Below are 56373 nucleotides of genomic sequence, written 5' to 3'. Positions count from 1 at the left end.
TCGAGACCGCCCTGGCCTTCGTGGTGGCCACCGCGGCCGGGTTGGTCCCGCTCATCAACATCGAGCTGTACCTGCTGGGCGCCGTCGCCCTCGTGGACGACGGCGCCCTGGTGGCGATGGCCCTGGCCGCCGCGCTGGGCCAGACCCTCGGCAAGATCCCGTACTACTACGTGGGCTACGGGACGCTCTCCACGCCGTGGCTCCGGCGCCGCGCCGCCACGCCCGGCCGGTGGACGGCGCGGATGTCCCGCTGGCGGACCAGGGCGGAGGAGCGCCCGGCCTGGGGCGCGGGCCTGCTCGCCCTGAGCTCCTTCGCCAGCGTCCCGCCGTTCATGGTCGTCTCCGTCCTCGCCGGGGTGCTGCGCATGAACCTCGTGCTCTTCTGCGCGGTCACCCTCGTCACCCGCTTCGCGCGCTTCCTGATCCTGGTCCTGGCCCCCGCCTGGGCGCTGTCCTTCCTGCCCTGACGGCCCCGCCGGGAAATCGGCCCCTCCGTCCCGGAACCGGACCGCGTCGGTCGGCGTCTCTTCCTGTGCCTGATCACCGAGCACCAAGGAGGCCGCGATGCGGGCCGGACGTAGTGGGATCGCCGTCGGAACGGCGCTGGGAGCGTTGCTCCTGGCCACCGGATGTTCCTTCGAGTGGAGCATCGGGAACACCGAGCCCGTGGGCGGAGGCGACGCCACGGAGGCCTCCGACGCCGGGTCCGGTGAGGAGACCGCCGGGGGCGACGCCGCCGCCGTGGACGTCGCGGAGGTCGAACGCCAGTCGAGCGAGCGGCTCGCCGAGCAGGTCGGGCAGGCGCCGGACGACTTCACCTGCCCCGGCGACCTCCCCGCCGAGGAGGGCGCGGAGATGCGCTGCGAGCTCACCCACGGGGGGCAGTCGCTCGGCGTGACCCTCACCGTGACCTCGGTCGACGGTGGCGACGTCAACTGGGACGTCCTGGTCGACGAGTAGCTCTGGAAGGCCGGAGGCCGGGCGTACACTCGGGGCACGTTCGGGGTCGGCCTCCGGTTCGGCTCCCAGGTCACGAGGGGGAAGTTCGATGGTGCAGGTCGCGGTCGCCCAGTTCGCGCCGGGTCAGGACAAGGCCGAGAACCAGCGGTCGGTCGCGGAGCTGACCGCCAGGGCCGCCGCCCGGGGCGCGCGGGTGGTCCTGTTCCCCGAGTACACGATGTTCACCGCGCCGCGCACCGACCACCGCTTCGTGGAAGCCGCCGAACCCCTGGACGGGCCGTTCCTGGCCGACGCCGCCGACACCGCCCGCCGGGAGGGCGTGTACTTGGTGCTCGGCGTCAACGAGGCCGGTGGGGAGGGCGCCACCCACTTCACGAACACCCTTGTGGCGCTCTCGCCCGAGGGGAAGCGGGTCGCGCTCTACCGCAAGGTCCATCTCTACGACGCCTTCGGCGCGAGGGAGTCGGACGTGGTCGCCCCCGGGCCGATCGACGATCCGGAGACCTTCACCGTCGACGACGTGGTCTTCGGTCTCCAGACCTGCTACGACCTGCGCTTCCCGGAGGTGACCCGAAGGATCGCCGACGCCGGGGCGCACATGGTGCTGCTGGCCGCGCAGTGGGTTCCGGGACCGCTGAAGGAGGACCACTGGCGCACCCTCGCCCGGGCCCGCGCCATCGAGAACACGGTGTACGTGGCCGCCTCCGGGCAGTCGGCGCCCGGCGGAGCGGGCAACAGCGTGGTGGTCGACCCGATGGGGACCGCGCTGGCGTCCCTGGGGGAGCAGACCTTCGAGGTGACGTCGGCGGAGGTTTCGGCCGCGCGCGTGGAGGCGGTTCGTGTCACGAACCCGGCGCTGTCCCTGCGCCGATTCTCGGTGATTCCGCACGACCGGGACTGAGCCCCAGCCCCGTACGGGGCAGGACATGTCCGGTACTTCCCAGGAAAGACCATCTATGAACTGGGGTCTTCCCAGGGTTCGTCACTTAGGGTTATGATCTCCCTGCACGGAGTGATTTAGATCGGTCCGGACCCTTCCAGGTGCCGAGAGCTTCTGATTCAATTAAGAGCCGGTAACTATCGGCCCGCCAGACTGTCCTAAACCACGGGGGGAGCAAGGACATTGCGCGGAACGAGCATGATGTGCGAACGGGACACGAGGCCTGACACCGCATCCGAGATCCACGTCTACGACCCGAGCTGGCTCAGCGGGGCGCAGTGCATGGGGGATGCCTGCGTCGTCTGCCACGTCAAGTGGCCGCGGCCCCGCCGGGTCCTGGGTGAACTGCCGGACGGCAGCCACGTGTACGGATGCGACGAGTGCGCGGGGATCATCGGTCACCAGCCGGTCTCCGCGGGTGGGTCGCTGATCGCGGCACGCTAGGCGATGGCGGCCGGTGACGACGGTCGCGCTCCGGGTCCAGGGGGAGTCATGAGGACCCGGAGCGCTTCCGTTGACGCACCCGCTTCCATGGGGAGGAGGGGAATTGAGTGCGTCTATCCAGGATGGTCTCTCGTGGCGCGCTCGGCGCGCGGTCGCGCCCGGTGAAGGGCGTCGCTGCACCACGATACTCCGTGTGGCCCGCCCTCGACCGTCAGTGAGAGACATCCGTCCGTTAATTCGACCGGCGCGGAGCTAGCCGTTGGTCGGGAACCCCAGGTCGACGCCGCCCTCGGGGCGCTGTCCCGGGTCGGTCCAGCGGGCCGTGACCGCCTTCGTGCGGGTGTAGAAGTGGACGCCCTCGGTGCCGTGGGCGTGCGAGTCCCCGAACAGCGACTGCTTCCAACCGCCGAAGGAGTAGTACGCCATCGGCACCGGGATGGGCACGTTGATGCCGACCATCCCCACCTCGATCTCGTTCTGGAACCGCCGCGCGGCCCCGCCGTCGTTGGTGAAGATCGCCGTCCCGTTGCCGTACGGGTTGCCGTTGACCAGCCGGACCGCCTCGTCGTAGTCGCGCACGCGGACCACGCTCAGCACCGGGCCGAAGATCTCCTCGCGGTAGCAGGACATCCCGGGGTCGACGTGGTCGAGGACCGAGGGGCCCAGCCAGAAGCCGTCCGCCTTCCCGCCCAGCACCGGGTGGACCCGGCCGTCGATCGCCAGCGTCGCCCCCTCACGGACCCCCGACTCCAGGTAGGAGGCCACCTTGTCCCGGTGCTCCCGGGTGACCAGCGGTCCCATCTCGCTGCGGTCGTCGTCCCCGGGACCGACCCGCAGCCGCGAGACCCGCTCGCGGATCCGTTCCAGCAGGTCGTCGGCGACCGAGTCCACCACCGCCACCGCCGAGATGGCCATGCAGCGCTCGCCCGCCGAACCGAACCCCGCCGAGACCGCCGAGTCCGCCGCCAGGTCGAGGTCGGCGTCGGGCAGCACCACCATGTGGTTCTTGGCGCCGCCCAGTGCCTGGACGCGTTTGCCGTGCTCGGCTGCGTTGCGGTACACGTACCTGGCGATCGGCGTCGAACCCACGAAGCTCACCGCCGCCACGTCGGGGTGCTCCAGGAGCGCGTCCACGGCGACCCTGTCCCCGTGCACCACGTTGAAGACGCCGTCGGGCAGGCCCGCCTCGGCCCACAGCTCGGCCAGGATCAGGGACGCGGACGGGTCCTTCTCGCTGGGCTTGAGCACGAACGTGTTGCCGCAGGCGATCGCCACCGGGAACATCCACATCGGGACCATCGCCGGGAAGTTGAACGGCGTGACACCGCTGACCACGCCCAACGGCTGAAGGATCGAGTAGGCGTCCACCCCGGTGGACACGTTCTCGGAGTACCCGCCCTTGAGCAGGTGGGGGATGCCGCAGGCGAAGTCCACGACCTCCAGGCCACGGGCCACCTCGCCCTGGGCGTCGGAGAACACCTTGCCGTGCTCCGAGCTGACGGCCGCCGCAAGCCGGTCGCTGTTGGCGCGCAGCAGCTCCCGGAACCGGAACAGGACCTGGACCCGCCTGGACAGCGAGGTGTCCCGCCAGCCGGGGAAGGCCGCCTTCGCCGTCGCCACGGCGAGCCCGACCTCCTCGGCCCCGGCGAGGGCCACCGTCCCGGTGACCGTGCCGGACGCCGGATCGTAGATGTCACCGGTCCGTTCGGCGGGCCCCTCGTGGGCACCGCCGCCGATCCAGTGGGTGACGTGCTTGCTCATGCTTCCTCTTCCTGGTGGGGGGCGGGCTCAGGCCTGGTCTGCGACGGCGCGGACGGCGTCCAGCAGGATGTCGCGGCCCTCGGCGGCCTCCTCGGTCGACAGGGTCAGCGGCGGGGCCATGCGCAGCACGTTGCCGTGCACGCCGCCCTTGCCGACCAGCAGCCCGCGCTCACGGGCGGCCTCCAGCACCTGCCCCGCCAGCGGGGAGGACGGCGCTCCCGTGGCGGGGTCGACCATCTCGATCGCGAACATCAGGCCCTTGCCGCGCACGTCCCGCACGCAGGCGAGCTCGCGCAGCGCGCGCAGCCCCTCGACGACGGTGGCTCCCTGACGGAGCGCGTTGCCCTGGAGGTCGTTCTCCAGCACGTGGTCGAGGGTGGCCCCGGCCGCCGCCATGGACACCGGGTTGCCGCCGAAGGTGGCCACGCCGAGCGCGGTCAGGCCGTCCATGAGGTCGCCGCGCGCCACCACGCCGCCCACCGCGAAGCCGTTGCCGAGCCCCTTGGCGAAGGTCATGGCGTCCGGGGTGACCCCGTGGTTGCCGATCCCGAAGAAGCTGGTCCCGGTCCGGCCCCACCCGGTCTGCACCTCGTCGGAGACGAAGAGGATGCCGTGCTCGTCCAGGACCTCCTTGTAGGCGGCGTACAGGCCGTCCGGGGGCATCGCGAAGCCGCCCACGCCCTGGACCGGCTCCGCGATCAGGCAGGCCACGTTGGGCGCCGCGGTGTCCAGGACCTCGCGCAGGTCGGCCACGCAGACGTCGACGTACTCCTGCTCCGTGAGGTTCCGGAACGCGGGGGAGGCGTGGTCGGTGCCGTGCAGGTAGTGCACGTTGAGGGGGGAGAGCGAGGAGTTCTTCCAGGCGCGGTTGCCGGTGACCGCGACGGTGCCGAAGGAGCGCCCGTGGTAGCTGCCGCGCATGGCCAGGACCTCGTCGCTGCCGCGCGCGTGCGTGGCCAGCAGCAGCGCCGTCTCGTTGGCCTCCGTGCCGGAGTTGGTGAAGAAGACCTTGGCGTCGGGGATGCCGGACAGTCCGGCGATCCGCTCCGCCAGCTCCACCTGGGAGCGGATGAGGTAGAGGGTGGAGGTGTGGACGACGCCCTTGGCGAGCTGGCGTTCCACGGCCTCGCGGACCTCCGCGACGTCGTAGCCGAGCATGTTGGTCACGATGCCGGTGAAGAAGTCGAGGTAGGTACGGCCTTCGGCGTCCGTGACACGGGCGCCCTTCCCGCTCACGATCTCCAGCGGGGACTCGTAGTAGAGGGGCAACCAGGAGGGCATGACCGCGCGGTGGCGCGCAAGGAGTTCCGACATGCCCTCAGTCTCCCCAGCGCCGAGGGGCTTATCCAGAATCACCATGTTGACAACATGCTGGGTGGCCTTACAGGTTGTAAAGCACCCGAGGAGGCGTCTCCTCGGAGCTCACGGGAGAGGACGGCTCAGCACGGTGTAAAGCGAAACGCCCTCGAATCTGACAGAGCGTCCTAGACTGTCGCCTGTGCTTCCCACTCTCGCCGAGGTCCTCCAGCTGCCCGCGCTCCAGAAGGCCAGGCCCCGAGTGGTGGCCGGTTCCGAGTACCTGGACGTGGCCGTCCGCTGGGTCCACATCGCCGAGGTCACCGACCTCGCCCACCTGCTGCGCGGCGGTGAGCTGGTGCTCAGCACCGGTATCGCCATGCCCGACGACCCCGACGCCCTGCGCCGCTACATCGAGGACATCGCCGACGCCGGGGTCAGCGGGATCGCCGTCGAGCTCGGCCGCAAGTACCACGCCGAACTCCCCGCGGCCTTCCTCGACGCCGCCCGCGAGGCCCGTGTCCCGGTCATCCTGCTCGACCGCGAGGCCCGCTTCGTCGAGATCACCGAGGCCGTGCACATCCGGGTGGTCAACGAGCAGCTGGAGGAGCTGCGCGAGTCCGAGAAGCTCCACTCGGTCTTCACCCAGCTGTCCGTGGAGGGCGCCGACGTCGCGCAGATCCTGCACGAGGTGGCCCAGCTCTCCGGGTGCCCGGTCGTCCTGGAGAACCTCACCCACCAGGTCCTGGCCTGCGACCTCAACGGCGAGGATCCCGGCACCCTGCTGACCGCGTGGGAGAGCCGTTCGCGCGCGGTCCGCACCGGGACCCGGACGGTGCACGCGCCCGCCTCCGGCTGGCTGGTCACCACGGTCGGTGCCCGGGGCCAGGACTGGGGGAGGCTGATCCTCATCGTCGGGGCCACCCCCACGGCCCGCCAGACCATGCTCATCGAGCGCGCCGCCACCACACTGGCCCTCGGCCGCCTGCTGGAACGCCACCAGGAGAGCCTGGAGCGCCAGACCCACCGCACCATCATCACGGGCATCATCGACCGCGCCTACTCCGATCCGGAGGAGGCGCTGGTCCGGGCGCGCGCCGTGGGGGTTCCCCTGCACAACCGGGAGATGGTCGGCCTGGTCCTGCGCCTGCGGGAGAGCGGGACCGGCCTGGCCGCCCAGGCCCGCCTCTCGGACACCGCCGAGGGCGCCGCCCGCGCCTGCCGCGAACTCCGCCTCCCCGCGCTGGTGGGCTCCCTCGACGACCTGCGCGTGGGGATTCTGCTGGCCCTGCCCGACCGCAGGCGGCTGGACGCCACCCTGCACCTGCTCGCGGACCGGGTCCGGGGCGCGGTGGGGGACGCGGCGGTGCTCGCCGTGGGCTCGACCGCCGACGACGTCCGCGAGGTGCGCCGCTCCTTCCTCGAAGCCCGCCAGGTGGGCGACGTGGCGATCAAGCAGAGCGACCGGCGCCCCTTCTACCGCCTGCCCGACCTCCACCTGCGCGGGCTGCTCCACCTGTTCCGCGACGACGAGCGCCTCCAGACCTACGTGGAGCGCGAGCTCGGCCCGCTCCTGGACCACGACGCCCGGCACGGCGGAGACCTGGCCGACATGCTCCGCCACTACCTGGGCGCGGGGCGCAACAAGGCGCTGGCCGCGAGCCGGGCGCACCTGTCCCGCCCCGCCTTCTACGAGCGGCTGCGCCGGATCGGCAACGTGCTCGACGCCGACCTGGAGTCGGTGGAGACCTGCCTGTCCCTCCACGTGGCCCTGCTGTCCCTGGACTCCCTCCGGGACCAGCACTAGGCGCCCCCAGAGCACGGGAGTGGCCCGTCACGGCCGGTGCAGTACGTTGGATTCCGTCGTGAATCCCGGCGTCGGCAAGGGATTCCTGATTCCGGCGCGTGGAGGCCACAGTGACCGAGCTCCCCGGCCCCGGACCCGCACGGCGGGTCAACGGGGTGGTGTTGGACGAGACGGGAAGGCGCATCATCGAGCTCCTCCAACAGGACGGCCGACTCTCCTACGCCGCCATCGGCAAGACCGTGGGCCTCTCCGAGGCCGCCGCCCGCCAGCGCGTCCAGCGCCTCCTGGAGTCCGGCGCGGTCCGGGTGGTGGGCGTCACCGACCCCGTGGTCCTGGGATACCGACGCCAGGCGATGATCGGCGTCCGCACCGACGGCGACCCCGCCACCGCCGCCGACGCCGTCTCCGCGCTGGACGGGGTCCGGTACGTGGTCGTCACGGCGGGCTCCTTCGACCTCATGGTCGAGGTCGTCGCGGAGGACGACGCCCGCCTGCTGGACGTCGTCGCCGCGATCCGCGCGGTGGAGACCGTGTGGAGCACCGAGACCTTCCTCCACCTCAGGCCCCGCGAACGGGGCCGCGCCCGGGGTGCGCGGTAGCGGACCTCAGGGTGCCCCGGGGACCCCGGAGACCTCCATGCCCAGCAGCTCCGAGGCCAGGGTCTTGCCATGGGCGTCCAGGTACAGGGACGTGGTCACCGTGTCGTCGGAGGCCCGGGCGCACACCAGGACCAGGGCGTACACGTTGTCCATCCGGTGCACGGTGACCGGCCCCCGGAACCGCTCGCCCAGCACGGCGCGCACCCGCTCGGGCGTCAACTCCTCAAGGAGCACCGGATACCAGCGCGGGTCCCGGGCCACGACGGAGATCGTGTTCAGGTTTCCCTTGTCCCCGGCCCTCGCGCTGGCGATCTCGTACAGCGGGACGCTCATCGTCGCTCCTCCCCGAACCAGCTGACCGCCGGTTCCACGGCCTCTCGTGCGATGGTGCTCGACAGGATTCCCACGACCTCCCCGCTCCGGGTCCGCACCCCGCCGCCTCCGGCGGGGCCGCACGTGTAGAGGGCGCCGACCTCCTCCTCCACGGCCTGGGCCCCGGCCCGGTCCGGGCTCAGGGCCGCGACGCGCAGCCGACACTCGAAGGGGTCCCCGCCGTCGGGCCCCGGCCCGGACCCGATCAGGTCGACCCGGCTCCGGACCCGGCCCCCCAGGCGCTCGCGCACCACCTCCCCGGCGAGCCGGGCCCGCGCCACGGCACCCGGCCCCGCGTAGGAGATCTCCCCCTCGCCCCGGTACCCGGCGCGGTAGCCGACGCTGACCTTCAGCGTGTCCGGCCGGGCGAGGCCGCGCGCGCCGTCCACGAGGACGCGGTCCCCGCCCAGCTCCCGCAGGCGCACACCCGTCATGTCCAGGGAGACGTCCGGGGTCAGGTAGGCCCGGGGGTCGGTCACCTCGTAGGTCAGCTGTTCCGTCACGGTCATGCGGTCCACCCTGCCGCCGGTCCCCGGGAGCTTGGTGACCACCGCGCGGCCCTCGTCGTCGACCTCGGCCAGCGGGAACCCCAGGTCGGCCAGGCCGGGCACCTCCTTGCGGCCCGGGTCGGCGAAGTACCCGCCCGTCACCTGGCCCGCGCACTCCAGCAGGTGGCCCACCAGCGTGCCCGCCGCCAACAGCCGGTCGTCCCCCGGGTCCCATCCCAGGTCGTGGAGGAGCGGAGCCAGGAACAGGGAGGGGTCGGCGGCCCGGCCCGCGACGACCACGTCCGCGCCGCCGCGCAGCGCGGGGAGCAGGGCTTCGGCGCCCAGGTAGGCGTTGGCCGAGACGAGCTCCCCATGGGACTCCAGCGGCTCGCCGTCCTCCCAGCACGGCGCGGACGGGTCGACGCGGTCCAGGACGTCGTCTCCGGTCACCGCGGCCACGGTGGTCGGCAGGCCCAGCGAGGCGGCCAGCGCCGCGGCCATCGCCCCGGCCGCCACGGGGTCGGCGGCGCCCGCGTTGGTGACCAGCCGCGTGCCCCGGCGGTGCAGCGGCTCCAGGAGGAGTTCGAGGCGGCGGCGGAGCATCGGGTCGTACCCCGGCCCCGACCCCTCGGAGGCGCGCAGCGAGGCGAGCGAGACCGTCCGCTCTCCCAGGCACTCCAGGACGAGCGTGTCGAGCTCGCCCCGCTCGACCAGGTCCACGGCGGGCTGGAGCCGGTCGGAGGCGAATCCGGCGCCGCAGCCGATCCGGGTGAGGGTCACGTGGTACTCCTTCGGGTTCGTGCGGACCTCGGGTCCGCGACGTGTGCGGCCGGTCGGTCAGGCCGCCCACGGCGTGATGACGCCCATGGCCACGGCCGAGCCGAACACGACCAGGCTGACGAGCCAGGCCCAGGGGAACAGGAACCGGATGTGGGTGCCGATGGGGACCCCGGAGAGGCCGACCAGCAGGTAGAAGGAACCGGTCATCGGGCTGATCGGGAAGCCGACGGTCTCCTGACCGGTGATCGAGGCCTGTGCGACGTCGATCTGCGCGACGCCGAAGCCGTCCCCGACGGCGGCCAGCACGGGCATGACGGCGAAGTAGTAGGCGTCCGGGCCGAAGAGCAGGCTCATGGGGACGGCCAGCACACCGATCAGCAGCGGCAGCCCGGGTCCGAGGAAGTCCGGCATGGCGCCGGTCATCGACACCGCCATCGCCTCGATCATGCCGCTCTCCTCCATGACGCCGAGGAAGGCACCGGCCGCCAGGAGGGTGCTGGCCATGAGGATCGCCCCGCGGGCGTGGTCGTTGATCCGCTCGGTCTGCGCCGACATCCCGGGGTAGTTGAGCGCCAGCGCGAGGACGAGGGCGATCAGGAACACCAGTTCCGGGGGCATCACCCCCGAGACGAGGGCGGCGACCGTGGCGAGGGTGAGCACGGCGTTCACCCAGTACAGGCGCGGCCGCAGGAGCTCCGGACGCTCCGACTCGTACTCCCCGGGCACCGTTCCGCCGCCCGGGGCTCCGTCACCGGCCGCACCGACCCCGGCACCGACCGGACGCCCGACGTTCGTCGAGCGCAGCCGGTTCCGCTCGCGGACACCCAGGTAGTACGCGATGAACAGGCAGGTGACCATGCCGATGAGCTGGGCCGGGATGAGCGGGGCCCACAGGTCGTTGGCCGGGATGCCGGTCGCCGTGGCCGCTCGGGCGGTGGGGCCGCCCCAGGGGACGATGTTCATGATGCCCGCGCCGAGGCCGGTGAGCGCGGCGAGCACCACCCGGCGCATCCCGAGAGCGTCGTAGAGAGGGAGCATCGCCGGGATCGTGATGAGGAACGTGGTCGCGCCCGCGCCGTCGAGGTGGGCCACCATCGCCAGGACCACCGTGGCCACCGCGATGGTCACGGGGTTGTCACCGGCGAACCGCAGGACGCGGCGCACGACGGGGTCGAAGAGCCCGGCGTCGCGCATCACCCCGAAGTACAGGATCGCGAAGACGAACATGGCGGTGGTGGTGGCCACCCCGGTGATGCCCGAGGTCACGAACGCGCCGACCTCACCCGGGCCGAACCCCATCAGGAGGGCGGCGGCGACGGGCACACCCGCCAGGGCCACGACCGCGCCCACGCGGTTGGACAGCAGAAGCACGAGCACGACCGTGATCGTGGCGAATCCCATGACGGTCAACATCAGGAGCGCTCCTCGGAGGGGACGAGAGTGACCTACGGCACTCGCGCTCATGTTTCCCTGAAGATTCCTTGAGTGTCCAGCATGAATAAAGCAAGAAGCTATGCTCTCGAAGCATGGATCTGACGCTGCGGGAGTTGTCCGTCTTCGCGACCGTCGCCCGGCACGGGAGTTTCACCGCCGCCGCCGACACGCTGCACGTCGCACAGTCCTCGCTGAGCCGGACCGTGATGACGATGGAGCGGAACCTCGGCGTCCGCCTGCTCGAACGCACGACGCGGCACGTGCGGTGCACGGCGGAGGGCACCGCACTCCTCGCCGTGGCCGAGCGCCTGATCGCGGCGCACCGCGCGGAGATGAACGGGCTCGAACGCTTCCTGCGGGGGACCCGGGGCACGGTCGTCGTGGCGACCCTGCCCTCACTCGCCGCCGCACTGCTCCCGGCCGTGATCGCTCGGTTTCGGGAGACCGCGCCCGAGATCGACGTCCACGTCCTGGACGGCATGGCGGGCAGCGCGATCGAGCGTCTGCGGGCGGGGGAGTGCGACATGGCGCTGGTGGCGGCCCCGGGACCCCAGGAGGGACTGCGGGCCCGGCCGCTGTTCCGGGACCGGTTCCTCGCGGTGGTGCCGTCCCGGCACCCGCTCGCGCGCAACTCCGAGCTCACCTGGGCCGACCTGGCCACGGAACCGTTCATCGTGACCGGAGGGGACTCCAGCGTCCGCCCCGTCACGGACGCGGCCTTCCGGAGCGCGGGGCTCCGACCGGCGCGCACCATCGAGGCGGGCAACATCTCCACCATCGGAGGCCTGCTCTCCGCGGGCCTCGGGGTCGCGGCGCTCCCCGCGCTGTCCCGGATCCTCATGAGCTTCGCCGACCACGCCTGCCGACCGCTCGGTGGGCCCGCCGTCGAACGGCGGGTCGACGTGATCGTCCACGGGGAGCGGCGCATGGCACCGGCGGCCGAGGCCTTCCTGGCCCTCCTCCTGTCGATGCGCGAGGAGGGCCACCCCCTTCCGGAGGGGGTGGCCTGGGTGCGGGACACCCCCTGACCGCCGGTGCGGCGCGAGCCGCTCCCGTCGACCTCCTACAGCCCGGCCAGGGCCTCCTCCAGGATGTCCAGGCCCTCGCGGAGCAGGTCGTCCCCGATGACCAGCGGCGGCAGCATCCGGATCACGTTGCCGTAGGTGCCCGCGCTGAGCAGGACCAGACCCCGGGAGTGGCAGTGCGCCAGCACCTGGGCCACCGCCTCGGGGGCGGGCTCCTTGCCGTCCTTGACCAGCTCGATGGCGACCATCGCGCCCCGGCCGCGCACGTCCCCCACGACGTCGAAACGGTCCGCGAGGCTGTGCAGGCGGTCCAGCATGAGCGCGCCGACCTCGCGGGCGCGGCCGGTGAGGTCCTCCGTCTCGATGACCTCCAGCGAGGCCAGGGCGGCGGCACACGCCGCCGGGTTGCCGCCGTAGGTGCCGCCCAGACCGCCGCCGTGCACGGCGTCCATGAGCTCGGCGCGGCCGGTCACCGCCGCCAGCGGCAGACCGCCCGCGATGCCCTTGGCCGTGGCGATCAGGTCCGGGACGATCCCCTCGTGGTCACAGGCGAACATGTCGCCGGTGCGCGCGAAGCCGGTCTGCACCTCGTCGGCGACGAACACGATCCCGTTGGCGCGGCAGAACTCGACCATCGCGGGCAGGAACCCGGGGGCGGGCTCGATGAAGCCCCCCTCGCCCTGGATGGGCTCGATGACCATCGCGGCCACGTTCTCGGCGCCGACCTGCTTGACGATCTGGTCGATCGCGGCGGCCGCCGCCTCGGGGCCGCAGTTCTCCGGACCGGTCGGCCAGCGGTAGGCGTAGGCCATCGGCACGCGGTGGATCTCTCCCGCGAACGGTCCGAAGCCCTGCTTGTACGGCATGTTCTTCGCGGTCAGGCCCATGGTGAGGTTGGTGCGGCCGTGGTAGGCGTGGTCGAACACCACGACGGCCTGCCGTCCGGTAGCGCTGCGGGCGATCTTGACCGCGTTCTCCACGGCCTCCGCGCCCGAGTTCAGCAGGAGGGACCGCTTCTCGTGGTCGCCCGGGGTGACCCGGTTGAGCGCCTCGCAGACCTCCACGTAGGCCTCGTACGGGTTGACCATGAAACAGGTGTGGGTGAAGCGGCCGAGCTGCTCGGCGGCGCGCGCGACCACGCGCGCGTCGGCGTTGCCGACGTTGGTCACCGCGATCCCGGAGCCGAAGTCGATCAGCGCGTTGCCGTCGACGTCCTCGACGATGCCGCCGCCCGCGCGCTCCACGTACACGGGCAGGACGCTGCCCACGCCCTGGGCGACGGCGGCCGAACGGCGCTTCTGGATCTCGCGGGACCGGGGGCCGGGGATCTCGGTGACGATCCTGCGGGACTGGGCGACCTCGGTCGGTTCCATGCGGCTGCCTCCTTGTGCGGTGCGACGGTGCGGACGAGCACGACACTAGATCGCGTCGAACCGGACACCCATGGACACAGTGGATAATCAGGTGAGCGTCCTGTGCCATTGCGTCAGGGACGGGGCCGCCTGGGAGAGAGCTACGGGGGAGACCGGATGCCGCCGACACTGGGGTCGCTGTTGCGCACGCCGAGCCTGCGCCTGCGCCTGCTCACCGGCCAGGACCGCACGCACCGCCAGGTGGAGTGGGTCGCGGTCAGCGAGCTGGCCGACCCCACCCCCTACCTCGCCGGGGGAGAGCTCGTGCTCACCACCGGAGTGCGGTGGGTGGACCGGTTCCCCGACCTGCGCGACTACGTGCGCCGCCTGGCCGAACGCGACATCGCGGGGATCGGGTTCGGCGCCGCCGTCAACTTCGACCACACCCCCGAGGAGCTCGTCGCCGCCGCCGAGGAGTTCGGGGTGGCCCTGCTGGAGGTCCACCGCCTGACCCCGTTCATGGCGGTCGGCAAGGAGGTCTCCCGGCTGCTCGCCCAGGAGGAGTACGAGGGACTCAACCGTGCCTTCGCCGCCCAGCGCGCACTCACCCGGGCCGCGCTGACCGGCGCCCCCGCCGTGGTGGAGCGGCTCGCCCGCGAACTCGGCGGCTGGGTGCTGCTGCTGTCCCCGGACGGAGCGGTCCGGCACGCGGCTCCGGCGTCGGCCGCCGCCCGCGCCCCCGGCCTGGCCGACGAGCTCGCCCGGCTGCGCGGAGCGGGGCCCCGGGCCAGCGTCTCGGTGGCCTCGGAGGGCGACCGCGTCTCCGTGCAGCCCCTGGCCACGAGCGGCCGGGCGCGGGGGTTCCTGGCCGTCGGCGGGGTCCGGGTGTCCGGTTCCGACGACCGCACCCTGGTCAACGCAGCGGTCTCCCTGCTCTCCCTCGAACTCGAACGCCCCACGCCCGGGGCGGGCACCGGGGCGGGCGTGCTCACGGCCCTGCTCGGCGGAGCCCTCGACCCCGCCCACCCGGGCGCCGCCGACCTGCGGTCGGTCCTGCCCGCCGCACCCGTGGTGGTGGCCGTCGGGACGGCCGTACCGGGCGGACCCCGCCCCGAGGGCCTCCTCGTGGCCGAGCACGAGGGCCGCACGGCCGTGCTGGCCGCCGCGGGCACCGAGGCGGCCGTGTTCGGCGAGGTCCTGACCGGGCCGGTCGGGGTGAGCGCCCCGGTCGACTACCCGGACCTGGCCGCCGCCCGCTCCCAGGCCGAGCGGGCACTGACCGCCGCCGAGGAGGAGGGACGCGAGCTCCAGCACTTCGACCAGCTCCCGGGCGGACTGCTCGGTCTGCTGGACACCTCCGCCGGGGCCCGGCTGGCCGACGAGCTGCTCGCCCCGATCGACGAGCAGCGGGCCGCGCCCGAACTCCTCGCCTCGCTGCGCGCCTACCTGGCCGCCTCCGGCCGCTGGGACACCGCCGCCGAACAGCTGGGAGTGCACCGGCACACCCTGCGCTACCGGATGCGGCGCATCCGGGAACTGCTCCCCGGCGACCTGGACGACCCCGACCACCGCACCGAACTGTGGATCGCGCTGCGTGTCCGCGAGGGCCGGACGTCCCGCTGAGCCGTGCCGGAGCGGGGCCCGGGGAAAGCGCCACCGGTTCCGGCGTTCGCCGGGTGGGGGCGCGGAAAATGCACCACAATGGCCACGATAGCTGGGGGTAGTCATCTGATCACGTGTGGTCGGGTGGTCAGGAGGGCGTCGTGAGGTCACTACGGGACGACGAGCAGATCGGCGGTCTCGGGTCCTACCCGACCACGGACGGACGGGTCACGGTCCGCGAGCGGAGGGCCGCGGGATCCGGTGCGGGGTCGGTGCGCTGGAAGGCGCCGGTGGACCGGGGCGGGATCCGCTCCTTCCTGGCCTACCTGCGGGCCTGCCTGCGCCGCGAGTCGGTGCTCACCCACGTGGTGCGCGCCGAGCGTCTGGACACCGACACCTGCGCCTGCCTGCCAGCCGGCCCGGAACTGCTGTTCAGCGGAGCCAGGGACACGTTGCCCGCACACCCCGAGAGCGCCCGGGTGACCCGCCTCGCCGTGCGGCACGGTCAGGCGCTGCGCTACGGCTACCCCCTGGTGATCCTCGGGGAGGGCGCCGACCGTGTGGCCCTGCCCCTGCTCACCGTGGACGTCCGGGCCGTGGACGAACCCCGGGCGGTGGGTCCGACCGGCCTCCCGGGCAACGGCCCGGGTCCGCTGGTGCGTGCCGTGGGCAGGCCCGACGTCAACACCGCCCTCCTCGCCCGGCTCGGCGTCACCGACCCCGAGGACCTCTTCGAGCTGCGCGCCCGTCTCCGTTCCGGGGCCCCCGATCCCGCCCACCGGCCCGCCGCCGTCGCGGACCTCGCCACCAAGGTGCGCACCCTGCTCACCCGGCTGGAGATCGAACGGGTCGACGACATCGCCCCGCTCGGCACCCGGGGCAGGCCCCATCCGCTTGTCTCGGGAGCGCACAACACGGCCGTGCTCTTCCGTGCCGGTCCCTCGGCGACGGGCGACGGAGAGGCGTCCGAAGGGGTCTCCGAGGGGGTGGAGGGGGTCCTCGCGGACCTCGACCCCACCGACCACCACGGACTCGACCCGGGCGCCATCGTCGGCACCGCGCTGGAGTCCCTGCTCGGCAGCGCCGCCCACGCGGCACCCACCGCCCGGGCCACGGACCCCACCGGGGCCCGAGCGGTTCCCGAGACGCTCCACGGCCCCCGCGCCCACCGCCGGGATCCACGGGACCGTGACCACAACCCCCCGCCGGTCCCGGTCTCGGCCACCGACCTCAGCCAGTCCCAGTACGCGGTCCTGAGCGCCGCCATGCGCGAACAGCTCACCGCCGTGGCCGCCCCTCCCGGCAGCGGCGTCCACGACCTGGTCGACGCTCTGGTGCGCACCGCCGTCGCCTGCGGCCAGCGGGTCCTGGTGTGCGGTCGGACCGAGGCCGACCTCGACGCCGTCCTGACCCGCGCCGACACCGCCCCCGCGCATCCGGTGGTCCGCGTCGGCGGCACCGGTGAACGCACCGCAGAACAGCGCCAGCTCACCCGCCTGCTCGCCCGCCACGCACAGCCGGCACCCGCCGCAGGGCCGCAGCCCGCGGGGGAGGAGGGCGCCAGCCACCGGGACGACCTGGTCGCCTCGTGGAACCGCGTCCGCCGGGTCTGGGCGACCATGGACACGCTGGCCGCGGACGGTCACGTCCTGGCCCGCCTGGCCGAGGAGCGCGGTCGCAGCATCGCCCGGGGCTGGGCCCCCGACACCCTCTTCACCCCCCGACACGGCGGCCCCGAGTACTGGCTGCACCGGGCCGAACGCGCGGCCGGTCGCGGTCTGGGCGGCTTCCACCACCGTGCCGCCGTCCGCCGCGAACTCGGTGTGGCCACCGACCCCGAGGGGCTCGACCAGCTCCGCGCCGTGGCCCGGCTGGAGAGCCGGTGGCGCGAGGCCGTGGACCGCCGAACCCGCTGCGCGCCCCTGGACGAACTCAGCGAGGAGCTGGCCGACGCCTGGGCCCGGCACCGCCGGGCCAGCGCCGCCTGTCTGTCCGCCGTCACCGGTTCCCGCCTCCGGCGTGGCCGCACCTCCATCGAGAACCGTGTGGAGGCACTCAACTGGAACCACGACGGGAGCTGGCCCGGCCCGGCCGCCCACCTTCTCGACACCCTGCCCGTGTGGGCCTGCCGCACCGACCAGGCCCGTGCCCTGCCCCCGGAGGCCGGGATGTTCGACCTGGTGGTCGTGGTGGGAGCGGAGCGGACCAGGGTCAGCGAACTCCTGCCGGTGCTCTACCGGGCCGGTCGCGCGGTCGTCGCGGGGGACCCGGCCCACCCGGGCCCGGCCAGCGTGCTGGAGCCGGAGGAGGAGCGGCGGGCCCTGGCGACGGCCGGGCTGGTCGCGGACCAGCTGGACGATCGCGCGCTGCGGCACGGAGCGGGCTCGGCGCTGCGGGCGGTGCGCGCGGCGACTCCGACGACGCTCTGGCTGGACGAACACGACGGCGCCCCCGAGGACCTGGCCGCGTCCGCCTCCCGGCACTGCTACGGCGGGCGGCTCGTGGTGGCGGGGCCGCCCCGGGGCGGGCCGGGCCCCGCCTTCGAGTGGCGCGACGTCGCGGGGGAGTGCGAGGCGGCGCCCGGTTCCTCCTACGTCAACCGGGAGGAGGCCTACCGGGTGGCCGTGGTGGTGGCCGAGCTCGACCGGGAGCTGCCCGAGGCCACGGACCTCGCGGTGGTGGCCCCGCTGCAACCACAGGTGGCACTGCTCCGCAGGCTGCTGCGCCAACGCCACCTGCGCCGCCGGGTCCGGGTGGGCGGGGCCGACCTGCTGGACTCCGACGCCGCCCGCGCCGACGTCACCGTGCTCTCCCCGATGCTCGCCGCGGACGCCCCGGCCATCGCGGAGCGGCGGGTGCGCACGATGACCCACCTGTGGTCGTCGCTGCTCACCCGGACCCGCGAACGCCTCGTGGTGGTGGGCGACCGGGACCACTGGTCCGGCGGGGACGGCCCGCTCGGCGACCTCCTCGGAGGAGGCCCCGGGCCCGCCGCCACCCCGGCCCGCCTCGCCCTGGTCGACGCCCTGCGCACGGCCGGGACCGGCGTGGAGGTGGACCGCCGTGTCGACGGGTGGACAGCCGACCTCGTGGTCGGCTACGGCGCCCGGCGCGTGCTCCTGCTGCTCGACGGAGAGCCCGACGGCCCCGCCCTGCGCCGCCTGCTCGCCCGGGGGAACGCGCTCAACGGGGCCACGGATGACCTCGTGGTGGTGGTGCCCGCCTGGCGCTGCCTGACCGACCCCCGGACGCTGGTGGAGGAGATCCTGTCCGCCTGCTGATGCCGCCGCCCCGGTCGGGGGCGCGGGCCCGCGCCCTATCCTGGAGCGAAGGACACATGCTCACAGAAGGGGACACGGGTGCCTGAGGGTCACACGCTGCACCGGCTGGCCGCACACTTCGAGAAGGCCTTCGGCGGTGGGACGGTGAGGGCCAGCAGCCCCCAGGGGCGCTTCGTCGAGGGCGCGGCGCGGATCGACGGCCGGGTCCTCACCGAGAGCGAGGCGCACGGAAAGCACCTGTTCCTGGGCTTCGACTCCGGAGAGTGGCTCCGTGTCCACCTGGGCCTCTACGGTGCCTGGTCCTTCGGCGACGCCGACGGCGAGCGCCACCTGGGCGCGCCCCGCGCCGAGGGAACCGCCCGCCTCGACCTGCGGCGCGATCCGGACGGCCACGTGGTCCCGCCGGAGCCGGTGGGCGCCGTCCGCGCGCGCCTGGTCAACTCCTCGGGCTGGGCGGACCTGCGCGGCGCCTCGGCGTGTGAGGTCATCACGGTGGAGGAGAAGCACGCCGTCCAGGACCGGCTCGGTCCGGACCCGCTGCGCCCCGACGCCGACCCCGAACGGGCCTGGCGCGTGGTGAGCCGGTCCCGCAGCAGCCTCGCGGTGCTCCTCATGCGCCAGGACGTCATCGCGGGCATCGGCAACATCTACCGGGCCGAGTCCCTCTTCCGCGCGGGGCTCGACCCCCTCACCCCCGGTCGTGAGCTCACCAGGGAGCGGTGGGAGGCCCTGTGGGACGACCTCGCCGCGCTCCTGCGGGACGGCGTCCGGGACGGGTACATCATCACCACGCGGCCGGAGGACCGGCCCGACCCCGAGGCGCTCCCGGTGCCCCGGCCCGACACGCTCTACGTCTGCTACCGGACCGGGGACCCCTGCCGCGTGTGCTCGTCGCCGGTCTCCGCCACCGAGCTGTCCGGGCGCACCCTGTACTGGTGCCCCGGCTGCCAGAGGTAGCCGCGGCCCCGGCCTTCCCGCTCCCGCACGTCCCGCCCCGCGCCCCGCACCCGCGCCGCCGCTCCGAAAACTCCTGGGGTGCCCGGTACCCCGGTGGGTACAATCCCGTGTCGATCGCTTAACCGGTTCAGCGAACCCGGTGCTCGGCACCCCCGGTCCACGACCGGGGTCGGGAGGAGAGAGGACGTGAGGGAGGCACTGTGGGTGCTCTGATGCGGAGACCGACGATCATGGACATCGCCCGCGCGGCGGGGGTGTCCAAGGGGGCGGTCTCGTACGCGCTCAACGGACGCCCCGGAGTCTCGGAGGAGACCCGGAGGCGCATCCTGGACATCGCCCACGACCTGGGGTGGGCGCCCAGCAAGGCGGCCCGGGCACTGGCCCCGGGTGGCCGGGTCGGCGCCGTCGGACTGGTGGTGGACCGGCCCGCCCGCTCGCTCGGCATCGAACCGTTCTTCATGCAACTGGTCTCGGGCGTCGAGACGGAGCTGGCCTCGGCCGGGGTGGACCTCCTGCTCCAGGTCACCGACGACGCCGGGGCGGAACTGGACGTGTACCGGCGCTGGGCCTCGGAGCGCCGGGTGGACGGCGTGGTCATGGTCGACCTGCGCGCGGACGACCCCCGCCCGGAGGCGGTGCGTTCCCTGGGCCTGCCCGCCGTGGTCCTCGGCGGGCCGGACGGCGTGGGCGGGCTGCCCTGCGTGTACAGCGACGACGGCGCCTCGGTCCGCGAGGTGGTCCACTACCTCGCGGCCCTGGGGCACCGGCGCGTCGCCCGGATCGCCGGCCCGGAGGTGTTCTTGCACACCCGGGTGCGCGGCGCGGCCTTCCAGGAGGCCGCGGCCGGGGCCGGGCTGGCCTCGGCGTACTCGGTGAACGCGGACTACACGGGGGAGGCGGGGACCCGGACCACGCGGCGCCTCCTGGCCTCCGCGGACCGGCCCACCGCCCTGGTCTACGACAACGACCTGATGGCGGTGGCCGGGCTCGGGGTGGCCGCCGAGATGGGTGTGGACGTGCCGGGTCAGCTGTCGATCGTGGCGTGGGACGACTCGGCGCTCTGCCGGCTGGTGCGTCCCTCACTGACCGCGATCAGCCGGGACGTGGTGGGTCACGGTCGCCAGGTCGCCGGGATGCTCGGCCGGGTCCTGGACGGCGAGCGGGTGGAGAGCGAGGAGTCCCCGGTGGGGGAGCTGCACCCTCGCGGGAGCACGGGCCCGCTGGTGGGAGAGCCCGAATCCGCTGTTACAAGCGGATAACACCGAAGTGTCGGGGATTGACGGGGTTCGCCGGTCCATGTTGTTGTTAACGTCACTTACCCGGTTCAGCAACGGTCCTTCGCTCCCTCTATTGGGAGCGCTCCCAGCCCTCCGCGACAGGATCGGCTTCCCCCCATACGAAGGGCCGACCGGGTGGAAGGAGGAGTCGAGATGAGATCTCTGAGGCTTCCCGCCGCTCTGGCGGCGCTGGTGCTGGTCGCCAGCGCGTGCTCGGGCGAGGGCGCAGGGGGCGACTCCGGGGGCTACCCCCGGAACGAGACGTTGTACACCGTGGGCACCCTGTGGGGTCCACCGGTCAACTGGAACCCGATCATGCGGGGGTCGTACACCATCGGCACCGTCGGGCTGGCCTACGAGCCGCTCTTCCACTACGACGCGGAGGAGGGCGAGTACGTCCCCTGGCTCGCGGAAAGCGACGAGTGGCCGGACCAGGAGACCCACGTCATCACCCTCCGCGACGGGATGACCTGGTCCGACGGGGAGCCGATCGTCGCCCAGGACGTGGTCACCACCCTGGAGATCGGCCAGATGGACGTCTCCTACAGCCACGTCTGGGACTACGTGGAGAGCGTCGAGGCCACCGGTGAACTGGAGGTCACGGTCAGCTTCTCGGACAGTCGGCCTCAGCAGTGGATGAACTGGGCCTACAGCCACGTCATCGTCCCGGACCACATCTGGGCCGACAAGAGCCAGGAAGAGATCACCGACAACCCCAACAGCGATCCGGTGGGCAGCGGTGCCTACACCTACGAGACGCACGGCGACGACCGGATGGTGTGGAAGCGCAACGACGACTGGTGGGGCACCGAGGTCCTCGGGCTGGAGATGAAGCCGACGTACATCGTCGACATCGTCGTCGAGTCCAACGAGGCGTCGATGAACCTGGTGCGCAGCGGGGACGTCGACATGTCGAACAACTTCCTGCCCGGGATCGACCAGGTCATCGACGGCGAGAACATCACCAGCTACTACGACGGCCCGCCCTACATGCAGTCCGCGAACACGGCGTGGCTGGTGCTCAACCACGAGCACGAGGCGCTGGGCGACGTCGAGTTCCGCAGGGCCCTGGCGCACTCCATCAACATGGACCAGATCATCGAGGGCCCCTACTCCAACCTGGTGGAGGGGGCCAACCCGACCGGCCTGCTGCCGCAGTGGGACGAGTACATCGACCACGACCTGGTGGATGAGAAGGGCTACACCTACAACCCCGACGAGGCGGTGGCCCTCCTCGAAGAAGCCGGATACCTGGACGAGGACGGCGACGGTTTCGTCGAAACCCCCGACGGCGAACCGATCTCCCTCACCCTGGAGGTCCCCTCGGGCTGGACCGACTGGATGGAGTCGGCCAGCGTCATCGCCGCCAACGCCCAGGAGGTGGGCATCAACATCGAAGCCGCGTACCCGGACTTCGACCTGCTCGTCAACAACCGCAACGAAGGCGACTTCGACATGGTGGTCAACAACGAGCGGCAGCTGAGCAACACGCCATGGACCTACTACGACTACCTCTTCCAGCTCCCGCTGCGTGAGCAGCAGACGACCGTCAACTTCGGGCGCTACGAGAACGAGGAGGTCTGGTCCCTGGTCCAGGAGCTCGCCGCTGTTCCCGCCGACGACACCGAAGGCGCCGCCGAGGTCTCCTCGCGGATCCAGGAGATCCAGCTGGACGAACTCCCCGCGATCCCGCTCTGGTACAACGGCCTCTGGTCACAGCAGAACAACTCCGTCTGGACCAACTGGCCCAGCGAGCAGGGCTACCACGGTTATGCCGCCATGTGGGACGGATGGTTCGAGATCGGCGCCATCCACACCCTCGCCGAGATCGAACTGGCCGAATAGCGCACCGGTGGAGCGCTCCCGCCACGGGAGCGCTCCACCCCCGCGCTCCATCCTTGGAGGACACCCGTGTGGCGTTACATGGGTCGCAAGCTGGGCTTCTACGGCCTCACCTTCGTGATCGCGGTCACCATCAACTGGATGATCCCGCGGTTCATGCCGGGTGACCCCGTACGCAGCATGCTCAACAGGGCGTCGATCTCCGACCCGGAGGCCCTGGAGCGAATGACCACCTACTACAACGAGGTCTTCGGTCTCGACACCCCGCTCCACCAGCAGTACTTCGCCTTCTGGTCAGGGCTCTTCCGGGGTGACCTGGGCGTCAGTGTGTGGCTCTACCCCGAGCCGGTCACCGACATCATCCTGCGTCACATCCCCTACACCCTGGGATTGTTGATCCCCGCCATCGTGCTGAGCTGGATCGTCGGGAACCACTTCGGCGCCTTCGCGGCGCGCGGCAAGGTCCTCGACAACACCCTGCTGCCGGTCGGCTACATCCTGACCGCCACGCCGTACATGTGGATGGCCCTGCTGCTGCTCTGGGCACTGGGTGTCGTGGGCGGCTTCTTCCCGACCGCCGGCGGATACGGCTTCGCGCTCACTCCCTCATGGTCGTGGCCGTTCTTCGTGAACCTGGTCAGCCACTGGTTCCTGCCGTTCCTGTCCATGTTCGTCGTGGGTCTGGGCGGCTGGGCGATCGGCATGCGCAACCTGATCATCTACGAACTGGAGGCGGAGTACTCCAACTACCTCCAGGCCCTGGGCGCGCCCCGCCGACTGATCCGCCGCTACGCGTTCCGCAACGCGATGCTGCCGCAGATCACCGGGCTGGCGGTCCAGCTGGGCACCATCATCGCCGGAGCGCTGCTCACCGAGATCGTGTTCACCTATCCGGGCCTGGGCACCCTGATCCTGCGCTCACTGAACAACAACGACCTGTTCCTCCTGCAAGGAATCTTCCTGTTCGTGGTCGTCGGTGTGCTGATCGCCAACTTCATCATCGACATCATCTACGTCCTGGTCGACCCGCGCACCCGCGTGCAGATGACAGGAGGCGCGTCATGAGCGCGATCCCCGGGGCTCCCGGAGCGGCCGACTCCGCTACCGCGCCCGAACCAGCAGCCGAGCGCAAGGTCTCCGAGACCCTGCACTTCGCCCGCCGCAACCCCAAGCTGCTCATCGGATCGAGCATCGTCCTCGCCCTCCTGCTGCTCGGCCTCATCGGCCCGCTCTTCGTCAGCGAGGGGCCCAACGTCTACATCGGCCCGCAGAACCAGCCCCCCAACTCCGAGTACTGGATGGGCACCACCTCGTTCGGCCAGGACATCTGGGCGCAGTTCGTCCACGGCCTGCGCTCCACGTTCGTCACCGGACTCCTCGGCGGCGGCATCGCCTTCGTCCTCGGCACGGCGATCGGTTTCGTCGCCGGGTACAAGGGCGGCATCGTCGACGAGATCCTCAACGTGCTCACCAACGTGGTGCTGGTGCTGCCGGCGCTCGTCGTGCTCATCGTCGCCGTCGCGTACCTGGACGTCCGAGGCCTGGTCGTACAGGCCCTGTTCATCGGTCTGACGTCCTGGCCCTGGGCTGCCCGGGCGGTCCGCTCACAGGCCCTGTCCCTGGCCACCCGCGACTACGTGGATCTGGCCCGGCTCAGCGGTCGCCGGACCTGGAAGATCATCACCACCGAGATCGCCCCCAACATGAGCTCCTACCTGGTCATGTCGTTCATCCTGCTCTTCGGCGGGGCCGTGCTCATCGCGGCCGGGCTCGACTTCATCGGTCTGGGGCCCACCGGTGGCGTCTCGCTGGGGCTCATGCTGGAGAGTTCGGTCCAGTGGAGCGCCCTCCAGCTCGGCATGTGGTGGTGGTTCGTCCCGCCCGGCGCGGGGATCACCCTGCTCGTCGGTTCGATGTACATCCTCAACGTCGGGTTGGACGAGGTCTTCAACCCCAAGCTGCGGGAGCTGTGATGACCCTGCGCGTCCAGGACCTGAAGGTCCACTACCAGACCCTGCGCGGGGACGTCCACGCCCTCGACGGGGTGAGCTTCGACCTCGCTGACGGGGAGATCATGGGCCTGGCCGGGGAGTCCGGCTGCGGCAAGACCACCCTCGGCAAGAGCCTGATCCGGCTGGACGGCCGGATGCGGCACGTGGACGGCACGATCGAGCTCGACGGGCGGGACGTGCCGGTCGCGGACGACCGCGCGATGAACCCGTTCCGGTACCACGAGATCTCGCTCATCCCGCAGTACGCGATGAGCGCGCTCAACCCGACCCGCAGGATCGGTCGGATGATCAACGAGCTGCTGCGCGCACGCGGCGTCCGCCCGGCGACGGTCGCGGAGGAGCTGAACCGCCGCCTGGAGCTCGTGGGCCTCGACCCCGACGTGCTCCAGCGGTTCCCCATCGAGCTGTCCGGCGGCATGAAGCAGCGCGTGGTCATGGTCATGGCCACCCTGCTCAACCCGTCCCTGCTCATCGCGGACGAGGCGACGTCGGCCCTGGACGTGTCCACCCAGCGCTCGGTGGTCGAGTCCATGGTGGAGTTCCGCGACCGCGGCTACGTCAAGAGCATGATCTTCGTGACCCACGACATCTCGCTCGTCTACCAGATGGCGGACACGGTCATGGTCATGTACGCGGGCCGGATCGCCGAGAAGGCCCCGGCGAGCACGATCATCAACGACCCTCGGCACCCCTACACCAAGATGCTCATCGGGGCGCTGCCCGAGGTCGGCACGACCACCGAGGACACCCGGCTGGAGGGCATCCCCGGCACCCCGCCCGGGCTGCTCAGGCCGCCCACGGGCTGCCGGTTCAAGGACCGTTGCCCCCTCGCCTCGGAGGAGTGCTCCGAGACTCCGCCGTTGGTGGAGATCGACCCCGGCCACTGGGCCGCCTGCTGGAAGACGGGGAGGTAGTGCCGTGCTGGAACTGAGCCACGTGCACAAGGTGTACCGGGTGGGCGCGTTCGGCGGCGCGCGGCTGCGCGCGGTGCGCGACGTCAGTCTGACCGTGGAACCCGGCAAGGTGGTCTCGCTGATCGGGGAGAGCGGCAGCGGCAAGAGCACGATCGGCAAGATGGTGCTGGGCCTGACCGGGGTGAGCGCCGGAAGCATCGTCTTCGACGGTCAGGACGTCTCGCGCATTCGCGGGTTCTCCGCCAGGAAGGAGTACTACCGCAGGGTGCAGGGCGTCTTCCAGGACCCGTTCAGCTCCTTCAACCCGATCTTCAAAGCCGACCGCGTCTTCGCGATGATCCGCTCCTCCTACTTCCCCGGGATGTCGGACGCGGACTGGAAACAGAGGGTGCTGGACGTGATCGGCACGGTCCGGCTCGATCCGGACAACGTGCTGAACAAGTACCCGCACCAGCTCAGCGGAGGGCAGTTGCAGAGGTTGCTCATCGCGCGGGCACTCCTGCTGGACATCAGGTTGTTGGTGGCGGACGAGATCATCAGCATGCTGGACGCCTCCACACGCATCGACGTGCTCAACCTGCTCGTCGATCTCAAGGAGCGCGGCCTGGGCATCCTGTTCGTCACCCACGACCTGTCCCTGGGCAACTACGTCAGCGACCGGTCGGTGATCCTGCGCAAGGGCGCGATCGCGGAGATGGGACCCACCCGCAGGGTGTTCGAGAACCCCCTGCACCCCTACAGCCGCCACCTGCTCTCGTGCGTTCCCCAGATGCACCGCACCTGGGCCGAGGTGGACGCGGAGCTGGCCGCGAATCCGCCCGAGGACGTGGATCTGCCCACCGTCGCCGAGGGCGACGACTCCGCACCGCTGGTCGAGATCGAGGAGAACCACTTCGTCGGCATCGACCAGGGCTGACCCCGGGGCGGGTCCGCACCGGGTCAGTACAGGGCCCGCCCCGGCCACCAGTACCGGCAGTGACGAGTACCGAGCAGTACCCGAGCAGTAGTGAGAGAGAGCGCGTATGACCTCCTGGTTCGACCTGGGCGAGGGCTGGACCCTGACGGCGGTGCCACACGAGGGCGTGCTGCCGGACCCGGCCGCCGCGCTGGGAGAGATCCCGGCCACCGTGCCCGGCTGTGTCCACACGGACCTGCTCGGCCGGGGCCTGATCGAGGACCCCTACCTCGACGACAACGAGGACCGGCTGGGCTGGATCGGCCGGACCGACTGGAGGTACACGCGCACCCTGGAGGGCCTCCTCCCCGCCGTGGGCGCGGCCGAACGCGTGGACCTGGTCTGCGAGGGCCTTGACACCGTCGCCGCGCTCCGGGTGGGCGGCCGGGAGGTCGGGCGGACCGCCAACATGCACCGCTCGTACCGCTTCGACGTCACCCGGGCGCTGGCCGAGGGCGGGCCGGCCCCCGCCCTGGAGGTGGAGTTCGCCTCCCCCTACCGGTACGCGGAGGCCAACCGGCAGCGCATGGGACCCCTCCCCGGCGCCTATGACGAGCCCTACCAGTACATCCGGAAGATGGCCTGCAACTTCGGGTGGGACTGGGGCCCGACCGTGGTCACCTCCGGCGTCTGGCGGCCGATCCGGCTGCACGCGTGGTCCACGGCACGGCTGGCCACGGTGCGGCCCCTCGTGTCGGTCTCCGAGGACGGCTCGCTGGGCCGGGTCAGCGCGCACGTGGAGGTGGAACGGACCGGGCCCGGCACGGACCTTCCCCTCACGCTCACGGCGACGGTCGCGGGAGCCACCGCGGCCGTCACCCTCGCCCCCGGGCAGACGGAGGCCGTACTGGACCTCGTGGTGGCCGAACCCGCGCTCTGGTGGCCGCGGGGCCACGGCGCCCAGCCCCTGCACGACCTGGTGGTGGAGCTCGCCGGAGCCGGGCCGGACACCCCCCGGCTCGACACGTGGGAACGGCGGATCGGGTTCCGGAACGTGGCGGTGCGCAGCGAACCCGACCGCGCGGGAGCGGGCTTCGCCGTCCGGGTCAACGGCCGCGACGTCCTGGTGCGGGGCGCCAACTGGATCCCCGACGACGCCTTCCCCAGCCGGATCGGCCGGGACCGGTACCGGGAACGGATCGACCAGGCCCGCGACGCCGGGATCAACCTGCTGCGGGTGTGGGGTGGCGGCGCGTACGAGTCCGAGGACTTCTACGAACTCTGCTCCGAGCGCGGGATCCTCGTCTGGCAGGACTTCCTCTTCGCCTGCGCGGCCTACCCCGAGGACGAGCCGCTGGCCTCCGAGGTCGAGGCGGAGGCGCGCGAGGCGGTCGTACGGCTGTCCCCGCACGCCAGCCTGGCGGTGTGGTGCGGCAACAACGAGAACATCTGGGGCCACGAGGACTGGGGGTGGAAGGACCGGTTGGGTGACCGCGCCTGGGGCGCCGGGTACTACCTGGACCTGCTCCCGCGCGTGGTCGCCGAACTCGACCCCACCCGCCCCTACTGGCCGGGCAGCCCCTACTCCGAGGGCGAGGGGGTCCACCCCAACGCCGCCGCGCACGGCACCATGCACCTCTGGGACGTGTGGAACCAGGAGGACTACACCGTCTACCGCGACCACCGGCCCCGGTTCGCCGCCGAGTTCGGGTACCAGGCGCCGCCCGCCCACGCCACCCTGCGGTCCGCCGTGACGGACGACCCGCTCACCCCGACCTCACCGGGGGTGCTGCACCACCAGAAGGCCGACGACGGCAACGGCAAGCTCGCCCGCGGGCTGGCCGCGCACTTCGGCGACCGCGAGTGGGGGTTCGACGACTGGCACTACCTCACCCAGGTCAACCAGGCGCGTGCCCTCACGGTGGGGATCGAGCACTTCCGGTCGACCTGGCCGTACTGCACCGGCACGGTGATGTGGCAGCTCAACGACTGCTGGCCGGTCACGTCGTGGGCGGCGGTGGACGGCGCGGGGCGCCGCAAGCCCCTGTGGTACGCGCTGCGGCGCGTGTACGCGGACCGGGTGGCCACCGTCCAGCCCACCGCCGCCGGTCTGGCGGTGGTCCTGGGCAACGACACCGACGAGGAGTGGGTCACCGAGGTGACCCTCGCCCGCCGGGACACCGGGACCGGGCGGGCGGTGGCCGCCTCCGCGCACGAGGTCCGGGTGGCGCCGCGCGGGGCGCTGCGCGTTCCGGTGCCCGCCGGGGTCGCGGAGCCGGGGGACCCCGCCCGCGAGGTGCTCACCGTCGACGGGGCGGGGGAGCGGGCGTGGTGGTTCTTCTCCCGTGATCTCGACCTGGAGTACCGAAAGCCGGAATTCGAGGCGGAAACGCGGGTGGACGGTTCCGATTTGCGGGTGACGGTGCGCGCCCGCGTGCTCCTGAGGGATCTGGTCCTGAACGTCGACCGACTCGACCCCGGAGCGAGCGCGGACAGCGCTCTGGTGACGCTGCTGCCCGGCGAGTCGCACACCTTCACGGTGTCGGGCGGTGCGGCCCTGGACCCGGCGGCGGTGACGGCGCCACCCGTTCTGAGGTGCGTCAACGACGCGCTGGTGAACCCCGGGTGACGCTCTCGTGACACTCCGGTGTCCGCCTCAGGGATCACACGCGTTCCCCGCCCGGCCCGTCGGTATTCCTCGGCGGGCCGTGCGGGTTGCCACACCGAAAACCCTCGCGAGCTGGCGAGGCTGTGGTACGTTCATTGGAGATTGTTAGTCGTTGAATTTCGCAGTTGGTGTCTTGCCCGCGGAGTTTGTGACCGGCGGGCGGTTTCTCATGGAGTCGGCTCGCGGCAATTTTCGGGCGTGTGAGTATGCGTCCGTGTACACCGAGCTGAAGGAGAAAACATGGCTCAGGGAACTGTGAAGTGGTTCAACGGCGAGAAGGGCTTCGGCTTCATCTCCCCCGACGACGGTGGCCCCGACGCCTTCGTTCACTACAGCGCCATCCAGGGCACGGGCTTCCGTAACCTGGAGGAGAACCAGCGCGTGGAGTTCGAGATCGTCGCTGGCACCCGCGGCCCGCAGGCCGAGAACGTCGTCGCGATCTAAGACCGCATAGACGTAGCGATGTCGCCCCTCGCGGGCGTGAACGTCGCTGAACGCCCCCGGAGTGAGTCCATCACTCCGGGGGCGTTCGCATGTCCGGGGTCCGTGTGACCACCCGTGGTCCGGCGGTGATCCGGAACCGCACGTGAGGGAGCCCGGGACCGTCACCGACGGTCCCGGGCTCCCGGTGTGCGCGCGGAGGCCTCCTCGTGGGGTTCAGGGCCTCCGGCGGGCGCTCAGGCCTCCAGGACGGCGCGGGTGCGCTCGCGGACGTCCGGGGTGTCCAGGCCCCGCACGGTGACCGTGGTCCGGCGGCGCAGGGCGTCGTCGACGGTCACCGCCCACTCGCGGTCGCGGGCGAAGACCACCTGCGCCCACACGTCCGGGCCGTCCGGGTGGATGCGCTCGCCCAGTTCGGGCTGGTCGCGCACCAGCCCGGCGATGTCCAGGGCCAGGCTCCCGTAGTGCGACGCCAGGTGGCGGGCGACCAGGGGGTCCAGGCGGGTGCCGGGGTCCCGGTCGATGATCAGGCGCTGGGCGACCGCGTCCGGGCTGGCCAGACCGGGCAGCGGCACGGTTCGCAGCGGGTCGGCCATGTCCTCGGCCAGCGGTACCGCCGACACCCTGCGCAGCTCCTCCAGGACGGTCCGGCCGATGTGCCGGTAGGTCGTCCACTTGCCCCCGGCCACCGAGAGCATGCCGCCGCGCCCCTGGGTGACGACGGTCTCGCGCTTGGCGGAGCTGGTGCCCCCGGGGCCTCCCGGCAGCACGCGCAGACCCGCGAACGAGTAGGTCATGCGGTCCCGGTCGAGGTAGGAGGAGTCGATGCCCAGCGCCGCTTCGCCGAGGATCTGGTCGACGTCGGAGGGGACCACGCCCACCTCGGCGGGATCGCCCTCGTAGGCCTCGTCCGTGGTGCCCAGGAGCAGGTGGTCCTCCCACGGGATCGCGAACGACACCCGGTACTTGTCCACCGGGATGGTGAGCGCGGCCCGCCACGGATCCGGGGTGCGCAGCACCAGGTGGGCGCCCTTGGACAGGCGCACGCTGGGCGAGGCGGCGGCGTCCTCCATGCGACGCAGGTGGTCGACCCAGGGGCCGGTGGCGTTGAGGACCAGCCGCGCGTCGATGCCGAAGTCGTCGCCGTCCACGCGGTCGTGCAGGTCCGCGCCGGTGACACGGCCGCGCGTGGTCCGCAGCCCGCGGACCTCGGCGTGGTTGAGCACCACGGCGCCGGCGTCCACGGCGGCGCGCACGGTCATCACCGCCATGCGGCTGTCGTTCATCTGGTGGTCGCTGTAGGCGGCCACCGACTTGAGCCCTTCGGTGCGCAGGCCGGGCGCCAGGCGCTTGGCCTGGAGCGGGGAGAGCAGGCGGCCCACGCCGTCACCGAAGGCGGACAGCGCGGAGTAGAGGAAGACGCCCGCGCCCATCTTGGCGGCGCCGTGCGGTCCCCCGGAGTAGACGGGGACGAGGAAGGGGCGGTGGTTGACCAGGTGCGGGGCCACGTCGGAGGCGAGCGAACGCCGTTCCTTGTGGTTCTCCGCGACCAGGCGCACGTTGCCGGTCTGGAGGTAGCGCAGACCGCCGTGCACGAGCTTGGACGAGGCGCTGGAGGTGGCCCCGGCGAAGTCCCCCGCGTCGACCATGGCCACGCGCAGGCCCGCCTGGGTGGCGGTCCAGGCGACGGAGGTGCCGAGGATCCCACCGCCGATGACGAGGAGGTCGAAGGTGCCCCGGGTGAGTTCGTCGCGCGTACGACCTCGGTGGGTGCTGGCGTCGCTGCGGTGGGCGCTGGCGGTCATGGCTGGTGCTCCGTCCGTTGGGGAGGGGGGCGTTACCGCACGTACCTGAACGGGCTCCACGTTTCAGGTGGGTGTCGTACGCATAATACGACAATGCCGAACGATGCCGTCGATCGGCGTCACGGTTGCCGGGATCCGTCGGGGAAGTGTGGGCCCGTGGGCGTGTCGCATGTGCCTGGTGTGACTCTGGGGGATCGGACGGTCGCTTGTTGTCCGCTGGGGTTCGGCATTGTCGAACTCTGATAGGGGTGTCGGGGTGGACGCCCGGCACGGGCGGCGCCGGGGGCGGAGGGGTGTCGGGCATGTCGCCCCAAGGTGGGACAGGAGCGGTTTCCTCGTCCAGGAAGCTGGAATCCAGAGTTGGAGAAGTCGATATCCCGATTCCTCAATCAAGATGGATGTCTGGACTTCGAGTTCCCCGGATTGTCCAGCTTGGGAGGCATCTCCGGTCCTACGATGAACCCCATCATGGCCACTAGGTACTCACCCACGATCCGGCGGCGCCGGCTCTCCGCCGAACTGCGGCGGGTGCGGCTCGCCGCCCGCAAGACCAGCGAAGAGGCCGCGGCGGCGGCCGGCCTGTCCAAGTCCACCTACTCCAACATCGAGTCCGGGGTCAAGAAACGGCCCAGCGTCCCGGAGATCAGGGCGATCCTGGACGCCTGCCAGGTGCTCCGGGGCAGAGAGTTCGACGAGATCCTCGACCTGTGCCGCCAGTCCCTCGAACGCGGCTGGTGGTCCCGGTACCGCGACGTGCTCGCGGCCAGGTTCGTCGGCTTCGAGACCGAGGCGACGCGCATCACCTCCTGGCAGCCCGTCGTGATCCCGGGCCTGCTCCAGGTCCCGGAGTACATGAGGGTCGCCGCCCAGGCGTGTCTGGCCAACCCCCAGGAGATCCGCCGGGACATCGACGCCCGGATGACCCGCCAACGCATCCTGGAGGACCAGGACCCTCCCGAGCTGTACGCGATCTTCGACGAGGGCGCCCTGCTGCGCCTGCACGACCATCCCGAGGTCCGTCGATCCCAGGTCAAACACATCCTGGAGATGGCCCAGCGGCCCAACGTCACCGTGCAGATGACCCGGGCGGCCAAGCTCAACCCCGGGGCCGGGGGCTCCTGCGTGATCCTGGAGTTCCCGCACGCCATCGATCCCACGGTGGTCTACCTGGAGACGGCCACGGACGGCATCTACCTGGAGGAGCCCGACGAGGTCGCCCGCTACCAGCAGCTGGTCAACCACCTCAGACTGGTGGCGCTGCGGCCCGGGGAGACCCTCGACTACCTGGAGGAGGTCCACCTGAGCACGTGAGACACCCCGCGAACGCCGGAGGGCGCCCGGCCGCGCCGGGCGCCCCCAACGAGCGCGGGTCCCGCCTCCGGTTCAGGTTCCGAAGCCGGTCAGGTGCCAGATCCAGGCACCGATCACACCGCCGACGAGCGGACCGACCACCGGGATCCAGGCGTACCCCCAGTCGGACGAGCCCTTGCCCGGGATGGGCAGCAGCGCGTGCGCGATGCGGGGGCCCAGGTCACGGGCCGGGTTGATGGCGTACCCGGTCGGGCCACCGAGCGACAGGCCGATCGCGAACACCAGCAGACCCACCAGCAGCGGGGCCAGGCCGTGCGCGAACAGGGCGGACAGGTCGGCGTCGCCCTTGGTGACCGAACCCTCGTTGCCGCCGATCCCGAGGATGCCCAGCACCAGCATCGCGGTACCGATGACCTCGGTGGTGAGGTTGGCGACCGGGTTGCGCACCCCGGGCGCGGTGCTGAAGACGCCCAGTTTGGCCTCGGGGTCGTCGGTGATCCTCCAGTGCGCGAAGTACGCGAGGAAGACCAGGCAGGCACCGGCGATGGCGCCGAGCATCTGGGACACGATGTAGCCGGGCACCAGCGCCCAGCCGAACTCACCGATGCTGGCCAGGCCGAGCGTGACCGCGGGGTTGATGTGGGCGCCGGAGACGGTGCCGACGACGTAGACGGCCATGGCGACCGCCATGCCCCAGCCGAACGTCACCACGATCCAGCCCGCGGCGAGGGCCTTGGAGCGGGCGAGTGAGACACCGGCGACGACACCGCCGCCGAGCAGGATCAGGATGGCCGTACCGACGAACTCCGCCAGGTACACCGACATGTTTTCCATGGAGACCTCCGCCCCGTGCGGGGCTGCCGAGATGGATGAGCGGGACACCTCCCGGTGCCCCGGGTCCGCGCTCCGGGGCACCGGGAGGAGCCGCGGGGGCGCGTTCGTCACGCGGGCCGGGAGCGGCCGTGTGCCCGGCCCGCCCCCGTCGGCCCGGTGCTACCTGGCGTCCTCGTGTTCCACCCAGTCCAGGGTGCGCCGCACGGCCTTGTTCCAGTTGTGGTACTCGCGCTCACGGACCGCGGGCTCCATCCGCGGGTTCCACTCGGCGGCCTTGTGCCAGTTGGCGCGCAGGGTCTCGATGTCGGGCCAGTAGCCCACGGCGAGCCCGGCGGCGTAGGCGGCGCCCAGACACGTGGTTTCCGCGACCATCGGGCGCACGACCTCGGCGTCGAGCACGTCGGACAGGATCTGCATGAGCAGGTTGTCCGCGGTCATGCCGCCGTCGACCTTCAGGGTGGTGAGGTCGATCTGGGAGTCGGCGTTCATGGCGTCGACGACCTCGCGGGTCTGCCAGGCCGAGGCCTCCAGGACCGCGCGGGCGATGTGCCCCTTGTTGACGTAGCCGGTCAGACCGGCGATCACGCCCCGGGCGTCGCTGCGCCAGTGCGGGGCGAACAGGCCGGAGAAGGCCGGGACGACGTAGCAGCCGCCGTTGTCGTCCACGGTGCGCGCGAGCGTCTCGATCTCCGGGGCGGAGGAGATCAGGCCCAGGTTGTCACGGAGCCACTGCACCAGGGAGCCGGTGACCGCGATGGAACCTTCGAGGGCGTAGACGGCGGGAGCGTCGCCGATCTTGTAGCCCAGCGTGGTGAGCAGGCCGTTGTTCGAGGTCACGGGCTCGGTTCCGGTGTTCATCACCAGGAACGTGCCGGTGCCGTAGGTGCCCTTGACGTCGCCCGGGTCGAAGCAGGTCTGACCGAACAGCGCGGCGTGCTGGTCGCCCAGCGACGAGGCCACGGGGGTGCCCGCGAGGTAGCCGGTGGACTCGCCGTAGACCTCCGAGGAGGACCGGATCTCGGGCAGCAGGCTGGCGGGGATCCGCATGGCCTCCAGGACGTCGGTGTCCCAGTCCAGGGTGGCCAGGTTCATCAGCATGGTGCGGCTGGCGTTGGTCACGTCCGTGACGTGGCGTCCGGTCAGCTTCCAGATGAGCCAGGTGTCCATCGTGCCGAAGAGCAGTTCGCCGCGCTCGGCCCGCTCGCGGACACCGTCCACGTTGTCCAGCAGCCAGCGGATCTTGGGCCCGGAGAAGTAGGTGGCGAGCGGGAGTCCGCACTTGGGGCGGAACCGGTCCTGGCCCTCGTCGGCGGCGAGCTCGCGCACGATGTCGTCGGTGCGGGTGTCCTGCCAGACGATGGCGTTGTAGACCGGCTCGCCGGTCGCCCGGTCCCAGATCAGGGTGGTCTCACGCTGGTTGGTGATGCCGATGGCGGCGATCTGGTCCGGCGTGATGTCGCTCTTGCGCAGCGACTCCTGGACCACGGCCTCGACGTTGGTCCAGATCTCCAGGGCGTCGTGCTCCACCCAACCCGGTCTCGGGAAGATCTGCCGGTGCTCTCTCTGGTCGACCGAGACGATGCGTCCGTCCCGGTCGAAGAGGATGCAGCGACTCGACGTGGTGCCCTGGTCGATCGCGGCGACGTACTGCTGACTCATCGGTGCTCGCCTTCAGGTGGACGGCTCTGGAACGGGGTGGGAAACGGTGTGATCGGCGGTGCTCACCGAACGATGTACGACATTGACGTATGAATAGGCGTTAGTTTCAACCGTCTTTCCTTCCCATGTCAAGGCCGTGTGACGCAATCGTGTTGCGTGGATCACGCGGTCGGGCGGACACTGTCTCAGGACGGACACGGACACGGAAAGCACCACTCCGGGGCCTGACCCGAAGTGGGGCGAAGCGGTGACCGCCTTTGGTCCGGCCGTTGCCCGGCGGGGTATGGGAAGGCGTGTGAAGGGACCCGGCCGCCCGGGGGCCGAGCGCCGGGAAGGACGAGCGGGGCGGGCAACTCAGGGAGTGAGCCCCGGCTCAGTAGGGTGTGACACCCAACTCACGGGAGATGGCGCGGGCGGCGTCGCGCACGTAGGAGACCTGCTCCATGTCGGGTTTGCCGTCCTCGCCGCGCAGGCGCTCGACGGCGCCGCGCACCCCGATCGCCCCGACGGTGACCCCGCGCCGGTCGCGGATGGGTGCGGCGATGGACACCTCGCCGTCCACCAGCTCCTCGGCCTCCCAGCCCCAGACGTTGTCGCGGATCTCCGACAGCTGGGCCTCCAGCGCGGCCATCGAGGACACGGTGTGGCGGGTGAAGGAGGTGAGTTCCACCGGGGAGTCGGTCTCCACGGCGGAGACCTCCTCCGGTACGGCCAGGGGGTCGAAGGCCATCAGGACCTTGCCGAGGGCGCTCGCGTGCAGCGGCAGCAGGGTGCCCACGTCCAGGGTCTGCCGGGAGGAGTCCGGGCGGAAGACGTGGTGCACCACCAGGACCTGGTGCTTGTGGAGGGTGCCGATGCGCACGCTCTCACCGCTGCGCGATGCCAGGGTGTCGGCCCAGTTCAGCGCGCGGGTGCGGAGTTCGTTGCCGTCCAGGTAGCGGGTGCCGAGGCTGAGCATCCCGCCGCCCAGGCGGTAGCGGCCCGACTCGGGGTCCTGCTCCACGAAGCCCACGTGCTGGAGGGTGCGCAGGATGCCCAGAGCGGTGCCCTTGGGCAGTTCCAGGGATCGCGAGACCTCCGCCAGGCTCAGTCCGCGGGCGCCACTGGCCAGGAGCCGGAGGATCGCGGCGGCGCGTTCGATGGACTGGATTCTTCCCGGCATTGCGGTGCTACCACTCTCTAGTACGACAATGTCATACGCCCGATGCTACTACGCGATGTGATGCGCAACACCTGTCGGCGCCCCGGGTTCGCGCGCGATCGGCCAAGTCTACCGACGGGCCACCTCGCTGACCTGCGGTCGGTTCACCTCAGACGGTCGCGACCGCGCGGACGATCGCCTGCGCCGCTTCCTCGACGTCGCTGTCGGTGATCTCCTGGCGCAGCACCAGCCGTACCCGGGACCCTCCGCCGAGCGCCCGGACCCCCTCGGCGGCGAGGGCCTCCAGGTACCGTCCGGCGCTGCCTTCGGGGGTGGTGACCAGCACCATGTTGGTCCGGGCGTCCACCGTCAGCTCCGGCAGGTCCGCCAGGAGCTCGGCCAGCCGGGCCGCGCGCGCGTGGTCCTCGACCAGCCGCTCCCGGTGGTGGCGCAGCGCGTGCAGGGCACCCGCCGCGATGATCCCCGCCTGGCGCATGCCCGCGCCCAGGAGCTTACGGCTGCGCCTGGCCCGCCGGACCGTGTCGGCGTCACCGACCAGCGCCGAGCCCACCGGCGCACCCAGACCCTTGGAGAAGCAGACCGAGACCGTGTCGAAGCCCGCGGCCACGTCGGCGGGGGAGATCCCGAGATGGGCGGCGGCGTTCCACAGCCGGGCGCCGTCCAGGTGGGCCCGCAGGCCGTGCGCGTGCGCGAAGTCCGTCACCCGGCGCTGTTCGGCCAGGGGGACCACCTGACCCGAGAAGGTGTTCTCCAGCCACACCAGGGCGGGGTCGGCCCGGTGCACGTCACCGACGCCCGCGCTCCACGACTCCAGCAGCTCCCGGGAGGGGAACGGGTCGCCCGAGTACAGTCGCGGCAGCGCGCGGGCCAGCACCACCGTGGCGCCCTGCTCGTCGCCGATGAGGTGGTGGTGCTCGTGCGCCCACACCTCCTCGCCGCTGCGGGTGGACACGTACAGGCCGAGCTGGTTGGCCATGTGCCCGGAGGGGACGTACAGCGCCGCCTCCCGGCCCAGCAGGGCGGCGGTCTCCTCCTCCAGCGCGCGCACGGTGGGGTCCTCGCCGAACACGTCGTCACCCACCTCGGCCTCGGCCATGGCCCGGCGCATCGCGGGGGTCGGGCTGGTCAGGGTGTCGGAACGCAGGTCGATCACGGGTACTCCTCGGCGTGGGGTGCCCCACGACGATACTGCGCGGCCCCTCCGGAATCCGGGCCGCCCCGGACGGGGGCTTGCGTCTCAAGTGGCTTGAGGCGCCACAGTGATCCCCATGAACGACGAGGAGCTCTACACCATCGGAGACGCCGCACGGCGCAGCGGCCTGAGCGTCAGCGCCGTCCGGTACTACGCGGAGGCCGGGATCGTCCGGCCCACGGCCCTGAACGAGGCGGGGCACCGGATGTACGACGTCGACGCCATCGCCGCGCTGGAACTGGTCCGCACGCTGCGCGAGCTGGACACCGACCTCAGGGAGATCCGGAGGCTCCTCTCCGGTGACACGACCCTGCACGGCGTGCTCGTGACCCACCTGGAGGTCGTCGAGCGGCAGGAGCGCACCCTCCGGTCCAGGAGGGCGGTGCTCACGGCCCTGATCAGGGAGGGAGGAGAGGCTGAGCGGGTCGACCTGATGCACCAGCTGGTGACGATGACCGACGAGGAGCGGGAGCGGACCATCGACGACTTCTGGAACGACGTCGCGGAGGGGCTCGACGTGCCCGACGGGTTCGTCGACCGGTTGCGCGCCATGCGTCCGGTCCTGCCCGAGGAGCCCACCGCCGCGCAGCTGGAGGCCTGGATCACCCTGGCCGACCTGGTGTCGGACCAGGAGTTCCGCGACGCGGTCCGCGTCCACCTCCGGGAGACCTACGCCGCGCCGGAGGCGCGGACGATAGCCACCGAGCCGTTCCAGGACTTCATCCACGACAGCGGGACGCCCCTCATGGAGGACCTCCTCGCCGCCCACCGTGCGGGGGAGTCCCCCCGGTCGGCGCGTGCGGAGGCCACCGTCACACGGTTCATGGAGGCGGCGGTCGCCCTCTCCGGGGAGAGGCTCACCCCGGAGGTCCGCGACCGGATGGCCGACGGGTTCCGCCGGATCCCCGACCTCGTGCGCCGGATGGCGGAGGAGGACGCGGTCTCCGAGGAGCCCGGCTACGACGGCACCCACGGCCGGTACCTGTCCCTGGTGGCCGTGATCAACGGTGTCCCCGAGGACCACGACGACGACCCGGCCGTCTACGTCTGGATCGCGGACGCCATGAGCGCGGCGGCTGTCGCCTCCTGAGTCCGGAACCCCGCCGGGGTGTGCGCGTGGGGGGGGGCTGGAGGAGGCCTGCCTCAGGCCTCTTCGAGCAGCGTCAGGTAGGCGTCCGCGTCGTGCAGGGCGTGCAGCCGGTACCAGGCGTCGAGGGCGCGCGGGCTGAGCAGGTCGAGCCGGGCCAGGACCGCCCGGGCGAACTCGACCGGGGCGGTTCCCCCCGCGGTGACCAGGTCCACGTCGGTGACGGCCAGCTGCTCGCGGTAGCGTCCGGCGCCCGCGTACCCGGTGCCCAGGAGGTAGTCGGGGGCCGAGCTGGTGTGGTCGCGGTGGTCGAGCACGCCCTCCCGGGCCAGTCCGGCCGTCGCGCCGCCGATCGCCGCCACGGGGACGCCGGCGTCGAGGAGGATGCCCGCCGCCGAGGCCATGGGCGCCAGGGACTCCGGCTCGGTGTCCCAGTCGGGTGAGCCCGACAGGAGGAACATCGCGCTGGTCGAGGGTTTGAGCTGGGGGAGTGTGACGTCGGGGAGCACGGTGAGCCCGCCCGCCGTGGTCACCGGGGCCCCGGTGAGCCCCACGGTGACGACCGGGAGGCTGCCGGTCCGGTGGGGACCGATGCCCTCCCGCGCCTGCGCGACGGTGTGGCCGTAGTGCCAGTCGGCCATGCGGTCGTAAACGGCGAGGTGCAGAGAGGGGGTGGGCTCAGCGCTCATGGCATGAGGTTGGGGTCTGGGTGGCCGGGTGTCAATTCACGCACACCGTGGACGTCGCATCGGCCGCACGGATCACCTGGTTTGTCCGTCGGTGCCGTGAAGATTCCGGTCCGGTTTCGCCCGGGTCACGCCGCTCGCGGGGGCTCCGATCCAGTGCGTGTGGCCTGGGTCACAGTCACAAAATCTCAAGCCGGTGTTCACAGATGCTCACAAATGGTATTACCATTCTCGGAGCCTGGTCCAAGAGCAGGTCAAGGGCGTGTCCCCACACGGCCAAGCCCCACCGTCCCGTCCACCGGAAGGCTCCGTCATGGAGAGCTTCGTACCCGTCTACGGCACGGGTCCCCTCCTCGGGATCGCGGCGGGCGCCATCGCGCTCCTGCTGTTCCTGATCATCCGCTTCAAGATGCACGCGTTCGTCGCCCTGGTCCTGGTCAGCGTGGTCACCGCACTGGCCGCGGGCATCCCGGTCGACGGAGTGGTCCCCACCCTCCTCGACGGCTTCGGCGGCACGCTCGCCAACGTCGCGCTCCTCGTGGGCCTGGGCGTGATGATCGGCCGCATGCTGGAGGTGACCGGCGGCGCCGCCGTCCTGGCCAGCGCCCTCATCAAGCTGTTCGGTGAGAAGCGCGCCCCGATGGCCCTCGGCGTGGCCTCCCTGCTCTTCGGCTTCCCGATCTTCTTCGACGTCGGCCTCATCGTCATGCTGCCGATCGTCTTCAGCGTGGCCCGCCGCGTGGGCGGTTCGGTGCTGATCTACGCCCTGCCCACGGCCGGTGCCTTCGCGGTCATGCACGCCTTCGTACCGCCGCACCCCGGCCCCGTCACGGCCGCCGTGGAGATCGGCGCGGACATGGGCCTGACCCTCCTCGTCGGCGTGGTCCTGGCCATCCCCACCTGGTACCTGGCCAGCTACCTGTTCGGCCTGTGGGCGGGCAAGCGCTTCGAGATCCCGGTCCCCGACGACATCATGTCCAACGGCGACGTCACCCACGAGAACCCGCCGCGCCTGGGCACGGTGCTCAGCATCCTCCTGCTGCCGATGCTGCTCATCTTCGGCAACACCGGCACCGCCACCCTCGCCGCTACCGGAGCCGTCCCGGCGGACTCCTTCTGGGTGCAGGCGCTCCGGCTGCTCGGGGAGACGCCCATCGCCCTGCTCATCACCGTGCTCTACGCGATGGTGGTCCTCAGCCAGGGGCGCTTCACCCGCCAGAGGGTCGAGGAGATCGTCGGCGGCGCGCTCGGTCCGGTCTGCGGGATCATCCTCATCACCGGCGCGGGCGGCATGTTCGGCGGCGTCCTGCGCACCAGCGGCATCGGTGACGCCCTCGCCGGAAGCCTGGAGTCCACGGGGATGCCGGTCATCGTCGCGGCCTTCGTCATCGCCCTCGCCCTGCGCGTCGCCCAGGGTTCGGCCACCGTCGCCATCACCACGGCCGCCGGGCTGATCGCCCCGGCCGTGCAGGCGACCTCCGGGCTCAGCTCCATCGACCTGGCCCTGATCGTCATCGCGATCGCCTCCGGCGCGACCGCGCTGTCCCACGTCAACGACTCCGGGTTCTGGCTGGTCGGCCGTTTCCTGGGGATGGACGTGAAGACGACGCTCAGGACCTGGACGGTCATGGAGACCCTGATCGGGTTCATCGGCTTCGGTTTCGCCTTCGCCCTGTACCTGGTCCTGTAGGACCTCAGCAGCCGGGGGCGTCGTCCCTGAGGGCGTCCGCGACCTCGGTGACGATCGCCCTCATGGCGGCCTCGGCCACGTCGGGCAGACCGTCCCGGACGGCCCTCGCCACGGTCATGTGCAGGCGCAGGGCCTCCGGGCGGGGGTTGTGCGGCATCAGGTCGTAGGAGGTCCGGGCGACCAGCACCTCCGTCACCACCTCGGCCAGACCGGAGAGCATCTCGTTGCCGGACAGTTCCAGGATACGGCGGTGGAAGGCGATGTCGAGTTCCATGAAGGTGGTGAGCTCGCCCGCCTGTCCGGTGAGGGTCATCCGCTCGGCCACCGCCTCCAGCTGGGCCCGCTCGTCGGCGGGCCCGCGCTCGGCGGCCAGGGCGGCCGCACCGGGTTCCACGGCGGCCCGGAGCTCGTTGAGGGACCGCAGCTGCTCCATCCGGCCGGAACCGGCCAGGCGCCAGCGGATCAGCTGGGGGTCGAAGACGCTCCAGTCCCGTTGGGGGCGGACCCGGATACCCGTCCGGGGTCGGCTCACGACGAGTCCCATGGACTCCAGGACCCGGACCGCCTCGCGGGCGACCGTCCGGGACACGCCGAAGTCGCCCTCCAGGCCCTGGAGGGTGAAGGCGTGGCCGGGGGCGTACTCGCCGGCGGCGATCGCCGGACCGAGCACCGCCAGCACCCGGTTGTGCAGCGTTCGGTGCTCGGTGGTCATCTCGGCCCTCGGAATCTCCTGTGACGCTTTCAGTGTCAGGGAGCAGCCTAGCCGGATTGATTGATATCACTATTGGTGGCGGCGTCGCGCACGGGCGGCGGGCCAAGACTCGGAGAGAGCATGCATTTCGTGTTCATGGGAGTGTCCGGCAGCGGCAAGACCAGTGTCGCGGAGCGGATCGCCGCGCGCCTGGAGTTGCCCTTCGCGGAGGCCGACGCCTTCCACCCGCAGGCCAACATCAGCAAGATGTCGGCCGGTGTGCCGCTGACCGACGAGGACCGGTGGCCCTGGCTCGCCGAGCTCGCCGACTGGATCGCCGCGCACGAGGTGCTGGGCGAGTCCACCGTGATGGCCTGCTCCGCGCTCCGGCGTTCCTACCGGGACGTCCTCCGCGCCGGCGCGCCCGGCGTGCGCTTCGTCCACATGCACGGAACGGAGGAGGTCATCTGGGAGCGGATCGAGGCGCGTGAGGACCACTTCATGCCGCCCGCGCTCCTGCGCTCCCAGCTGGAGACCCTGGAACGCCTGGGCCCGGACGAGGAGGGGCTGGAGCTCGACGTGCGCGGGAACCTCGACGAGCTCAGTCGACAGGCCCTGGACTACGTGGCGGAACAGACACGCCTCTCCCGACAGTAGAGGGACACTCCGTCACGGAGTGGGCACCGGGTGTGCGGGGATTTCGCTCCACTTGTGTAGTACGCCCCGGCGCGCGACCCTGGTCGTCATGCACGACACCCAGACGTCCCCCGTATCCTCCGACCCCCGGCCCTTCAGCGTGCTTCCGGCCCCCCGGCGGAGCCTGCTCGCCCCGGGTCGCCCCGGTGTGCGGCCCCCGCAGGACGTTCGGCAGACCTGTGTCCTGATGTTCGTCACGGCCGCCGTGTTCGCGGGGCTGGCCTACCAGTCCTGGGCGACCCTGGACGCGGGCGCGCCCGCCCCGGTCGTCCGCGAACTGTGGGTGCAGGTGGTCCTGGCGTCCCTGGTCACCCTGGGGCTGGTCGCGCTGGCGTTGCCGGTGCGCCGCGCCGGTCACGTCCTGTGGCGTGCCGCCCAGTTCGGCGCGCTGGTCGCCCTCGGCGTGGCCGTCTCCGCGCTCAACTCGGCGGCCCGGCTCGCGGACACGCCCCTGCTGCTGGTCGCCCTGCTGGTGGCCCTCTTCGCCATCGTCACCAACATCGCCCTGTGGAGTACCAGCGTCCGCCGCTGGTGCTCCTCCTAGCACCCGTTCGCGCGGTGGTCCGGTGCCCCGGCCGTTCGAGCGGGGCACGCCCCTCCGTCCGCGTCGGAAATCTACGCCGTAAAGCCGTGCGTTCCTCTCCGCGCTTGGGGAATCGTTCACGGAGAACACCAGGGGCCCGGCGGCGCGTGACTCGTGTGGTCACGCGCCGCCGGGCCCCAGCCGTCCCGCGGGTCCCGTCTCAGGAGTCGCCGCTCAGTCCTCCTCCTCGCCGTCGGCCAGGACGTGCAGGCGGGCCAGGTGCTCGCTGCCGTCCTCCCCGTGGCGGTTGACGTAGATCTCGCGAGCCTCGTCCGCGATGTCTCCCACCTCGTCCTCGAAGCCGTAGTCGAGGAGGTCGTCCAGCAGGTCCAGCGACCGGTGCAGCGGGTCCCCGTCGTCGGGGTCGGCCGCGGCCTCCTGCGGTGAGTGCGCGGTGACCCGCGTCAGAACGACGCCTCGGGCCTCCTCCACCGCGCTCTCCGCTCCGGCCGCCGCGCTCAGGCGGATGCGGGTGATGGGGTCCTCGTCGGCGACGAGCATCAACTGCTCGGCCAGCCAGGTGGTGTCCTGGCCTTCGAGGAACGCGGTGAGTTCCGCGTCGTCAAGGGGAGTGTCCATCCGCAGATCATAGGACGAACCGCACACCTCCGGCGCCTCGGGCCCGGCGCGGGGAGGGGAAACGAAAAACGGACATTCGGCAAGGAAGTTCATTCATCCTATGATCGGATAAAGGAAAGGAAATTGTGCTCGCGCGAATACCCATTGTCACGATTCCGGGGCGTCAGGGGCTCCCGTGAAGACGGCGCTCAGTTAAACACATGCGGATCGAAAATCCGATCTATGGATCACGGCACAGATCTGAAACGGTTGTATTAATACCCAGCCGTCTACCTTCCCAGGTGGTCATGGCGAGGTTTAGGGTCCACTCATCGTTACGGGCCCCCACACCCCCGTCCCCCATCACTGAGGTGGACCATGTTCACGAAGTCTTCCCGTAAACCGCTCGGCCTCGTGGCCGTCGCGGCGTCGCTCACGCTTGTGGCGACCGCCTGCGCGGAGAGTGACCGTGCCGGAGGAGGAGGCGACGACTCACAGCCGTTCGTCTTCGCCTCCGCCGGTGACATCACCGCGCTCGACCCCTTCCTCGCCAGCGACGGTGAGACCTTCCGTTACAGCCGACAGGTCTTCCAGACCCTTCTCGAACACGAATCCGGCGGTTCTGAGATCGTCGGCGGACTGGCCGAATCCTGGGACCAGTCCGAGGACGGCACGCTCTGGACCTTCAACCTCCACGAGGGCGTGAAGTTCCACGACGGCGACGACCTGAACGCCGAGGCGGTCTGCGCCAATTTCGACCGCTGGTACAACCTCACCGGTGCCTACCAGAGCTCGAACAACTCGTACTACTGGCAGAAGATCTTCGGCGGATTCGCGGAGAACGACGAGGCGTACGCGGCGCCCGACCCGCGTTTCGTCTCCTGTGAGGCCGAGGACGAGTTCACCGCGGTCATCGAGGTCAGCGAGTTCTCCTCCCTCTACCCCGGTGGTTTCAGCCTCGCGGCGTTCGGCATCATGAGCCCCACCAGCCTGGAGGCCATGGAGGGCCAGGAGATCACGGGCGAGGAGGGCAACCCCAACCTGCCCGAGTACACCCAGGTCCCGGGGACGGTCGCCGGTACCGGCCCGTTCACCCTGGAGGAGTGGAACCAGGACCAGGGGGAGATCACCCTCAAGCGGTTCGACGACTACTGGGGCGACCCGGCGGGCTTCGAGAACATGATCATCCGGGCCATCCCGGACGAGAACGCCCGTCGTCAGGCCCTGGAAGCGGGCGACATCCACGGCTACGACCTGGTGGCCCCGGCCGACGTCGGCCCGCTCCAGGAGGCCGGGTTCGAGGTCCCCACCCGTGACGTGTTCAACGTCCTCTACCTGGCCTACCACCAGGAGAACGAGGCCCTGGCCGACCTCGAGGTGCGTGAGGCCCTCTCGCACGCGGTCAACCGCCAGCGCATCGTCGACACCATCCTCCCCGAGGGCGGCGAGGTCGCCTCGCAGTTCCACCCGGACACCCTCGACGGCTGGTCCCCGGACGTGCGTGAGTTCGAGTACGACCCGGAGCTGGCAGCCGAGATGCTGGCCGACGCGGGCCAGGAGGACCTCACCCTCGAGTTCTGCTACCCGACCGAGGTCACCCGCCCCTACATGCCCGCCCCCAAGGACATCTTCGACGTCATCTCGGAGGACCTCCAGGAGGCCGGCGTGACGGTGGAGGCCAAGAGCTACGAGTGGGCCGAGTACATCAACCAGACCGACAGCGGCAACTGCCCGCTGTACCTGCTGGGCTGGACCGGTGACTACAACGACGCCTACAACTTCATCGGCACCTGGTTCTCCACCCCCAACAACGCCTGGGGCATGGACGACGAGGAGCTCTTCGACAAGATGGAGGAAGTGAGCACCAACCCCGACGCGGACGAGCGCGTCGCCGGGTACCAGGAGCTCAACGAGATGGTGATGGAGGTCCTTCCGGGGCTGCCCATCTCCAGCTCCCCGCCCTCCATCGCGTTCTCCGGGGACGTCAACCCGCCGAACGTCAGCCCGCTGACCCAGGAGAACTTCGCCGAGGCCTCCTGGAAGTAGGCGCGGACCCCTCTCCCTGACCCGGGAGGGGACCTCGCTCGGCCCGGCCGGTCCCCGACCGGCCGGGCCCGCCGCACGGCCACCCCGGCGGTCCCGCCGCACCCCCCCGGGTACCCCCACATCCATCCGTCCAACCCGCCACACCCCGGCGGGGGACGCTTCGCGTCCATCGTTCCCACCACTGGCGAAAGGCGGCGCAGGTGCTGCGATTCATCGTCAGGCGACTCCTACAGCTGATCCCGACTCTCGGCGGTCTGTCGATCCTGCTGTTCGTCTGGCTCCAACGACTGCCGGGCGGACCCGAGTACGCCCTCCTCCCCGACGACGCGACCGCGGAGCAGCGTGCCGCTCTGCGCCGTTCCCTGGGTCTGGACGAACCCCTCGCGGTTCAGTACCTCACCTTCCTGCGCAACATCGTGCAGGGCGACCTGGGGACGTCCCTCCAGACCAGCCGACCGGTCCTGGACGAGTTCCTCCTCCGCTTCCCCGCGACCTTCGAACTGGCCGTGACCGCGATGATCTTCGCCGTCGCCGCCGGTCTGCCCCTCGGCTACCTCGCCGCCCGCAAGCGCGGCACCGTGCTGGACTTCGCCGCCGTGGGCGGCTCGCTCCTGGGCATCTGCACCCCGGTCTTCTTCCTGGCGTTCATCCTCAAGGTGGTCTTCGCCGAGAACCTGGGGGTGTTCCCGTCGGCGTTCCGGCTCTCCCCGGGGCTGAGCCGCACCGACATCACCGGGTTCGTGGTCCTGGACGGGCTCATGACGCGGGAGTGGGACGTGGTCATGGACGCGTTCGCCCACCTGGTCCTGCCGGGGCTGGCCCTGGCGTCCATCCCGCTGGCCGTCATCACCCGCATGACGCGCGCCAGCGTCCTGGAGGTCATGGGCGAGGACTACGTCCGCACCGCCAACGCCAAGGGCCTGCACCGCACCACGGTCCGCACCCGCCACGTGCTCCGCAACGCCCTGCTTCCGGTGGTCACCGCGGTCGGTCTGCTCGCGGGCAGCCTCTTCGCCGGAGCGGTCCTCACGGAGAGCGTCTTCGCCTTCCCGGGGATCGGGTCGTTCGTCTACGCGGCGACACAGACCCGTGACTATCCGGTGCTCACCGGATTCATCCTCCTCATCGCCACCATGTACGTGTTCATCAACCTCCTGGTCGACATCTCGTACAGCCTCCTCGACCCGAGAGTGCGGGCCCAGTGATGCCTACGACACCGAACCCGTCCGAGGCCCCGGACACCGCGGCGGCCGACGAGAAGGTCCCGTTCCACCGGCGCAGGGCCGAGAAGGTCGACCGGCTCGCGGAGCTCATGGGCGACCGGGACGCGGGCGCCCACGGCTCCGGGGTCTGGCGCGAGGCCTTCCAACGGATGCGCCGCAGCCCCATGGCGATCACCGGCGCGGTCATCGTCGCCGTGTTCCTCGTCATCGCGCTGTTCTCACCGCTCATCGCGACCTACAGCCCCACCTCCCAGGCCTGGGGCGGCGAGGTCTTCCCGAACCGCAACGAGTTCGTCGGACCGCGCGCCGAGAACTGGCTGGGCCTGGACCACCTCGGTCGGGACATGTTCTCCCGCATGGTGATCGGTGCCCGCCAGACCCTCCTGGTCGGTGTGGTCGCCACCCTGGTCGGCTTCCTGTTCGGCGCGCTCCTGGGCGGCCTGGCCGGTGCCTGCTCGGTCCTGGGCGGCCACTGGGGACGCCAGGTCGACAACGTCATCATGCGCGTCATCGACATGATGCTGGCCATGCCGACCCTGCTGCTGGCCGTCACGGTCGCCGCCCTGGTCGGACCCAGCCTCACCACGGTCATGATCGCGGTCGGTATCGCCCAGGTCCCGATCTTCGCCCGCCTGCTGCGCGGCGCGATGATCTCCCAGGGCAACCGCGAGTACGTGCTGGCCGCGCAGGCCCTGGGCGTGCGCAAGCGGAAGATCGCGGTGACGCACATCCTGCCCAACTCCATGGGGCCGGTGATCGTGCAGTCCACGCTCACCCTGGCGACCGCCATCATCGACGCGGCGGCCCTGTCCTACCTGGGTCTGGGCAATCCGGACGCCTCCTATCCGGAGTGGGGCACGATGCTGTCCGAGGCCCAGCGGTTCCTGTCCAGCGCACCGTCCCTGGCCGTCTACCCGGCCCTGGGCATCATCATCACCGCGCTCGGCTTCACCCTGCTGGGTGAGGCGCTGCGGGAAGCGCTCGACCCGAAGTTGAGGAAGTGACCATGAGTTCCAGCACGCCGCTGTTGGCGGTGGACGAGCTGTCCGTGGTGTTCCACCGCAAGGGCCAGAACCCGACCCGTGCCGTCGACGGGGTCTCCTTCACACTGGAGGAGGGCAAGGTCACGGGGCTGGTCGGGGAGTCCGGCTGCGGCAAGAGCGTGACCTCCCTGGCCCTCATGGGCCTGCTGCCGGACCGGGGCGTGAAGGTGGGCGGCAGCGCGGTCATGCGCCTGTCCGACCGGGGCGAGGAACTCCGGGAGGCGGACCTGCTGCGGGTCTCCCAGCGCCGTATGCGCGACCTGCGCGGCTCACAGCTGGCGATGATCTTCCAGGACCCGCTGAGCTCGCTCAACCCGGTGGTCCCCATCGGCGTCCAGGTCACGGAGATCCTGAAGCGGCACCGGGGGATGCGCGGCGCCCCCGCGAGGAAGGAGGCGGCCGACCTCCTGTACCGGGTGGGCATCCCCGACCCCACCCGGCGCCTGAACGAGTACCCGCACCAGCTGTCCGGCGGTATGCGCCAGCGCGCGCTGATCGCGATGGCGGTGGCCTGCAAGCCGCGCCTGATGATCGCGGACGAGCCCACCACGGCCCTGGACGTCACCATCCAGGCGCAGATCCTGGAGCTGCTCAAGGACCTGGTCACGGAGGAGGGCACGGGGCTGCTGATGATCACCCACGACCTCGGCGTGGTGGCGGGGCTGTGCGACGACATCAACGTCCTGTACGCGGGCCGGGCGGTGGAGACCGCCGAGCGGGCGCCGCTCTTCAGCGACCCCACGCACCCGTACACGGTGGGCCTGCTGGGTTCCATCCCGCGCCTGGACGCGCCGCGCGGCGAACCGCTCACCCCGGTGCGCGGTTCGGTGAACGACAACATCGCCTGGGCGGACGGGTGCGCGTTCGCGCCCCGGTGCGACCACTACACCATGGAGTGCCTCCAGGGGCCGCCCCAGCTCGTCAGTGTGGGCGACGGGGACCCGGGACACGTCCACCGCTGTGTGAACCCCATCAGCCACGCCGACGTGGTGGACCGGGCCGTGCTGGAGAGCCCGGCCGTGGTGGGCGACGACGAGGAGGAGCGGGGATGAGCCTGCTGGAGATCAGGGACCTCAAGGTCCACTTCCCCATCAAGCGCGGCGTGATCGTCGACCGCACCGTGGGGCACGTGCGCGCCGTGGACGGGGTGTCGCTGGCCATCGAGCAGGGCCAGACCTACGGCCTGGTGGGGGAGTCCGGCTGTGGCAAGACCACCCTGGGCCGGGCGGTGCTGCGGCTGAACGGGATCACCGAGGGCGAGGTGTGGTTCGGCGGGCGCGACCTGGCCGGGCTCGACGCTGAGTCGATGCGCCGGGAGCGCGCCAATCTCCAGATGGTCTTCCAGGACCCTCTGGGCAGCCTGAACCCGCGCCAGAACATCGGGTCCATCCTGCTGGAGGGGCTCCAGACGCACGGGATCGGCGGCCCCGAGGGCAAGGAGGCCCAGGGTCTGAGCGGTGCGGAGCTGCGGCGGCGGACGGGCGAGGACCAGCGCCGCCGGGTGGTGGACGCGCTGGAGCGGGTGGGGCTGTCCGCGAAGGCGCTCCAGCGCTATCCGCACGAGTTCTCGGGTGGTCAGCGCCAGCGGATCGGGATCGCCCGGGCGCTGGTCCTGGAGCCGGACCTCATCATCTGCGACGAGCCGGTCTCGGCGCTGGACGTGTCCATCCAGGCCCAGGTGCTCAACCTGCTGGAGGAGCTCCAGGAGGAACTGGGCCTGACGTACCTGGTGATCGCGCACGACCTCGCGGTGGTGCGGCACGTGAGTGACGTCGTGGGGGTGATGTACCTGGGTTCGCTGGTCGAGGAGGCCACCAGCGACGAGCTGTACGAGACCCCGCTGCACCCGTACACCAGGTCGCTGATGTCGGCGGTGCCGGTGCCGGACCCGACCGTGGAGGACACCCGGGAACGCATCCTGCTCGCGGGCGACCTGCCCTCGCCCGCGAACCCGCCCGCGGGCTGCCGGTTCCACACCCGTTGCCCGTGGCGGCAGGAGGAGCGGTGCGACACCGAGCGTCCCGAGCTGCGCCCGCTGAACGGCGGGGACGCCAGCGCCACCCATCGGGTGGCCTGCCACTACGCCGAGCAGATCCTCTCCGGCGAGATCCAGCCCCGCGAGGAGCTGGCGGAGCGGATCGTGCACGGCGCGAGCTGATCCGGCGCGGGCGCGCGGGTGCCGAGGGCACCCGCGCGCCCGCGTGTCCGCCCTCACCCGGGAGTGTCGACCGGCCGGGTGAACCGGCGGCACAGGTGGACCCGCCGGAACTCGGCACGCAGCCCCTCCTCGTCCGCCGGATCGGCGTGCGCGAGGGCCCTCACCACTGCTGTGACCTTCGGGACGCTGGCGGGTCGCGACGCGTGGTGTGTGCGGGCGTCCAGCGGCGCAAGGGCGAGCCGTGCCACCTCGTCGTGGTCGGCGTACACGTGGAGGTAGTGGTCGTGGTCGGTGAAGCCGCCGGACCGGTACCAGGCCAGTGTGGCGGGGTCGTCACGGGTCCAGGCGTCCAGCCTCCGGACCCCCTGCTCGCGCAGACGTTCCAGGAGGGTGGACAGCAGCCGCCCGCCCACTCCTCGGCCCTGGTGGTCGGGGTGGACGGCGACGGTCTCGATCACCGCCGTGTCGCCGTCCAGTTCGGCGTCGAGGATGCCGACCAGGGTCGCGCCGCGTACCGCGACCAGCTCCACGGAGGCGGCCGGACGGACCGGTTTCGTCTGGACCACGTCGTCGTGGTACGCGGTGTGGAGGAAGGACAGGACCCGGCAGCGCAGCCACTCCTCCTCGTCGGCGGTGCGGTAGGGGCGGATCTCCGTGGGGGGCATGCCGGTCATTCTCGGCACCGTGATCCACGGCCGCAACGGGTTTCGGGGGCTCGCCCGGGAGTGTCGGACGCGACTCCGTCCTCCCGAGTGCCGGGCGGGTGGAACGGGGAGGTAGGAAGGAGACGGTACGTACGGAGGGAGCCGATCATGGCCGACGCCGCGCACGCGCGAGGTTCGGGGCTGTTCCTGTACGACAGGGACTGCGGCTTCTGCCAGCGCGCGGTGGCCTTCGCGCGGGATCGCCTGCGCACCCGGACCGCCTTCGCGGCCTCTCAGGACTCCGACCTCCCCGCCCTCGGTCTCACCCCCGAGCAGGCCGACGAACAGGCCTGGATCGTCTATCCGGACGGTAGGCGGCTGGCCGGGGGCGACGCCGTCGCCGGGGTGCTCCTGGGCGCGGGGCTCCCCGCCCGGATCCTCGGCCGTTTCCTGCTGCTGCCCGGGGTGCGCGCGCTCAACCGCGCCGCCTACCGGATCGTGGCCGCGAACCGGTACCGGCTCCCCGGGGGAAGCGCCGCCTGCGCGCTCCCGCCCTCGAACGGAAGGTCCACACCCCCATGAACCCCCTGGCCGCGTCCTCCGACCAGATGATGCCGCTCGGCGCGATCGCCCTGATGATGGCGAGTCTGCTGCTCATGGCGGTGGCGCTGGTGCTCATGGGGGTGCGGGGTGCCCGGCGGAGGATCAGACCGAACCGCCTCTTCGGGATCCGGACCGCCTACACGTTCTCCGGCGACTTCGCCTGGTACACCGTGCACGAACTGGCGGCGCCCTGGTCGATCGTGGCCGGCTTGGTCTGCCTGCCGGGCCTGGCCCTGCTGCCGGTGGCGGCCACCCCGAACCTCCAGGTCGCGGCGGTGCTCGCGCCGATCGGGGTCAGCCTCGCGGTGCTCCTCGTCGGGACGTGGCGGGCCCACAGGGTGGCACGGGAGCGTGCGGCCCGGGACGCGGGCCGCGCCGACCTGCCCTGAACTCAGGCGGCGCGCAGGGCCCGGCACACGTCCAGGACCCGTTCGCGCAGCACCGCGCCGCGTTCGGCGAAGTCCCGCTGGTACTCCATGTAGGCGGCCTTGCCCTCGGCGGTCTCGATCCGCACCGGTTCGTACCCCCACGCGGCGAGGTCGTAGGGAGAGGCGCGCATGTCGAGCACGCGGATCTCCCTGGAGAGCTCGAAGCAGTCCGCGACCAGCTCCGAGGGGACCGCCGGGGTGAGCTTGTACGCCCACTTGTAGAGGTCCATGTTGGCGTGCAGGCACCCCGGCTGGTCCAGGTCGGCCTGGCGTTCCCGGGTGGGCTGGAGGGTGTTGAGCGGGCGGGCGGGTCCGGTGAAGAACCGGAACGCGTCGAAGTGCGAGCACTGGATCCGGTGCGACTCGACCACGCGGTCGGTGCCCTCGTGCCCGAGCCGCAGGGGGACCTGGCCGTGGCGCACCTCCTCGGTCCGGTACACCATCGCCCACTCGTGCAGCCCGAAGCAGCCCAGGTGCGCGGGGCGCCCGGCCACCGAGGTCAACAGGCGTTCCACGAAGTCCAGCACCGGCCGGGCGGACAGGAACGCGGGCACGTCGAGCCCCACTCCGCCGGGGAGTTCGGTGTAGAAGCGTTCGGAGAGCCGTGCGCGGGCACCCTCGCCCAGCAGCACCGTCCCGACGCCGGGGTGCCAGCGCCGCAGTTGCGCGGGCTTGAGGTTGTAGTACGTGAACAGGAAGTCCTCGACGGGGTGCCGCTCGCCCGCGCTCCGGCGCCGTACGTGCTCGCCCACCAGGGCGTCGACCCGGTGCTGGTGCCGCTCGGCGCGTGCGCGCCACTCCGTCTCCGCCAGGCCCCTCAGGGCCTCGGTCCTCGTTCCCGTCACGGCACCCAGGGTACGTGCGGTCCTGCCCTAGTCTGCTGGGATGCAGATCCCCACCGACGAAGAGATCCGGGCCCTCCACGAGCGGTACGCGCCCACTCCCGAGGCCTTCGCGCTCGTGTACACCCACTGCCGGGCCGTGTGCGAGGTGGCCGAACTGCTGATGGAAGCGGCCCCCGGCGGAGTGGACGCGGCGCTGGTCCGTGCCGGGTGTCTGCTCCACGACGTGGGCGTGTACCGGCTGATGGACGAGCGGGGGCGGATCGACGGGTCCCGTTACGTGAGCCACGGGGTGCTCGGCCACGAGCTCCTGGCGGGGGAGGGGCTGCCCGAGGCGCTGTGCCGGTTCTGCTCGCACCACACGGGCGTGGGCGTGACCCGGGACGACGTGCGGGACCAGGGCCTGCCCATCCCGGTGGCGGACTACCTCGCGGAGTCGCCGGAGGAGGAGCTGGTCATGTACGCGGACAAGTTCCACAGCAAGAGCGTGCCGCCGGTCTTCCTCACCGTGGACACCTACGCCGCGAAGGTGAGCCGCTTCGGCCCGGACAAGGTGGCGCGCTTCGGGGAGCTGGTGGACCGCCACGGCGTACCGGACCTGGCGGCGCTGTCCCGCTCCTACGGGCACGCGCTCGTCTGAGTCCGTTCAGTTGGACTGCTGGACGGGCAGGTGCCGCCCCAGGTAGCCGACGTACACCCGGTTGGTGGTGTCCGGGCCCAGATGCGGGAAGAAGTACAGGCGGGGGCAGATGCCGTACTCGATGTCCAACTTGATGTGGGCGTACATGGGGACCCGCCCGTCCGGCTCCACCTCGGCCGGGACGCGGAACACCCGCTTCTCGTTGAGCTTGCCCCGGTTGCGGACGTAGTCGGACTCCTGCGAGGCCAGCCGCTTGACCGGGATCACCCGGTAGCCGTCCGGGGGTTCGCGCAGGTAGGAGTGGAAACCGAGTCCGCTTCCGGGGTTGTCGAACTGGTAGCGGGCGTAGTCGTTCAGGGCCAGGAGCGCCTCCCAGGCCCGGGTCACCCACAGGCCCTCCTTGCGGCTGTCGGAGAGCTCGTACACGGTCTGGTCCTCGATGGTGAAGAACAGGTGCGGCAGGGCCGAGCCGTCGGTGATCCGTTCCAGCAGCTCGGCCACGCTGGACGGCGGCCCCTGCTCGGGGTCGCTCGGGGCCGGGGCGGCGGCCAGCCGGAACAGGCCCGCCTCGCGTGCCTGGTCGCGCAGCCACCGGACCTCGAAGCGGGCCACGCGGCGCTCCTCCCGGGTGAGGGCCAGCTCGTCCGCGAGGTCGGCGGTCTCCGCGAGCACGGCCTGGTGCTCCTCGGAGAGCTCCCCGATCCGCGCGTTGAGTCTGCGCACCTCCTCCCTGAGCCGTCGGACCTGCTGTTCCTGTGCCTGGGCGGCGGCGAGTTCCACCGAGGAGACGGAGTCGTGTTCTGACTGGTGCGCGATGACGTTCCCCGATCCTGAGGGTGCCCGTGGGGGAACGGGGGCACGGGTGTGCGGACCCCGGCGCAGGTCCTCGGTCTCCTCGGCCAGGAGCGCGTCGATCGCCCGGAGCGCCTCGGGCAGGCGCAGTCCGAGCGCGTTGTCGCGCACCCGCCGGGACAGGGCGGCGCCCACCCAGTTGCGCACGCGTTCGCCGTCGCGGGCGGTGTCGAGGGTGCCCGGACTCATCCGGGGGTGGCGCTGGGCGTCCGCCTCGTCGGTGGGGTCCACACCAGGTAAGAAGGTGCGGACCCCACCGACGGGGACGTCCAGACCCCGGGGGAGGAGCTCGGAGACCCGCTCCAGGGCGGCCCCGTCCAGCACGTATCCGGCGCACATGCCGGTGCAGCGGGACAGGGTCCCCGCCATGGAGGTGCGCCAGTCGGCCACGGTGACGTCGTGCGGCGCCCCGGTGGCGACGATCGCCAGGCGTCGCAGGGGGTCGCGGATGGTCGAGAGCAGGGCCGCCACGTCCTCCTCGTCACGCCCGCGCACGATGCGGGGGGTGGACGGCAGCGGGTGGGCGCCGTCGTGCGCGCCCACCGACCCGAGCAGCATGCGCGCCGCCTCGGGTGGCATCACCTCGGCGCGGGGGGTGTCGGCGGTCGCGACGGGGTCGACGGTCATGTCGATCCACACGTAGTTCCAGGGAGAGAGCTCGGGGTCCACCACCACCGTGGCCAGGGTGCGCCACACGCCCTCGGGTTTCTCGGACTCGGTGGTCAGCCTCAGGAAGGTGAGTCCCTCGTCGGCGTTGTGGTGCCGTGCGACCAGTGCCCGGGAACGGTTGCTGAGCTCGAACCGGCCCGAACCGGAGAAGTCCACCCGCGCCCCCGAGTTGCCGCGCTTGCTCAGCCAGCGGGAGAGGACCGAGGAGGCGGCGGAGACCAGGTCCCCGTCGTCGTCGTGGACGGCGACCAACGTGCGGTAGACGAGCGGCAATGGGCACTCCCGGGTTCCCGTCGACGGCGGCGACCCGAGGGTCCGGCCGAATCCGCTGGCGGAGCCCTCCCTCACCACTGTGGACGAAGGACCGCCCCCGCGCCAGCCGCTTGGCCAGGTTCCCTTCGGCGGTCGGTCGCCCGCCGCCCCCGGGTCGTACCTTCCGTTTACCCAAGGAACGGCCGAGTCACCAATCCCCACACGCCGGTGTGCCCCGGGATTCCCCGATCGGGTACGCCACAGTGGCCAAACGGGGGCTCCGGGTTGGTGATGGTGGACAACGCGGGCGGCTCCGTGCGGGGGCTAGCGTCACCGACATGACCACGCATCCGTTCTGGCTGGCCGGTTCCGCCGCGTCCGGCGACACCGAGCTGACCGTCCGCAACCCCTACACCGGAGGGACGGCGGGCGTCGTCTCCGTGCCCACCGAGGCGCAGGTGGAGGCCGCCGTCTCCGCCGCGCACGCGGTGGCCGCCGAGGCCGCCGCCCTGCCCGCGCACGTCCGCGCCGGGGCCCTGGACCACGTCTCCCGGCGCATCGGAGAGCGTGCCGAGGAGATCGCCCAGGTCATCACCGCCGAGAGCGGCAAGCCCATCAAGTGGTCCCGCGCCGAGGCCGGACGCGCGGTGTCGGTGTTCCGCTGGGCCGCCGAGGAGGCCCGCCGGGACAGCGGCGAGCTCCAGCGCCTGGACACCGACCCCGGCGGCACCGGCCGGTTGGCGCTGGTCCGCCGGGTCCCCAAGGGCCCCGTCCTGGGCATCTCACCGTTCAACTTCCCGCTCAACCTGGTCGCCCACAAGGTGGCCCCGGCCATCGCCGTGGGCGCCCCCGTGGTGCTCAAGCCCGCTCCGGCGACCCCGATGACCGCTCTGATCCTCGGGGAGATCCTGGCCGAGACCGACCTGCCCGCGGGCATGGTGTCGATCCTGCCCATGCCCAACGAGCTGGCCGCGCCGCTGATCACCGACGAGCGGCTGCCCGTCATCTCCTTCACCGGCGGTCCCTTCGGTTGGGAGCTCCAGCGGCGGGCTCCGCACAAGCACGTGACCCTCGAACTCGGCGGCAACGCGGCGGCCGTGGTGCTGGACGACGCCGATCTCGACTGGGCGGCCCGGCGGGTGGCCCTGTTCGGCAACAACCAGGCCGGTCAGGTCTGCATCGGGGTGCAGCGGGTCGTGGTCACGGACGCCGTGCACGACGCGTTCGTGGAGCGCCTGGTAGCGGAGGTCGAGGCGCTGGGCACCGGTGACCCGGCCGACCCCGGGACCGACGTCGGACCGCTGGTCGACGCGGCCGCCGCCGAGCGCGTGACGTCCTGGGTCGAGGAGGCGGTCGCCGCGGGGGCCCGCCTCCTGACCGGCGGCACGCGCGACGGCGTCACCGTGGCGCCCACCGTCCTGGCGGACGCGCCCGCCGACGCCCGGGTGGTCCGCGAGGAGGTGTTCGGCCCGGTGCTGGTCGTCCAGCGGGTCGCGGACACCGACGCCGCCTTCGCGGCCGTGAACGACAGCGACTTCGGCCTCCAGGCCGGTGTCTTCACCCGGGACCTGCCCACCGCGTTCCGTGCCCACCGGGAGCTGGAGGTCGGCGGCGTGGTCGTCGGTGACGTCCCCACCTTCCGCGCCGACCAGATGCCGTACGGCGGGGTCAAGGGTTCGGGTGTGGGCAAGGAGGGCCTGCGGGCGGCGATGACGGACCTCACCCACGAGCGGGTCCTCGTCCTCACCGGGATCGACCTGTAGGGACGCCGCGCGGACGCGGACGGGGGCGGGGGGGCGGGCGGGGTGGGGCGCCCCCCCCCCCCCGACCGGGACCCGGCCGGCCGGGCGCCCGCGGGCCCCCCCGAACCGC

At 71.6% G+C, this 56373-nt stretch carries 49 protein-coding genes (1 of these 49 only partly in view); 32 read left to right on the top strand and 17 right to left on the bottom strand.

The genetic code is table 11. The features are described 5' to 3' along the window. From ACFW3L_RS21425 to ACFW3L_RS21410, 4 genes are all read left to right on the top strand, one after another. Positions 1 to 467: the 3' portion of a hypothetical protein gene (locus ACFW3L_RS21425; protein WP_378743183.1), read on the top strand. The gene continues 4 nt to the left of window position 1, outside the view; 467 of the gene's 471 nt are visible here — the last part of the coding sequence; its start codon lies off the left edge, out of view; it ends in the stop codon at positions 465 to 467. Positions 468 to 564: 97 nt separating this feature from the next. Continuing rightward, positions 565 to 960: a DUF4333 domain-containing protein gene (locus ACFW3L_RS21420; protein ID WP_378743181.1), complete on the top strand. Its 396-nt coding sequence runs from the start codon at positions 565 to 567 to the stop codon at positions 958 to 960. 88 nt (positions 961 to 1048) lie between these two features. Next, on the top strand, positions 1049 to 1861 hold the full coding sequence (locus tag ACFW3L_RS21415) for a carbon-nitrogen hydrolase family protein (RefSeq protein WP_378743179.1): 813 nt from the start codon (positions 1049 to 1051) through the stop codon (positions 1859 to 1861). Between the two features lie 240 nt (positions 1862 to 2101). Further along, positions 2102 to 2344 carry a hypothetical protein gene (locus tag ACFW3L_RS21410; RefSeq protein WP_378743291.1) on the top strand — a complete coding sequence of 81 codons (243 nt, stop codon included), beginning with the start codon at positions 2102 to 2104 and terminating at the stop codon, positions 2342 to 2344. 252 nt (positions 2345 to 2596) lie between these two features. Here the strand turns inward: ACFW3L_RS21410 and ACFW3L_RS21405 are convergent, their stop codons facing one another. Together ACFW3L_RS21405 and ACFW3L_RS21400 are read right to left on the bottom strand one after the other, a co-directional pair. Next, entirely contained in the window at positions 2597 to 4105 is a 1509-nt protein-coding gene (locus ACFW3L_RS21405; protein ID WP_378743177.1) for a CoA-acylating methylmalonate-semialdehyde dehydrogenase, read from the bottom strand. Positions 4106 to 4132: 27 nt separating this feature from the next. Continuing rightward, positions 4133 to 5419 carry an aspartate aminotransferase family protein gene (locus ACFW3L_RS21400; protein WP_378743175.1) on the bottom strand — a complete coding sequence of 429 codons (1287 nt, stop codon included), beginning with the start codon at positions 5417 to 5419 and terminating at the stop codon, positions 4133 to 4135. A gap of 184 nt (positions 5420 to 5603) precedes the next feature. Between ACFW3L_RS21400 and ACFW3L_RS21395 the strand changes: the two genes are divergently transcribed. Together ACFW3L_RS21395 and ACFW3L_RS21390 are read left to right on the top strand one after the other, a co-directional pair. Next, positions 5604 to 7208, top strand: a complete 1605-nt coding sequence (locus ACFW3L_RS21395) for a PucR family transcriptional regulator (protein ID WP_378743173.1) — start codon at positions 5604 to 5606, stop codon at positions 7206 to 7208. A gap of 110 nt (positions 7209 to 7318) precedes the next feature. After that, positions 7319 to 7807, top strand: coding sequence for an Lrp/AsnC family transcriptional regulator (locus ACFW3L_RS21390; protein ID WP_378743171.1), 489 nt, complete (start codon positions 7319 to 7321; stop codon positions 7805 to 7807). Between the two features lie 6 nt (positions 7808 to 7813). Here ACFW3L_RS21390 and ACFW3L_RS21385 read toward each other — a convergent pair whose 3' ends face one another. The 3 genes from ACFW3L_RS21385 to ACFW3L_RS21375 are packed head-to-tail and all read right to left on the bottom strand — an operon-like array spanning position 7814 to position 10860. Beyond that, entirely contained in the window at positions 7814 to 8140 is a 327-nt protein-coding gene (locus ACFW3L_RS21385; RefSeq protein ID WP_378743169.1) for a hypothetical protein, read from the bottom strand. After that, on the bottom strand, positions 8137 to 9447 hold the full coding sequence (locus ACFW3L_RS21380; RefSeq protein ID WP_378743167.1) for an acyclic terpene utilization AtuA family protein: 1311 nt from the start codon (positions 9445 to 9447) through the stop codon (positions 8137 to 8139). Before ACFW3L_RS21380 ends, ACFW3L_RS21385 begins: the two co-directional genes overlap by 4 nt. Before the next feature lie 57 nt (positions 9448 to 9504). Next, positions 9505 to 10860 carry a CitMHS family transporter gene (locus tag ACFW3L_RS21375; RefSeq protein WP_378743165.1) on the bottom strand — a complete coding sequence of 452 codons (1356 nt, stop codon included), beginning with the start codon at positions 10858 to 10860 and terminating at the stop codon, positions 9505 to 9507. 113 nt (positions 10861 to 10973) lie between these two features. Between ACFW3L_RS21375 and ACFW3L_RS21370 the strand changes: the two genes are divergently transcribed. Continuing rightward, positions 10974 to 11909, top strand: a complete 936-nt coding sequence (locus tag ACFW3L_RS21370) for a LysR family transcriptional regulator (protein ID WP_378743163.1) — start codon at positions 10974 to 10976, stop codon at positions 11907 to 11909. A 35-nt stretch (positions 11910 to 11944) separates the two neighbouring features. Here the strand turns inward: ACFW3L_RS21370 and gabT are convergent, their stop codons facing one another. Beyond that, the gene (gene gabT / locus ACFW3L_RS21365; protein ID WP_378743161.1) at positions 11945 to 13279 is read right to left on the bottom strand and encodes a 4-aminobutyrate--2-oxoglutarate transaminase; all 1335 of its coding nucleotides are present in this window, start codon (positions 13277 to 13279) and stop codon (positions 11945 to 11947) included. A 156-nt stretch (positions 13280 to 13435) separates the two neighbouring features. On the opposite strand from gabT, the gene ACFW3L_RS21360 reads away from it, so the two are divergent. From ACFW3L_RS21360 to ACFW3L_RS21310, 11 genes are all read left to right on the top strand, one after another. Then, a complete protein-coding gene (locus tag ACFW3L_RS21360; RefSeq protein ID WP_378743159.1) occupies positions 13436 to 14881 on the top strand; it encodes a PucR family transcriptional regulator in 1446 nt (481 codons plus the stop codon). 140 nt (positions 14882 to 15021) lie between these two features. Next, positions 15022 to 18141: a DNA helicase gene (locus tag ACFW3L_RS21355; protein WP_378743157.1), complete on the top strand. Its 3120-nt coding sequence runs from the start codon at positions 15022 to 15024 to the stop codon at positions 18139 to 18141. Positions 18142 to 18219: 78 nt separating this feature from the next. After that, entirely contained in the window at positions 18220 to 19098 is an 879-nt protein-coding gene (locus ACFW3L_RS21350; protein WP_378743155.1) for an Fpg/Nei family DNA glycosylase, read from the top strand. A gap of 212 nt (positions 19099 to 19310) precedes the next feature. Further along, a complete protein-coding gene (locus tag ACFW3L_RS21345) occupies positions 19311 to 20357 on the top strand; it encodes a LacI family DNA-binding transcriptional regulator (protein WP_378743153.1) in 1047 nt (348 codons plus the stop codon). A gap of 171 nt (positions 20358 to 20528) precedes the next feature. Continuing rightward, on the top strand, positions 20529 to 22220 hold the full coding sequence (locus ACFW3L_RS21340; RefSeq protein ID WP_378743151.1) for an ABC transporter substrate-binding protein: 1692 nt from the start codon (positions 20529 to 20531) through the stop codon (positions 22218 to 22220). A gap of 66 nt (positions 22221 to 22286) precedes the next feature. After that, positions 22287 to 23282: an ABC transporter permease gene (locus ACFW3L_RS21335; RefSeq protein WP_378743149.1), complete on the top strand. Its 996-nt coding sequence runs from the start codon at positions 22287 to 22289 to the stop codon at positions 23280 to 23282. Beyond that, positions 23279 to 24190: an ABC transporter permease gene (locus ACFW3L_RS21330; protein ID WP_378743146.1), complete on the top strand. Its 912-nt coding sequence runs from the start codon at positions 23279 to 23281 to the stop codon at positions 24188 to 24190. Before ACFW3L_RS21335 ends, ACFW3L_RS21330 begins: the two co-directional genes overlap by 4 nt. After that, positions 24190 to 25143, top strand: a complete 954-nt coding sequence (locus ACFW3L_RS21325) for an ABC transporter ATP-binding protein (RefSeq protein WP_378743144.1) — start codon at positions 24190 to 24192, stop codon at positions 25141 to 25143. Before ACFW3L_RS21330 ends, ACFW3L_RS21325 begins: the two co-directional genes overlap by 1 nt. Positions 25144 to 25147: 4 nt before the next feature. Further along, a complete protein-coding gene (locus ACFW3L_RS21320) occupies positions 25148 to 26059 on the top strand; it encodes an ABC transporter ATP-binding protein (protein WP_352388517.1) in 912 nt (303 codons plus the stop codon). A gap of 106 nt (positions 26060 to 26165) precedes the next feature. Next, complete coding sequence (locus ACFW3L_RS21315) at positions 26166 to 28667, top strand: glycoside hydrolase family 2 protein (protein ID WP_378743142.1); 2502 nt, start codon at positions 26166 to 26168, stop codon at positions 28665 to 28667. Between the two features lie 279 nt (positions 28668 to 28946). After that, complete coding sequence (locus tag ACFW3L_RS21310) at positions 28947 to 29150, top strand: cold-shock protein (RefSeq protein WP_014912876.1); 204 nt, start codon at positions 28947 to 28949, stop codon at positions 29148 to 29150. Positions 29151 to 29383: 233 nt separating this feature from the next. Here ACFW3L_RS21310 and ACFW3L_RS21305 read toward each other — a convergent pair whose 3' ends face one another. After that, positions 29384 to 30952, bottom strand: a complete 1569-nt coding sequence (locus ACFW3L_RS21305) for an FAD-dependent oxidoreductase (protein ID WP_378743140.1) — start codon at positions 30950 to 30952, stop codon at positions 29384 to 29386. A 456-nt stretch (positions 30953 to 31408) separates the two neighbouring features. Between ACFW3L_RS21305 and ACFW3L_RS21300 the strand changes: the two genes are divergently transcribed. Continuing rightward, a complete protein-coding gene (locus tag ACFW3L_RS21300) occupies positions 31409 to 32263 on the top strand; it encodes a helix-turn-helix domain-containing protein (RefSeq protein WP_378743138.1) in 855 nt (284 codons plus the stop codon). Between the two features lie 72 nt (positions 32264 to 32335). Here ACFW3L_RS21300 and ACFW3L_RS21295 read toward each other — a convergent pair whose 3' ends face one another. The 4 genes from ACFW3L_RS21295 to ACFW3L_RS21280 all read right to left on the bottom strand — a co-directional run bounded on the left by ACFW3L_RS21295 (position 32336) and on the right by ACFW3L_RS21280 (position 37071). Then, a complete protein-coding gene (locus ACFW3L_RS21295; protein WP_378743136.1) occupies positions 32336 to 33097 on the bottom strand; it encodes an MIP/aquaporin family protein in 762 nt (253 codons plus the stop codon). Positions 33098 to 33256: 159 nt separating this feature from the next. Continuing rightward, a complete protein-coding gene (gene glpK / locus ACFW3L_RS21290; protein WP_378743134.1) occupies positions 33257 to 34756 on the bottom strand; it encodes a glycerol kinase GlpK in 1500 nt (499 codons plus the stop codon). Between the two features lie 373 nt (positions 34757 to 35129). Then, positions 35130 to 35918 (bottom strand): IclR family transcriptional regulator, encoded by a 789-nt coding sequence (locus ACFW3L_RS21285; RefSeq protein WP_378743132.1) that lies wholly within the window; start codon positions 35916 to 35918, stop codon positions 35130 to 35132. Between the two features lie 148 nt (positions 35919 to 36066). Then, positions 36067 to 37071 (bottom strand): threonine aldolase family protein, encoded by a 1005-nt coding sequence (locus tag ACFW3L_RS21280; protein WP_378743130.1) that lies wholly within the window; start codon positions 37069 to 37071, stop codon positions 36067 to 36069. A gap of 115 nt (positions 37072 to 37186) precedes the next feature. Here ACFW3L_RS21280 and ACFW3L_RS21275 point away from each other — a divergent pair, with 115 nt between their 5' ends. After that, on the top strand, positions 37187 to 38200 hold the full coding sequence (locus ACFW3L_RS21275; RefSeq protein WP_378743128.1) for a MerR family transcriptional regulator: 1014 nt from the start codon (positions 37187 to 37189) through the stop codon (positions 38198 to 38200). 53 nt (positions 38201 to 38253) lie between these two features. On the opposite strand, the gene ACFW3L_RS21270 is transcribed toward ACFW3L_RS21275, so the two are convergent. Next, complete coding sequence (locus ACFW3L_RS21270) at positions 38254 to 38886, bottom strand: DJ-1/PfpI family protein (protein WP_378743126.1); 633 nt, start codon at positions 38884 to 38886, stop codon at positions 38254 to 38256. A 310-nt stretch (positions 38887 to 39196) separates the two neighbouring features. Between ACFW3L_RS21270 and ACFW3L_RS21265 the strand changes: the two genes are divergently transcribed. Next, the gene (locus tag ACFW3L_RS21265) at positions 39197 to 40573 is read left to right on the top strand and encodes a GntP family permease (RefSeq protein ID WP_378743124.1); all 1377 of its coding nucleotides are present in this window, start codon (positions 39197 to 39199) and stop codon (positions 40571 to 40573) included. Between the two features lie 4 nt (positions 40574 to 40577). Here ACFW3L_RS21265 and ACFW3L_RS21260 read toward each other — a convergent pair whose 3' ends face one another. Beyond that, entirely contained in the window at positions 40578 to 41285 is a 708-nt protein-coding gene (locus ACFW3L_RS21260; RefSeq protein WP_378743122.1) for a FadR/GntR family transcriptional regulator, read from the bottom strand. Between the two features lie 120 nt (positions 41286 to 41405). Here ACFW3L_RS21260 and ACFW3L_RS21255 point away from each other — a divergent pair, with 120 nt between their 5' ends. Beyond that, complete coding sequence (locus ACFW3L_RS21255) at positions 41406 to 41921, top strand: gluconokinase (protein WP_378743120.1); 516 nt, start codon at positions 41406 to 41408, stop codon at positions 41919 to 41921. An 88-nt stretch (positions 41922 to 42009) separates the two neighbouring features. Next, positions 42010 to 42504: a hypothetical protein gene (locus tag ACFW3L_RS21250; RefSeq protein ID WP_378743118.1), complete on the top strand. Its 495-nt coding sequence runs from the start codon at positions 42010 to 42012 to the stop codon at positions 42502 to 42504. Positions 42505 to 42717: 213 nt separating this feature from the next. On the opposite strand, the gene ACFW3L_RS21245 is transcribed toward ACFW3L_RS21250, so the two are convergent. Beyond that, positions 42718 to 43122, bottom strand: a complete 405-nt coding sequence (locus tag ACFW3L_RS21245; protein WP_378743116.1) for a hypothetical protein — start codon at positions 43120 to 43122, stop codon at positions 42718 to 42720. 357 nt (positions 43123 to 43479) lie between these two features. Here ACFW3L_RS21245 and ACFW3L_RS21240 point away from each other — a divergent pair, with 357 nt between their 5' ends. From ACFW3L_RS21240 to ACFW3L_RS21220, 5 genes are all read left to right on the top strand, one after another. Continuing rightward, the gene (locus ACFW3L_RS21240; RefSeq protein WP_378743114.1) at positions 43480 to 45147 is read left to right on the top strand and encodes an ABC transporter substrate-binding protein; all 1668 of its coding nucleotides are present in this window, start codon (positions 43480 to 43482) and stop codon (positions 45145 to 45147) included. Positions 45148 to 45347: 200 nt separating this feature from the next. Next, the gene (locus ACFW3L_RS21235; protein ID WP_378743112.1) at positions 45348 to 46352 is read left to right on the top strand and encodes an ABC transporter permease; all 1005 of its coding nucleotides are present in this window, start codon (positions 45348 to 45350) and stop codon (positions 46350 to 46352) included. Continuing rightward, complete coding sequence (locus ACFW3L_RS21230; protein WP_378743110.1) at positions 46352 to 47374, top strand: ABC transporter permease; 1023 nt, start codon at positions 46352 to 46354, stop codon at positions 47372 to 47374. The genes ACFW3L_RS21235 and ACFW3L_RS21230 overlap by 1 nt, the downstream gene beginning before the upstream one ends. 2 nt (positions 47375 to 47376) lie before the next feature. Beyond that, a complete protein-coding gene (locus ACFW3L_RS21225; protein ID WP_378743108.1) occupies positions 47377 to 48465 on the top strand; it encodes an ABC transporter ATP-binding protein in 1089 nt (362 codons plus the stop codon). Continuing rightward, positions 48462 to 49571 carry an ABC transporter ATP-binding protein gene (locus ACFW3L_RS21220; RefSeq protein ID WP_378743106.1) on the top strand — a complete coding sequence of 370 codons (1110 nt, stop codon included), beginning with the start codon at positions 48462 to 48464 and terminating at the stop codon, positions 49569 to 49571. The genes ACFW3L_RS21225 and ACFW3L_RS21220 overlap by 4 nt, the downstream gene beginning before the upstream one ends. A gap of 53 nt (positions 49572 to 49624) precedes the next feature. Here ACFW3L_RS21220 and ACFW3L_RS21215 read toward each other — a convergent pair whose 3' ends face one another. Continuing rightward, positions 49625 to 50236, bottom strand: a complete 612-nt coding sequence (locus tag ACFW3L_RS21215; protein WP_378743104.1) for a GNAT family N-acetyltransferase — start codon at positions 50234 to 50236, stop codon at positions 49625 to 49627. A gap of 147 nt (positions 50237 to 50383) precedes the next feature. Here ACFW3L_RS21215 and ACFW3L_RS21210 point away from each other — a divergent pair, with 147 nt between their 5' ends. Together ACFW3L_RS21210 and ACFW3L_RS21205 are read left to right on the top strand one after the other, a co-directional pair. After that, a complete protein-coding gene (locus ACFW3L_RS21210) occupies positions 50384 to 50797 on the top strand; it encodes a thiol-disulfide oxidoreductase DCC family protein (RefSeq protein ID WP_378743102.1) in 414 nt (137 codons plus the stop codon). Continuing rightward, positions 50794 to 51207, top strand: a complete 414-nt coding sequence (locus tag ACFW3L_RS21205) for an SdpI family protein (protein WP_378743100.1) — start codon at positions 50794 to 50796, stop codon at positions 51205 to 51207. Before ACFW3L_RS21210 ends, ACFW3L_RS21205 begins: the two co-directional genes overlap by 4 nt. Before the next feature lie 2 nt (positions 51208 to 51209). Here the strand turns inward: ACFW3L_RS21205 and ACFW3L_RS21200 are convergent, their stop codons facing one another. Beyond that, positions 51210 to 52091: a 3-methyladenine DNA glycosylase gene (locus ACFW3L_RS21200; RefSeq protein WP_378743098.1), complete on the bottom strand. Its 882-nt coding sequence runs from the start codon at positions 52089 to 52091 to the stop codon at positions 51210 to 51212. A gap of 40 nt (positions 52092 to 52131) precedes the next feature. On the opposite strand from ACFW3L_RS21200, the gene ACFW3L_RS21195 reads away from it, so the two are divergent. Further along, entirely contained in the window at positions 52132 to 52728 is a 597-nt protein-coding gene (locus ACFW3L_RS21195; RefSeq protein WP_378743096.1) for an HD domain-containing protein, read from the top strand. A 6-nt stretch (positions 52729 to 52734) separates the two neighbouring features. On the opposite strand, the gene ACFW3L_RS21190 is transcribed toward ACFW3L_RS21195, so the two are convergent. Continuing rightward, the gene (locus ACFW3L_RS21190) at positions 52735 to 54522 is read right to left on the bottom strand and encodes a hypothetical protein (RefSeq protein ID WP_378743094.1); all 1788 of its coding nucleotides are present in this window, start codon (positions 54520 to 54522) and stop codon (positions 52735 to 52737) included. A 317-nt stretch (positions 54523 to 54839) separates the two neighbouring features. Here ACFW3L_RS21190 and ACFW3L_RS21185 point away from each other — a divergent pair, with 317 nt between their 5' ends. Beyond that, entirely contained in the window at positions 54840 to 56264 is a 1425-nt protein-coding gene (locus ACFW3L_RS21185; RefSeq protein WP_378743092.1) for an aldehyde dehydrogenase family protein, read from the top strand. Positions 56265 to 56373 lie beyond the last annotated feature (109 nt).

The organism is Nocardiopsis sp. NPDC058789 (assembly GCF_042745575.1).
In the GTDB taxonomy this organism is placed as follows: Bacteria; Actinomycetota; Actinomycetes; order Streptosporangiales; family Streptosporangiaceae; genus Nocardiopsis; species Nocardiopsis eucommiae.
Note: the sequence above shows the minus strand (reverse complement) of the source record. Positions and strands in the feature narration are given on the sequence as shown.

What these genes read in the sequence shown, in the direction of transcription:
- ACFW3L_RS21420 (WP_378743181.1), top strand. Translation starts at nt 565, where the DNA reads ATGCGGGCCGGACGTAGTGGGATCGCCGTCGGAACGGCGCTGGGAGCG.
- ACFW3L_RS21415 (WP_378743179.1), top strand. Translation starts at nt 1,049, where the DNA reads ATGGTGCAGGTCGCGGTCGCCCAGTTCGCGCCGGGTCAGGACAAGGCC.
- ACFW3L_RS21410 (WP_378743291.1), top strand. Translation starts at nt 2,102, where the DNA reads ATGTGCGAACGGGACACGAGGCCTGACACCGCATCCGAGATCCACGTC.
- ACFW3L_RS21405 (WP_378743177.1), bottom strand. Translation starts at nt 4,105, where the DNA reads ATGAGCAAGCACGTCACCCACTGGATCGGCGGCGGTGCCCACGAGGGG.
- ACFW3L_RS21400 (WP_378743175.1), bottom strand. Translation starts at nt 5,419, where the DNA reads ATGTCGGAACTCCTTGCGCGCCACCGCGCGGTCATGCCCTCCTGGTTG.
- ACFW3L_RS21385 (WP_378743169.1), bottom strand. Translation starts at nt 8,140, where the DNA reads ATGAGCGTCCCGCTGTACGAGATCGCCAGCGCGAGGGCCGGGGACAAG.
- ACFW3L_RS21375 (WP_378743165.1), bottom strand. Translation starts at nt 10,860, where the DNA reads ATGTTGACCGTCATGGGATTCGCCACGATCACGGTCGTGCTCGTGCTT.
- ACFW3L_RS21370 (WP_378743163.1), top strand. Translation starts at nt 10,974, where the DNA reads ATGGATCTGACGCTGCGGGAGTTGTCCGTCTTCGCGACCGTCGCCCGG.
- gabT (WP_378743161.1), bottom strand. Translation starts at nt 13,279, where the DNA reads ATGGAACCGACCGAGGTCGCCCAGTCCCGCAGGATCGTCACCGAGATC.
- ACFW3L_RS21360 (WP_378743159.1), top strand. Translation starts at nt 13,436, where the DNA reads ATGCCGCCGACACTGGGGTCGCTGTTGCGCACGCCGAGCCTGCGCCTG.
- ACFW3L_RS21345 (WP_378743153.1), top strand. Translation starts at nt 19,311, where the DNA reads ATGCGGAGACCGACGATCATGGACATCGCCCGCGCGGCGGGGGTGTCC.
- ACFW3L_RS21340 (WP_378743151.1), top strand. Translation starts at nt 20,529, where the DNA reads ATGAGATCTCTGAGGCTTCCCGCCGCTCTGGCGGCGCTGGTGCTGGTC.
- ACFW3L_RS21330 (WP_378743146.1), top strand. Translation starts at nt 23,279, where the DNA reads ATGAGCGCGATCCCCGGGGCTCCCGGAGCGGCCGACTCCGCTACCGCG.
- ACFW3L_RS21325 (WP_378743144.1), top strand. Translation starts at nt 24,190, where the DNA reads ATGACCCTGCGCGTCCAGGACCTGAAGGTCCACTACCAGACCCTGCGC.
- ACFW3L_RS21315 (WP_378743142.1), top strand. Translation starts at nt 26,166, where the DNA reads ATGACCTCCTGGTTCGACCTGGGCGAGGGCTGGACCCTGACGGCGGTG.
- ACFW3L_RS21310 (WP_014912876.1), top strand. Translation starts at nt 28,947, where the DNA reads ATGGCTCAGGGAACTGTGAAGTGGTTCAACGGCGAGAAGGGCTTCGGC.
- ACFW3L_RS21305 (WP_378743140.1), bottom strand. Translation starts at nt 30,952, where the DNA reads ATGACCGCCAGCGCCCACCGCAGCGACGCCAGCACCCACCGAGGTCGT.
- ACFW3L_RS21300 (WP_378743138.1), top strand. Translation starts at nt 31,409, where the DNA reads ATGAACCCCATCATGGCCACTAGGTACTCACCCACGATCCGGCGGCGC.
- ACFW3L_RS21295 (WP_378743136.1), bottom strand. Translation starts at nt 33,097, where the DNA reads ATGGAAAACATGTCGGTGTACCTGGCGGAGTTCGTCGGTACGGCCATC.
- glpK (WP_378743134.1), bottom strand. Translation starts at nt 34,756, where the DNA reads ATGAGTCAGCAGTACGTCGCCGCGATCGACCAGGGCACCACGTCGAGT.
- ACFW3L_RS21285 (WP_378743132.1), bottom strand. Translation starts at nt 35,918, where the DNA reads ATGCCGGGAAGAATCCAGTCCATCGAACGCGCCGCCGCGATCCTCCGG.
- ACFW3L_RS21275 (WP_378743128.1), top strand. Translation starts at nt 37,187, where the DNA reads ATGAACGACGAGGAGCTCTACACCATCGGAGACGCCGCACGGCGCAGC.
- ACFW3L_RS21270 (WP_378743126.1), bottom strand. Translation starts at nt 38,886, where the DNA reads ATGAGCGCTGAGCCCACCCCCTCTCTGCACCTCGCCGTTTACGACCGC.
- ACFW3L_RS21265 (WP_378743124.1), top strand. Translation starts at nt 39,197, where the DNA reads ATGGAGAGCTTCGTACCCGTCTACGGCACGGGTCCCCTCCTCGGGATC.
- ACFW3L_RS21260 (WP_378743122.1), bottom strand. Translation starts at nt 41,285, where the DNA reads ATGACCACCGAGCACCGAACGCTGCACAACCGGGTGCTGGCGGTGCTC.
- ACFW3L_RS21255 (WP_378743120.1), top strand. Translation starts at nt 41,406, where the DNA reads ATGCATTTCGTGTTCATGGGAGTGTCCGGCAGCGGCAAGACCAGTGTC.
- ACFW3L_RS21250 (WP_378743118.1), top strand. Translation starts at nt 42,010, where the DNA reads ATGCACGACACCCAGACGTCCCCCGTATCCTCCGACCCCCGGCCCTTC.
- ACFW3L_RS21245 (WP_378743116.1), bottom strand. Translation starts at nt 43,122, where the DNA reads ATGGACACTCCCCTTGACGACGCGGAACTCACCGCGTTCCTCGAAGGC.
- ACFW3L_RS21240 (WP_378743114.1), top strand. Translation starts at nt 43,480, where the DNA reads ATGTTCACGAAGTCTTCCCGTAAACCGCTCGGCCTCGTGGCCGTCGCG.
- ACFW3L_RS21230 (WP_378743110.1), top strand. Translation starts at nt 46,352, where the DNA reads ATGCCTACGACACCGAACCCGTCCGAGGCCCCGGACACCGCGGCGGCC.
- ACFW3L_RS21225 (WP_378743108.1), top strand. Translation starts at nt 47,377, where the DNA reads ATGAGTTCCAGCACGCCGCTGTTGGCGGTGGACGAGCTGTCCGTGGTG.
- ACFW3L_RS21220 (WP_378743106.1), top strand. Translation starts at nt 48,462, where the DNA reads ATGAGCCTGCTGGAGATCAGGGACCTCAAGGTCCACTTCCCCATCAAG.
- ACFW3L_RS21215 (WP_378743104.1), bottom strand. Translation starts at nt 50,236, where the DNA reads ATGCCCCCCACGGAGATCCGCCCCTACCGCACCGCCGACGAGGAGGAG.
- ACFW3L_RS21210 (WP_378743102.1), top strand. Translation starts at nt 50,384, where the DNA reads ATGGCCGACGCCGCGCACGCGCGAGGTTCGGGGCTGTTCCTGTACGAC.
- ACFW3L_RS21205 (WP_378743100.1), top strand. Translation starts at nt 50,794, where the DNA reads ATGAACCCCCTGGCCGCGTCCTCCGACCAGATGATGCCGCTCGGCGCG.
- ACFW3L_RS21195 (WP_378743096.1), top strand. Translation starts at nt 52,132, where the DNA reads ATGCAGATCCCCACCGACGAAGAGATCCGGGCCCTCCACGAGCGGTAC.
- ACFW3L_RS21185 (WP_378743092.1), top strand. Translation starts at nt 54,840, where the DNA reads ATGACCACGCATCCGTTCTGGCTGGCCGGTTCCGCCGCGTCCGGCGAC.